The following is a 54,284-nucleotide window of genomic DNA, read 5'->3' as shown; positions in this document are numbered from 1 at the left end:
GGGAACTTGCCCCCGACGTACAGCTTGTAGGTCTTGAAGACGCTCAAACGCTGCTCAGACATCGAGGTAAGCCTCCAGGCCGTGGCGGCCGCCCTCGCGGCCGTAACCCGATTCCTTGTAGCCGCCGAAGGGCGAGGTCGGGTCGAACTTGTTGAACGTGTTGGCCCAGATGACGCCCGCGCGCAGGCGATCGGCGACCGCGAGGATGCGGGAGCCCTTCTCCGTCCAGATGCCGGCGGAGAGGCCGTACTGGGTGTTGTTGGCCTTGGCGACGGCCTCTTCCGGCGTACGGAACGTGAGCACCGAGAGCACCGGGCCGAAGATCTCGTCGCGCGCGACGGTGTGCGCCTGCGTGACGTTCGTGAAGAGGGTCGGCGCGAACCAGTAGCCGGACGAGGGCAGTTCGCACGGGGCGGACCAGCGCTCGGCGCCCTCGGCCTCGCCGGTCTCGGTCAGGGCCTTGATGCGGGCGAGCTGCTCGGCGGAGTTGATCGCGCCGATGTCCGTGTTCTTGTCGAGCGGGTCGCCCAGGCGCAGGGTCGACAGACGCCGCTTGAGGGCGTGGAGCACCTCGTCCTGCACCGACTCCTGTACGAGGAGGCGCGAGCCCGCGCAGCAGACCTGGCCCTGGTTGAAGAAGATGCCGGTGACGATGCCCTCGACGGCCTGGTCGATGGGGGCGTCGTCGAAGACGATGTTGGCGCCCTTGCCGCCCAGTTCGAGCGTGACCTTCTTGTCCGTGCCCGCGACCTGGCGCGCGATGGCCTTGCCGACGGCGGTCGAGCCGGTGAAGGCGACCTTGTTCACGTCCGGGTGGGCGGTGAGGGCGGCGCCCGCGTCGCCGTACCCGGGAAGGATGTTGACGACGCCCTTGGGCAGGCCCGCCTGGCGGCAGATGTCCGCGAAGAAGAGCGCGGACAGCGGGGTCGTCTCGGCGGGCTTCAGGACGACCGTGTTGCCCGTCGCGAGCGCCGGGGCGATCTTCCAGGCCAGCATCAGGAGCGGGAAGTTCCACGGGATGACCTGGCCCGCGACGCCGAGCGGCTTCGGGTCCGCGCCATACCCCGCGTGGTCGAGCTTGTCGGCCCAGCCCGCGTAGTAGAAGAAGTGCGCGGCGACCAGGGGGAGGTCGGCGTCGCGCGTCTCCTTGATGGGCTTTCCGTTGTCGAGGGTCTCCAGGACGGCCAGTTCGCGGCTGCGCTCCTGGATAATCCGCGCGATGCGGAAGAGGTACTTGGCGCGCTCGGCGCCCGGAAGCGCCGACCACTTCTCGAAGGCCTTGCGGGCGGCCTTCACCGCGCGGTCGACGTCCTCGGAGGAGGCCTGCGCGACCTCGGAGAGGACCTCTTCGGTGGAGGGCGAGACGGTCTTGAAGACCTTGCCGTCCGCCGCCTCCACGAACTCGCCGTCGATGAACAGGCCGTACGACGGCGCGATGTCGACGACGGAGCGGGACTCCGGTGCGGGGGCGTACTCGAAAGCCGTGGAGGCCGAAGATGTGGAAGTCATGGGTCAGTCCACCGTCACGTAGTCGGGGCCGGAGTAGCGGCCCGTGGCCAGCTTCTGGCGCTGCATCAGCAGGTCGTTGAGGAGCGATGAGGCGCCGAAGCGGAACCAGTGGTTGTCCAGCCAGTCCTCGCCCGCGGTCTCGTTCACCAGGACGAGGAACTTGATCGCGTCCTTGGAGGTGCGGATGCCGCCCGCGGGCTTCACCCCGACCTGTACCCCGGTCTGCTCGCGGAAGTCGCGTACGGCCTCCAGCATCAGGAGGGTGTTCGCGGGGGTGGCGTTGACGCCGACCTTGCCGGTCGAGGTCTTGATGAAGTCCGCGCCCGCGAGCATGCCGATCCAGGAGGCACGGCGGATGTTGTCGTACGTGGACAGCTCGCCGGTCTCGAAGATGACCTTGAGCCGGGCCGCGCCGGAGGCTTCCTTCACGGCGCGGATCTGCTCGAACACCGTCATGTAGTCGCCCGCGAGGAAGGCGCCGCGGTCGATGACCATGTCGATCTCGTCGGCACCCGCCGCGACGGCCTCGCGGACGTCGCCGAGCTTCACGTCGATGGCGGCGCGGCCCGCGGGGAAGGCGGTCGCGACGGACGCGACCTTGACGCCGCTGTCGCCGACGGCCTCCTTGGCGGTGGCCACCATGTCCGGATAGACGCAGACGGCGGCGGTCATCGGTGTGCCGCGGTCGGTCGGATCCGGGTGCACGGCCTTCGCGCCGAGCGCCCGGACCTTGCCCGGGGTGTCGGCGCCCTCCAGCGTCGTCAGGTCGATCATGGAGATGGCGAGATCGATGGCGTACGCCTTCGCCGTGCTCTTGATCGAACGGGTGCCGAGCGCTGCGGCGCGCGCCTCGAGGCCGACCGTGTCGACGCCGGGCAGCCCGTGGAGGAAGCGGCGCAGCGTGCCGGCCGACGCGGTGGCGTCCGTGAGTGCGTGTGCGTGTGCGGGTGCAGTGGGCATGGTCACGAGGGGAGCATATCTACGCGCGTAGCGGCTGTACAGGGGGGCGGGGGTCGGTGGTGGTGGCGGGGGCGTGCGGACCCGGTGGGCGCGGTGGGCGCGGTCGGCGGACGTGCGGCCCCGTCGGCGGGACGGGGTGCGTCCGGCGGCTGCTGTCCCACTGCCGGGCGCACCCCCCCGGGCGGGTGCCGATGGCGGGACCCTGACCTGTCCCGCCGCTCAGCGGAGGATGCCTCCCGCGCACCCGCGCACCCGCCCGATTACCCGGCAGCCGGGCGAGGTCCGTCGCGAGGCGGGTGGTGCGTCTGCCTGCCGGGCGACGGGGGCGCAGGGCCTCCGGCGGCGCCCCCGTAAGGCCCGCGCGACGCCCCCGCAGGCCTCCGTGGCGCCCCTGCAGGGGACCCGTCGCGGGCGAGGTCCGTCGCGAGGCGGTGGTGCGTCTGCCTGCCGGGCGCCGGGCGCGCAGGGCCTCCGCGTGCCTCGCGCAGGGCCTCCGCGACGCCCCCGCAAGGCCCGCGCGACGCCCCCGCAGGCTTCCGGGGCGCCCCCGCAGGGGACCCGTCGCGGGCGAGGTCCGTCGCGAGGCGGTGGTGCGTCTGCCTGCCGGGCGACGGGCGCGCAGGGCCTCCGCGTCGCCCCCGCAGGGGACCCGTCGCGGAACTCAGGCAGAATCAACGCATGACCGACCCCCAGCCCCCCGTGGCGGAGCCCGAGTACAAGGACCGGACCTTCCGGTCGTCCGGCGGTATCGCCGGAGGCGTCCTGCTGCTCGCCCTCGGCGGCTGGCTCGGCATCGACGCGATGATCCGGGGCGAGGGCCGCACTCCGTGGCTCGCGCTCGCCGGGCTGCTCCTGGCGGTGCCGCTCGTCGTCGCGTTCACCGTGCGCCCCGCCGTGTACGCCAACGACGACCGGCTCCGCATCCGGAACCCCTTCCGGACGATCACGCTGCCGTGGGCGTCGGTCTCGGGGCTGCGCTCCGGGTACTCGAACGAGGTCTTCACCCAGTCCGGTACCAAGTACCAGCTCTGGGCCATCCCGGTCTCCCTCCGCGGCCGCAAGAAGGCCTCCAGGAGGAAGTCGCAGGGGGCGGCCGCCGGTGATCCGAGCGTCGTGAACGCGCGGCGCCCTGGTGAGGCGGCATCCCTCCGCGCGGCCGGCGACCAGATCATGGACGACCTGCGCGAACTCTCCGAGCTCCGCGCCGGCGCGGAGTCCGCGCAGGGCGAGCCCGTGGTGCGCTGGGGCTACGAGATCCTCGCGCCCGCTGTGGCCGGGGCGGTGCTCCTCGTGGTGGTGCTTGCGGTGGCTTAGGAGCGTTCACGCGTTCACGCGGTGCACGTGCTCTCGTGGTTGGGCGGTGCACGCTGCTCTGGCGACTCACGCGCTTAGGCGGTGCACGCTGTTCTCGCGGCTCGCGGCTCGCGGCTCGCGGCTCGCGGCTCGCGGCTCACGTGCTCGGGCGGTTCACGCGTTCACGCGGCTCACGCGCGCTCGTGACTCATGCGTTCACGCGCTTGGGTGGTGCACGCGGCTCGCGGCTCAGCGCTCACGGCTCACGCGCTCGGGCAGCTCACGCAGGGCTCGAAGCGCTCACGCAGCTCACGCAGCTCACGCAGCTCACGCAGCTCACGCAGCTCACGCAGCTCACGCAGCTCACGCAGCTCACGCAGCTCACGCAGCTCACGCAGCTCACGCAGCTCACGCAGCTCACGCAGCTCACGCAGCTCACGCAGCTCACGCAGCTCACGCAGCTCACGCAGCTCACGCAGCTCACGCGGCTCACGAAGCGCACGCAGCGCTCACGCGCTCACGCGCTCAAGGCGGCCCCAGCCACGCCAGCAGCATGTGGCCGCCGAGCGCCGCCGATGTCACCGCCGCGGTCACCATCACCGTCACGGCGACATGCGTCCGCGCGCGGGCCAGTGCCGCCGCCAGGGGCAGCAGCAGGGGAAAGGCGGGGAGCAGGAAGCGGGCCCGCGGGAAGTAGACCCCCTTGCTGCCGAGCACGATCAGGAGCAGCAACCCCGTGAAGACCAGCAGCGGCAGCGGCTGGCGGTCGCCCACGGACAGGACGAACAGCGCCGCCGACGCGAGCAGCGTCGCCGTCACCATCATCAGGAACAGCTGCGGACGCTGGACCGCGAGCAGGTCGTACATGGTCCGCAGGGTCCCCACCCCGCCGTCCCACTCGTTGTGCCACAGCTTCTGTACGGCGAAATAACCGTCCCAGCGGCCGAGCCGCAGCCCCACCCAACCGACGTACGAAAGCCAGCCGAGCGGCGCGAGCAGGGCGCCCAGGAGCGTGCGTACGAGGTAGCCGCCCTCCGTCTCCTGGGCCTCTCCCCGGCGCACGCGCCGGTGTTGCCGGAAGAGTGTGAGCAGCGCTGTCAGGGAGACCGCGGCCGCCAGCGCGACACCCGTGGGGCGGGTCAGGCCCGCGAGCGCGGCCAGCGTGCCCGCCCAGATCCAGCGGCCGGTGAGCACGGCGTACAGCGCCCACGCGGTGAGAGCCGTGAAGAGGGACTCCGTGTAGCCCATCCACTGCACGAGCGCGACGGGCAGCGAGCCCCAGAGCGCGGCGAGCAGGACGCCGGTCCTGCGCCCGTACAGGTGGTCGCCCACCGCGAAGATCCCCCACGCCGCGAGGAACGAACAGGTGACGGCGATCGCGAGCCCCACCGCGCCGCGCGGCTCCGGGGCGATCACGCTGCCCGCCCTGATGAGCAGGGGGTGCAGGGGGAAGAAGGCGAGGTTGTTCGCGTCGAACTGGGTGCCCAGGGTGTCCGCGTAGCCCTTGTCGGCGATCTTCAGGTACCAGTCGATGTCCCACGACTCCGCCAGGAGATGCCAGACGCCTCGGTGCTCCCCGCGCGCCCAGAGGGCGAAGACCAGAAGTCCCAAGAGGCGTACGGCGGCGTACGCGAGGAGTGCGGGCGATGCGTGCCGCAGGGCGCGGGCGGCGCGTGCGGGGCGGCCGCCGGGGGAGCGGTCCGGTGCGACGCGGGGGCGGCGGGAGGGGGAGACGATCCGGGGTGGGGCGGCGGACGTCGAGGGCATCGAGGACGTCGAGGATGTCGAGGACGTCGATGCGGTCGAGGTCTCTGGGGTCGGTCCGTACGGCACTGCGGCAGCTCCCGGAACGTGATCGTGCGCTGCCGGTCACCCTTCCTGGGGGACCGGCAGCGCACTGGATCGCTGCGGCAGCTGCGCCGTGGGACCACTCGGACGGGTGGCCCGGGGGCCGCCCGTCCTCGTCTGTGAGAAGGCCCGCTAGATGCCCGCGGCCACGGAGAGGTCGCGCTTGATCGCCGCGAGGAGGTCCGCCGCCTTGGCGCGGGCAGCGGGCAGGTCGGCCTTGGCCGACACCGGGACCACCACCTCCAGGTAGCACTTGAGCTTCGGCTCCGTGCCGCTCGGGCGCACGATGACGCGGGCCCCGTCGAGCGTGTAGCGCAGGCCGTCCGTGGGCGGCAGCTTCTCCGTGCCCCGCGTCAGGTCCTCGGCCTTCGTCACCGCGAGGCCCGCGAGCGCCGTCGGCGGCTGCTCGCGCAGGCGGCGCATCGCGTCCGCGATCAGGGAGAGGTCCTCCACGCGGACCGACAGCTGGTCGGTGGCGTGCAGACCGTGCTCCACGGCGAGGTCGTCCAGAAGGTCGAGCAGCGTGAGGCCCTGCTCCTTGAGCTCGGACGCGAGCTCCGTGAGCAGGAGCGCCGCCGTGATGCCGTCCTTGTCGCGTACGCCTTCGGGGTCCACGCAGTAGCCGAGGGCCTCTTCGTAGCCGTAGCGCAGGCCGTCGACGCGGGCGATCCACTTGAAGCCGGTGAGGGTCTCCTCGTACGGGAGGCCCGCCTTCTCCGCGATCCGGCCCAGCAGGGAGGAGGAGACGATCGACTCGGCGAACGTGCCGCGGGCGCCCCGGCGTACGAGGTGGGCCGCGAGGAGGGCGCCGACTTCGTCGCCCCGGAGCATGCGCCAGTCGGTGCGGCCGTCGGTGGTGTCCTTGACCGCAGCCGCGCAGCGGTCGGCGTCCGGGTCGTTGGCGATGATCAGGTCCGGGTCGACCTCGCGGGCCTTCGCGAAGGAGAGGTCCATCGCGCCCGGCTCCTCCGGGTTGGGGAACGCGACCGTGGGGAAGTCCGGGTCGGGCTCCGCCTGTTCGGCGACGAGGACGGGGGCGGGGAAGCCCGCCCGCTCGAACGCCGCGAGGAGCGTCTCCTTGCCGACGCCGTGCATCGCCGTGTAGACGGTGCGGGCCGTGCGCGGGGAGCCGGGGGCCAGGACGGCGTCCGTGCGGGCCAGGTAGGCGTTCAGGACGTCGTCCGCGAGGGTCTGCCAGCCGGTCTCCGGGCGGGGCACGTCGTGGAGCGAGGCGATCGCGTCGATCTGCGCCGCGATCTCCGCGTCCGCGGGCGGGACGATCTGGGAGCCGTCGCCCAGGTAGACCTTGTAGCCGTTGTCGCGCGGGGGATTGTGGCTCGCCGTCACCTCTACGCCGGCGACCGCCCCGAGGTGCCTTATGGCGAAGGCGAGTACGGGGGTGGGGAGCGGGCGGGGGAGCACGGCGGCGTCGATGCCGGCGCCGGTCATGACGGCCGCCGTGTCGCGCGCGAAGTCCTCGGACTTGTAGCGGGCGTCGTAGCCGATCACCACGGGTCCGTCGGTCTGGTTCGTGGCCTTGAGGTACGCGGCGAGGCCCGCGGCGGCGCGGATGACTACGGAGCGGTTCATGCGCATGGGGCCCGCGCCGAGTTCGCCGCGGAGGCCCGCGGTGCCGAACTGGAGGGTGCCGCCGAAGCGGGCGGCCAGCTCTTCGGTGTCCCCGCTGTCGATGAGCTTGGCGAGCTCCTCGCGGGTGTCGGGGTCCGGGTCCTCGGCCAGCCAGGCCTGGGCCCGCGCGATGAGTTCAGAGTCGTCCGGCACGTTTCTTCAGCCTCTCGTGTGCGGAGTTCGATTGCGGGGTCTGGGTACGCCTACCCGGCGTGCGGGGCTGTTCTCTTCTCTCCCGTGCCGGGTGCGGCTGCTCGGTTTGCCCGGGTGGAGCTTGCCTGCTGGGTGCGGCTCGGTGGGGGCTTTCCTGTCCCGCCGCTTCGCGCCGGATCTTTCCCACCCACCCACCCGATCACCCGGCAGCGGATGTCTCCCACCCACCCGAGCACCTGCGGCGGAGTGTCCCCCCCCGCCCACCCGATTGCCCGGAGCGGGATGGGCTTGTGCGTCCACCCGCTCGACGCTCCGGGGCAATCGGGCGGGTGGGCGGGAAGGCTTGTGCGGCAACGGCTTCGAAGCTGCGGGGTGATCGGGCGGGTGGGCGGGAAAGCCTGTGCGGCAACGATCGCTGCGGACTGCCAAGGCGCCGCGCAGGGACACCCCGCCCGGCAGATGCCCCTTGCCAGGCAAGGCACCCCGCCCGGGAAGGCGCCCCCACCCGGCAGATGCACCCCCGCCAGGCAAGATCACCCTCCTGGCAGAGGCGCCCCCGCCAGGCAAGGCGCCCCCGCCAGGAAAAATCAGATACGGCCCAGGACCTGACCCAGCAGCTCCCCCATGCGGGTAGCACTGTCGCGGCCCGCCTGGAGCACCTCCTCGTGGTTCAGCGGCTCGCCCGTCATGCCCGCGGCGAGGTTCGTGACCAGGGAGATGCCGAGCACCTCCGCGCCCGCCTCGCGCGCCGCGATCGCCTCGAGGACCGTCGACATGCCCACCAGGTCCGCACCGATCGTGCGGGCCATGCGGACCTCGGCCGGAGTCTCGTAGTGCGGGCCGGGGAACTGCGCGTAGACGCCCTCTTCGAGCGAGGGGTCGATCTCCTTGCAGAGGCTGCGCAGCCGCGGCGAGTACAGGTCCGTGAGGTCCACGAAGTTCGCGCCGACGATCGGTGACGTGGCCGTCAGGTTGAGGTGATCGCTGATCAGGACCGGCTGACCGGGGCGCATGCCCTCGCGCAGACCGCCGCAGCCGTTCGTCAGCACGATCGTCTTGCACCCGGCGGCCACCGCGGTACGCACGCCGTGCGCGACGGCGGCGACGCCACGGCCCTCGTAGTAGTGGGTGCGGCCCAGGAAGACGAGGGCGCGCTTGTCACCGACCTGGAAGGAGCGGATGCGGCCCCCGTGTCCCTCCACCGCCGGCGGCGGGAAGCCGGGGAGCTCGGTGACGGGGAACTCGGCCTCGGGCACGCCGAGCGCGTCGACGGCCGGCGCCCAGCCGGAGCCCATCACGAGGGCTACGTCGTGGGTCTCGGCGCCCGTCAGCTCACGCAGGCGCGCGGCGGCGGCGTCGGCGGCGGCGTAGGGGTCGCCCTGGATGTCGTCCGGAATAACTGAAGCGTTCACGCGGACGAGAGTAGCCGCTCACGCCCTACGCGCGTAGATGACGATGCTCACGGGATTCGGATCGTTGTCTTGTCGTTTCCGACGAGAGGTCCGAGGCGAGGCCGAACAGCGGCCCGAGGAGCAACCCGGAGCGAGGCGATGCGCCCCTAGCAGGGCCGCTTCCGCAGCTCCATCACATAGTCGTGCGGCGCCCCCGCGGTCTCCGCCGCGTCGGCCAGCTCCCCCAGATAGCGCGCCGACGGCAGGCCGCCCTCGTAACCATTGAGGACGTACACCCAAGCGGGTTCCTCGCCGTCGAGGGTGTGCACGCGCACGCGCATGCGGCGGTAGATGTCGAGCCCCACGCCCTCCCACCGGTCCATGGAGTCCTCGTCCATCGGGGCGACGTCGTACAGCGTCACGAAGACCTGGGAGCGCGGTGCCTCGACGATGGTGGCAAGGGCGCCCTCCCACCCCATGTGCTCCCCGCCGAAGGTCAGCCGCCAGCCGTTCAGCCAGCCGGTCTGGCGCAGCGGCGAGTGCGGGGCGCGGCGTGACATGAGCCGCGGATCCAGATTGCCGGCGTACGCGGCGTAGAGCGACATGTGGTCGAGGGTACGGCAGGTGACGCGTGCGTCCCTCCGGTAACGGAAGTGCCCTTCTTGGAGGGAGAACGGCCCGGATGGAGCCCCCGGGGCGAAGCACCTTGAAGCGTGCGGGACAATGGAGTACGTGACTCGGATCGTGATCATTGGCGGCGGACCCGGCGGATACGAGGCGGCACTCGTTGCCGCCCAGCTCGGCGCGGAGGTGACCGTCGTCGACTGCGACGGTCTGGGCGGGGCGTCGGTGCTCACCGACTGCGTCCCGTCCAAGACTCTGATCGCCACGGCCGAGGTGATGACCAGCTTCGACTCCTCGTACGAGGAGCTCGGCATCATCGTCGCGGACGACACCCCCCACATCGACACGCCCGCGCGCGTCGTCGGCGTCGACCTCGGCAAGGTCAACCGCCGTGTGAAGCGTCTGGCGCTCGCGCAGTCCCACGACATCACCGCCTCCGTCACGCGCGCAGGCGCCCGCGTGCTGCGCGGCCGTGGCCGCCTGGAGGGCCAGCAGGACACGGACGGCTCGCGCAAGGTCGTCGTGCGCGCGGCCGACGGGAGCGAGGAGACCCTCGTCGCCGACGCCGTCCTCATCGCCACCGGCGGGCACCCGCGCGAGGTCCCCGACGCGCTGCCCGACGGCGAGCGGATCCTCAACTGGACCCAGGTGTACGACCTGGACGAGCTCCCCGAGGAGCTCATCGTGGTCGGCTCCGGTGTCACCGGTGCCGAGTTCGCCGGTGCCTATCAGGCGCTGGGGTCGAACGTCACGCTCGTATCGAGCCGTGATCGCGTGCTGCCCGGCGAGGACCCGGACGCCGCCGCCGTCCTGGAGGACGTCTTCCGGCGCCGTGGCATGAACGTCATGTCGCGCTCCCGGGCCGCCTCCGCCAAGCGCGTGGGCGACCGCGTGGAGGTGACGCTCAACGACGGCCGCGTCATCAGCGGTACGCACTGTCTGATGGCCGTGGGTGCCATCCCGAACAGCAGCGGCATGGGCCTGGAGGAGGCCGGGGTCAAGCTCAAGGACTCCGGGCACATCTGGACCGACAAGGTCTCGCGCACCTCCGCCCCCGGTGTGTACGCCGCCGGTGACGTGACCGGGATCTTCGCGCTCGCCTCCGTGGCCGCCATGCAGGGCCGCATCGCGATGTACCACTTCCTGGGCGACGCGGTGACGCCGCTGAACCTGAAGACCGTGTCGTCGAACGTCTTCACCGACCCGGAGATCGCGACCGTCGGCTACAGCCAGTCCGACGTCGACGGCGGCAAGATCGACGCCCGCGTCGTCAAGCTGCCGCTCCTGCGCAACCCGCGCGCGAAGATGCAGGGCATCCGCGACGGCTTCGTCAAGATCTTCTGCCGTCCGGGTACGGGCATCGTGGTAGGCGGTGTGGTCGTCGCGCCGCGCGCTTCGGAACTGATCCACCCCATCTCGATCGCGGTCGACAACAATCTGACGGTCGAGCAGATCGCGAATGCGTTCACTGTGTATCCATCCCTTTCGGGCTCGATCGCCGAGGTCGCACGTCAACTTCACACGCGAAAGTCGGCGGGCGAAGCCTGATCGCGGGCCGATCGTCGGCTGAACGCCGACTGATCGGGTTCTGTACGGCGCGTACGGGGTAACAACTCTGCGCAGGTCACGGGCTGTTGTCGCCCATTCGCCCGGCATAGGCGGGGTGGGTAGGCGCGTATACCACTTCCCACCCAACCGTGCGAACAACTTCTGTAATTCGGCGCAAACTGCTGAAAGCAGACGGTCGTTGGGGTTACTGTCAGTTTCGTGTTCGCTGCAGAACGTCGCCAATTGATCCTCGAAATGGTGCGGGCCAACGGAGCGGTATCGCTCCGGGAGCTCGCCCGCGTCGTCCAGACCTCAGAAGTGACCGTACGGCGGGACGTGCGCGCGCTGGAGGCAGAAGGACTCCTCGACCGCAGACATGGCGGTGCGGTATTGCCGGGCGGATTCACGCGGGAGTCCGGCTTTCCGCAGAAATCACATCTCGCGACCGCCGAGAAGACGGCCATCGCCGATCTCGCGGCGGGACTCGTCGAAGAAGGCGAAGCCATCGTCGTCGGGGCGGGTACGACCACGCAGGAGCTGGCCCGACGGCTCGCGCGGGTGCCCGGTCTGACCGTCGTCACCAATTCCCTTCTGGTGGCACAGGCCCTGGCTCATGCCAACCGCGTCGAGGTCGTCATGACCGGCGGCACCCTGCGCGGTTCCAACTACGCGCTCGTGGGCAGCGGGGCCGAACAGTCCTTGCAGGGCCTGCGGGTCTCGCGCGCCTTCCTGTCGGGCAGTGGTCTGACCGCCGAACGCGGGCTCTCCACGTCCAACATGCTCTCGGCCAGCGTGGACCGCGCGCTCGTCCAGGCGGCTGCCGAGGTCGTGGTCCTCGCCGACCACACCAAGCTCGGCACCGACACGATGTTCCAGACGGTGCCGACGGACGTCATCACCCGCCTGGTCACGGACGAACCGCCCACGCACGACGACCGCGCGGCCACCGAGTTGCAGGCCCTGGCGGACCAGGGCGTGCAGATCGCGGTCGCGGGCGGGACCGCGAGTTCGGGCTCCGGCTCGGGGGTGGATTCCGTCCCGGCGCGGCAGTCGCGCCGGGACGTGCCACTGCCGGGCCAGCGCCGTAACCACGGCGGTCACGCAGCAGGTCCGGGTGCGCAGTTGCGCAGTGCGGTGCTCGGGGAGCAGCAGCCCGGGGAGCGGGCCGCGCGGGTGGCGGATCTACGCCGCCGCTGAACCGGCCGCCGGGCCGGTGGGCGGCTCGTCGGGTGCCGATCCTTCCGGCTTCAGGCCGCGCAGGGTCAGCATCAGGAGGCGGTCGGCCAACTCGGGGTCGTCGGGGGTCTCTTCGGCGGCCAGCGCGATCGCGTTGGTCAGCTGCATCAGATCGCCGATCGAGACACCGGGGCGTACGGCACCTGCCTGCTGTGCCCGCACGAGCAGGGCCGTACCCGCCTCGCGCATCGGCTTGCTACAGCGGGAGAGTGCCGAACTGTCGTCGTGCGACGCCGACATGAGGGCGCGGGAGAGCCCGCGGTACTCACCCGCATGAGTGATGATGGCGCGCAGCCAGGTCACCAGGGCCGAGCAGGGTTGCGGATCTTCGAGGAGCGCGCGGGAGCGTTCCAGGAGATCGCTCACGGCCTCTTCGAAGACGGCGCTCATCAGGGCGTGGCGGTTGGGGAAGTGGCGGTAGAGGGTGCCGATGCCTACGTTCGCGTGGCGGGCGATGTCCTCCAGGGAGGCGTCCGTGCCGTGCTCCGCGAAGGCGGTGCGGGCCTCTGCGAGGAGCCGGTCGTAATTGCGGCGCGCGTCGGCTCTTTTCAAGCGGGGGCGCTGATCCGTGCCGGTGCTCATCACCGCGGTCCTCCCTGAACGTACGCGTGCCTCAAGTCTGCCTGAAGCGTGCGTGCCGCTCATCACCGGCTCCGCCGAGTCGTCCTCAAACGCCCCCGAGCTCTTAAGGAGCAGGGGGGACCCCCACGGGCTGAATGCTTCGCCGGCCGGGCTGGATGCTCCAGCCCGGCCGGCAAATGAGTGTTGCTCTGCGGATCAGTCCTTGATCTCGCAGATGACCGCACCGGAGGTCAGGCTCGCGCCCACCTCCGCAGTGAGGCCCTTGATCGTGCCCGAGCGGTGCGCGTTCAGCGGCTGTTCCATCTTCATGGCCTCCAGGACGACGACCAGGTCGCCCTCCTGAACCTCCTGGCCCTCCTCGACAGCGATCTTGACGATCGTGCCCTGCATGGGGGACGCCAGGGTGTCACCGGAAGCCGCCGGGCCCGACTTCTTCGCCGCGCGCCGCTTGGGGCGGGCGCCGCCCGCCGCCGCGGTGCGGGCGATGGTCATGCCCAGCGAGGAGGGGAGCGAGACCTCCAGGCGCTTGCCGCCCACCTCGACGACGACCGTCTCGCGGCCGGGCTCTTCGTCCGTCTCGGTGTCGGTCGCCGCGGCGAACGCGGGGATCTCGTTGACGAACTCGGTCTCGATCCAGCGGGTGTGGATCGTGAACGGGTCGGCGGAGCCGGTGAGTTCGGGGGCGAAGGCGGGGTCCTTGACGACCGCGCGGTGGAAGGGGATGGCGGTGGCCATGCCCTCCACGGTGAACTCCTCCAGGGCGCGCCCGGCCCGCTGAAGGGCCTGTTCGCGGGTGGCGCCGGTCACGATCAGCTTGGCCAGGAGCGAGTCCCAGGCCGGGCCGATCACGGAGCCGGACTCCACGCCCGCGTCCAGGCGTACGCCCGGACCCGACGGCGGCGCGAAGAGGGTGACGGTGCCGGGTGCGGGCAGAAAGCCGCGGCCCGGGTCCTCGCCGTTGATGCGGAACTCGAAGGAGTGGCCCCGCATCTCCGGGTCGCCGTAACCGAGTTCCTCGCCGTCGGCGATGCGGAACATCTCGCGGACCAGGTCGATGCCGGTGATCTCTTCGGTGACCGGGTGCTCCACCTGGAGGCGGGTGTTGACCTCCAGGAAGGAGATCGTGCCGTCGACGCCGACGAGGAACTCGACGGTTCCCGCGCCCTCGTAGCCGGCTTCCTTCAGGATCGCCTTCGACGCCGCGTACAGCTCGGCGTTCTGGGCCTCGCTCAGGAACGGCGCGGGGGCCTCCTCCACCAGCTTCTGGTGGCGGCGCTGGAGCGAGCAGTCACGGGTGGACACGACGACCACGTTGCCGTGCTTGTCGGCCAGGCACTGGGTCTCCACGTGCCGCGGCTTGTCGAGGTAGCGCTCCACGAAGCACTCGCCACGGCCGAAGGCCGCGACGGCCTCGCGCACCGCGGAGTCGTAGAGCTCGGGCACCTCTTCGAGGGTTCGGGCCACCTTCAGACCGCGTCCGCCGCCACCGAAGGCGGCCTTGATCGCGATCGGCAGGCCGTGCTCCTCGGCGAAGGCGACGACCTCGTCGGAACCGCTCACGGGGTCCGGCGTACCGGCCACCAGCGGGGCACCCGCGCGCTGCGCGATGTGCCGGGCCGCGACCTTGTCACCGAGGTCACGGATGGCCTGCGGCGGCGGGCCGATCCAGATCAGGCCCGCGTCCAGGACGGCCTGCGCGAAGTCGGCGTTCTCCGAAAGGAAGCCGTAGCCGGGATGGATCGCGTCCGCCCCTGCGTCCTTGGCCGCGGCCAGCACCTTGGAGATGTCCAGGTAGCTGGTGGCCGGAGTGTCACCGCCCAGCGCGAACGCCTCATCTGCCGCACGTACATGCAGAGCATCCCGGTCAGGATCTGCGTAGACGGCTACGCTCGCGATCCCTGCATCCCGGCATGCCCGAGCAACGCGGACAGCGATTTCGCCACGGTTGGCGATGAGCACCTTGCGCACGATGGCTCCCTCCTTGAAACAAGCCGAGTTTAGGGACTGCCGACACGACCTTTCGACCCGTCCCCAATGGTGAGCTTGCCCACACGGAGCGTGATCCGGGGCCTGCCCGTCCGCGAAATCCCTTGTCGCACCACGGTACGCAGGGTCCCTTCCGGTGAGACTAACGCGCCGGTGTGGTCAAGGTCTCTGTGAGAGCGTGCTGCGGCAGAGGGTCATTCTTTGTGGAGTCCCTACGAATGGCCCAATGATTCTTTGCCTTCGGCAGGGCCCTTGTCCCCCGGTTTACCCGTTAGTAGCGTTCGCGATGTCTGGGACGTACTTGCGGTAACAGTGGAAGAGGGTGGGCGCCGTGGCGCGTAGACCGGTGGCCTGGGTGGGCGCGATCGTGCTCCTGGTGGAGGCGGTGGGCATCGCGTTGCTCAACTGGTTCCTGGGGCTTGTCGTGAACAAGCAGGACATGTCGCTCGCCGGGCTCGACCCGCACGCGATGTCCGTGTCGACGTGGATCGCGGGCGGCGTCTTCGGCCTCTACCTCGCGCTGTGCGGCGTCGTCATGGCGCGCTCGGCGATACGCGACCGCGCGCCGGGCCGCTTCGGCCGGCTCCTGCTGATCAGCGCCGCCGTGGTGCACGGCCTGCTCGGGGCGTTCTCGGTCGGCCTGGTGGGCTGGCCCGCGTTCGTCTTCATGATGGTGGTGCTCGGCCTGATCGTGCTGACGCTGGTCGCGTACGACAAGAAGCCCGAGGAGGTCGCCGACGGGCCGCGCGCGAGCAGCGGGGCAGCGGGCGGCGGCACGCCGGAGAACGGCGCCCCACAGCCCGCCTGAGCCCCTCAGGGGCCGTCGTGTGGATCTACTCCGCCCACAACTCCGTGATCCCGACGCCCAATTCGGACAGCAGGCGGCGCAGCAGCGGCAGCGAGAGGCCGATGACGTTGCCGTGGTCGCCCTCGATCGAGTCGACGAAGGGCGCCGAGCGGCCGTCGAGCGTGAACGCGCCCGCCACGTGCAGCGGTTCGCCGCTGGCCACGTACGCGGCGATCTCCTCGTCCGAGGGCTCGCCGAAGCGCACGACGGTCGAGGCGAGCGCCGAGACGTGGCGGCCCGCGGCGGTGTCGTACACGCAGTGGCCGGTCTGCAGGACGCCCGCGCGGCCGCGCATGGACTTCCAGCGGGCGGTGGCCTCCTCGGCGTCGGCGGGCTTGCCGAGCGCCTGGCCGTCCAGTTCCAGGACCGAGTCGCAGCCGACGACCAGGGCGCCCTTGGCGTCCGGGCGCGCGGAGACGACCGACGCCTTGGCCTCGGCCAGGGCGAGGGCGAGCTCGGCGGGGGTCGGTGCGGAGATCGCGTCCTCGTCGACCCCGCTGACGATCACCTCGGGGGCGAGGCCTGCCTGGCGCAGGAGGCCGAGCCGGGCGGGGGACTTGGAGGCGAGGACGAGGCGGCGGGGCTGTCGGGGCTGATCACTCATGCGGTCAGGTTAGCGAGCCGCGGCGGATGTCTCAGCGGGCAGCGGGCAGCGGGCAGCGGCCAGCGGTCAGCGGGCTCTCGGCCGATGTCTCAGTGGATGCCCAGGACGAACATCGCCACGACCATCGCCAGGGCAAGGACGAGTCCCGCACGGCGCATCTTCGCCTGCATGTCCCGCATGTCCTTCGGCGGGTTGTCCTCCGGGTCCGACCACAGCATGCAATCGATACTGCGCGCGGTGACGGCGGGGCGCCTGAGTACGCGTACTCAGGCGCCCCGGCCCGCCTCACTCATTCCCGCACCGTGCCGCCGGGCTCAGCCGGGCCAGTAGGTGCGGCCCCACGACGTCGGGCCCGGCGCGGGCAGCCGGTGGCGGGCCACGCGCGCGGGGTCGGCCCAGGCGTCGAGGGCCGCGGGCGCGCCGGACGGCTGGTTCGCGACCGCCGCGGCGCGCGCCTGGACCACCGCGAGTGCGGCGGCCAGCTCCTCCGGGGTGGGATTGCCCCGTACGACCTTGATCATGAACGGTCTCCTCACTGGGGCACGGTCTAGAGGGGGATGTTGCCGTGCTTCTTCGGGGGCAGGGACTCCCGCTTCGTACGCAGCTGACGCAGGCCCCGCACCAGGTGGGAGCGGGTCTCCGACGGCATGATCACGGTGTCGATGTAGCCGCGCTCAGCGGCCGTGTACGGGTTGAGCAGCCGGTCCTCGTACTCCTGGATCAGGCGGGCACGGGTCGCCTCCACGTCGCCCGAGGCCTCGGCCGCGGCGATGGTCTTGCGGTGCAGGATGTTCACCGCGCCCTGCGCGCCCATCACCGCGATCTGCGCGGTCGGCCAGGCCAGGTTGAGGTCGGCGCCCAGGTGCTTGGAGCCCATGACGTCGTACGCGCCGCCGAACGCCTTGCGGGTGATGACGGTGATCAGCGGGACCGTCGCCTCCGCGTACGCGTAGATCAGCTTCGCGCCGCGGCGGATGATGCCCGTGTGCTCCTGCTCGACGCCCGGCAGGAAGCCCGGCACGTCGACGAAGGTGATGACCGGGACGTTGAACGCGTCGCAGGTGCGGACGAAGCGGGCGCCCTTCTCGGAGGCGTCGATGTTCAGGCAACCGGCGAACTGCGTCGGCTGGTTGGCGACGATGCCCACCGGGCGGCCCTCGATGCGGCCGAAGCCGGTGAGGATGTTCGGCGCGAACAGCGGCTGCGTCTCGAAGAACTCGGCGTCGTCCAGGACGTGTTCGATCACCGTGTGCATGTCGTACGGCTGGTTCGCGCTGTCCGGGATGAGGGTGTCGAGCTCGCGGTCCTCGTCCGTCAGCTCCAGGTCCGCGTCCTCGGGGAAGGCGGGCGGCTCGCTGAGGTTGTTCGAAGGCAGGTAGGAGAGAAGGGACTTGACGTACTCGATCGCGTCCTTCTCGTCGCCCGCCATGTGGTGGGCCACGCCTGATGTGGAGTTGTGGGTGCGGGCACCGCCCAGCTCCTCGAAGCCGACGTCCTCGCCGGTGACCGTCTTGATGACGTCGGGCCCGGTGATGAACATGTGCGAGGTCTGGTCGACCATGACCGTGAAGTCGGTGATGGCGGGGGAGTAGACGGCTCCGCCGGCGCACGGCCCGACGACGAGGGAGATCTGCGGGATCACGCCGGATGCGTGCGTGTTGCGGCGGAAGATCTCTCCGTACATCCCGAGGGCCATGACGCCCTCCTGGATGCGGGCGCCGCCGGAGTCGTTGATGCCGACGACCGGACAGCCGGTCTTCAGGGCGAAGTCCATGACCTTGACGATCTTCTGGCCGAAGACCTCGCCCAGGGCGCCGCCGAAGACCGTGAAGTCCTGGGAGAAGACGGCCACGGGGCGGCCGTCGACGGTGCCGTATCCGGTCACGACTCCGTCGCCGTAAGGGCGGTTGGCCTCCAGGCCGAAGTCGGTCGAACGGTGCTGGGCGAACTCGTCGAACTCGACGAAGGAGTGCTCGTCCAGGAGCAGGTCGATGCGTTCGCGCGCCGTCAACTTGCCCTTGGCGTGCTGCTTCTCGACCGCGCGAGCCGAACCGGCGTGCTTGGCCTCCTCGATGCGGCGCTGCAGATCAGCGAGCTTTCCCGCAGTCGTATGGATGTCGATACCTGCCTCCGGGGCGGTGGCGGTGGTATCGCTTGCGGCGCTCTGCACGGGCACGTTGGGCTCTTCCGGCTCGGACATAGGGATGCGGCTCCCTGCCTGCTCAAAGGGGCGACTGGCGGCTTGCGGCGGCTCGCGACTGCTGGTGACCCGCTTGCTACTGACTCGTAGGGTATCGGCGCCGATACGGATCGGCAGTGCGGCGTTTACCACACCTAAGGTGGCTTGCATGACGCCGCAAGATGCTTCAGACGACTCGTCCGACCTCCCTTCGGACCTCCCTTCGGGCCCCCCTTCCGATGTCCCTGGGGGCAACCGTTGGTCCGATCTCGACAGGCCGCCGCTGAACGTCGCGTCGTTGCGGCGGGCGCTGGTGCGGGACGGGGGTCTGTGGACCTCTCTGGACGTGGTGCCCGCGACGGGGTCGACCAACACGGATCTGGCCGCGCGGGCGGACGAGCTGCCCGAGGGTGCGGTCCTTGTCGCCGAGGAGCAGAGCTCGGGGCGCGGGCGCCTGGACCGCCGCTGGTCGGCTCCCGCTCGCTCGGGGCTCTTCTTCTCCGTGCTCCTGAAGCCGGGTCCGGCCGTGCCGGTCGAGCGGTGGGGGTGGCTGCCGCTGCTCACCGGCGTCGCCGTCGCCACGGGGCTTTCGCGGTCGGCGGGGGTGGACACGGCACTGAAGTGGCCGAACGACCTGCTGGTGACGGTGGGCGGAGAGGAGCGGAAGGCGGGCGGAATCCTGGCGGAGCGGGCGGGCTCCGCGGCTGCCGCTGCGGGAGGGGGAGGCGTGGTGATCGGCATCGGGATCAACGTGACCCTGCGGGCGGATGAGCTGCCGGTGCCCGGGGCGGGGTCGCTGGCGCTGGCCGGGGCGGTGAGCACTGACCGGGACACGGTGTTGCGGGCGGTGCTGCGTTCGTTGGAGCAGTGGTACGGGGACTGGCGCGCGGCGGAGGGCGATCCGGTGGCGTCCCGCCTCCAGGAGACGTACGCGGCGGGCTGCGCGACGCTCGGCCGCAAGGTCAGGGCGGAGCTGCCGGGTGATCGGTCGATCACGGGGGAGGCGGTGGCTGTGGACGGCGACGGGCGGCTGGTGCTGGCTACGGGGGAGGGGGTTCAGGAGCCTGTGGGGGCGGGGGATGTTGTGCATTTGCGGGGTGCGTAGGGGGGCTTGGCCGGGGGCTCCGGAGCCGTGCGGGTCTGCTCCGTCTCGGGGTGCGGGGCCGTGCCGGTATGTCCGTCCTCGCTATCGTCCGGTGGCCGTGTTGTTGCTTCGGGGGTGGAGTGCGGGGAGCCGTGCTCCGGGCGGACATACCGGCCCGTCCCCTCGCGAGCGCTTCCGGCTGCAGGTGCACCCGTGCTGCGGCGCCACTTCGCCTTCGGTGCGGGGCCGCGCCGGTATGTCCGTCCTCGCTATCGTCCGGTGGCCGCCGGGTTGCTTCGGCGGGGGAGTGCCGCGAACCGTGCTCCGGGCGGACATACCGGCCCGTCCCCTCGCGAGCGCTTCCGGCTGCAGGTGCACCCGTGCTGCGGCGCCACTTCGCCTTCGGTGCGGGGCCGCGCCGGTATGTCCGTCCTCGCTATCGTCCGGTGGCCGCCGGGTTGCTTCGGCGGGGGAGTGCCGCGAACCGTGCTCCGGGCGGACATACCGGCCCGTCCCCTCGTGTCTCGCTGCCGGCTGCGGGGGCGTGGGGTCGGAGGTCTTGGTGCATCGTGCCCTCGGGCTTGGGCTGCCCCGCCCCCCTGCTTCTGTACTCACTCGCCTCCCGCCCTCCGGCAGACCGCCCGTTGCCCCATTTCCTGGCACCGCGGGGCAATCGGGTGGGTGGGTGGGAAAGCTTGTTCGTTCAGGTGAGGATGCGGGGCAGACGGGCGAGTGGGTGGGGAAAGTGTGTTCGTCAGCGCAGCTGCGGGGACCCACTGTCCGAGGCGCCCCGCCAGGAAAGGCGTGAGCTGCGGCACACCTGCCGTAAAGTTGGCGCCGGTCGATACCTGACCGCGGCAGATCGGAAGGGCAGCAGGCGTGACCGTCGACGACACGGGCTCCGGCACGGGTGCATCCCCCGACGGCGAGCCCGGACGTACCGCTGGGTCCGTCACCCATACGTTCGACTCGATGGACTCCGGGGACGAGAAGCCGGGGGACCCGGAGAAGGATCCCCTTGCCCTGCGTCTTGAGGGGCTGATCCTCGGCGCGGACCGCCGGTACACCCCGTTCCAGGCGGCCCGCAGCGCCGGCGTATCCATGGAGCTCGCCTCCCGCTTCTGGCGGGCCATGGGCTTCCCCGACGTCGGCCAGGCCAAGGCCCTGACCGAGGCGGACGTGCTCGCCCTGCGCCGCCTCGCAGGACTCGTCGAGGCGGGCCTGCTCAGCGAGGCGATGGCGGTGCAGGTGGCCCGGTCGACCGGGCAGACCACCGCCCGCCTGGCCGAATGGCAGATCGACTCCTTCCTGGAGGGTCTGACGGAGCCGCCCGAGCCCGGCATGACGCGGACCGAAGTGACCTATCCGTTGATAGAGCTTCTGCTGCCTGAGCTGGAGGAATTCCTCGTCTACGTGTGGCGGCGGCAGCTTGCCGCGGCCACCGGGCGCGTCGTGCAGGCCGCCGACGACGAGGAGATGGTCGACCGGCGGCTCGCCGTCGGGTTCGCCGACCTCGTCGGCTTCACCCGGCTCACCCGGCGCATGGAGGAGGAAGAACTCGGCGAGCTCGTCGAGGCCTTCGAGACCACCGCCGCGGACCTTGTCGCCGCACACGGCGGACGGCTCATCAAGACGCTGGGCGACGAAGTCCTGTACGCCGCCGACAACGCGGGCGTGGCCGCGGAGATCGCCCTGCGGCTCATCGAGACCATGGCGAACGACGAGACGATGCCCGAGCTGCGCGTAGGCATCGCCTTCGGCACGGTCACGACGCGGATGGGCGATGTGTTCGGCACGACGGTGAATCTCGCCAGCCGCCTCACCTCGATAGCGCCTCGGGACGCGGTGCTCGTGGACGGAGCGCTCGCCGAGGAGCTGACGCGGACAGGGGACGCGCCCGCCTCCGAGACGGAAGCGGCGGAGGCCGCCGAGGCCGCGGAGAAGGAGGGCTCGGAGCCGCCCTCCTACCGCTTTGCCCTGCAGCCGATGTGGCAGCGGCCCGTGCGAGGCCTCGGCGTCGTCGAGCCCTGGCTGCTGGCCCGGCGCGGCTGAGGCCCCGCTCGAGAGCTGGTTCGCGGCGGAATTTTCCCGCCTGCCCACCCGATCGCCCCGTAGCGGTGGCATGATCCGCAGGGTGGCCCGGTAACGGGCGTTAACCAGATGCGGAGGAAGCAATGGGCGACGAGCAGCGCTTCGGGGAATTCGTCGGCGTCAGGCGGCACGGCTATGTCGCCGAGCTCGTCCTTGACCGGCCCAAGGCCATGAACGCCGTGTCCACGGACATGGCCCGCTCCATCGGCTCCGCCTGCGCCGCCCTCGCGCAGGACCGTGACGCCCGCGTCGTGGTCGTCACCTCCACCCATGAGCGGGCCTTCTGCGTCGGCGCCGACCTGAAGGAGCGCAACTCCTTCTCCGACGCCGAGTTGGTGCGCCAGCGGCCCACCGCACGGGCCGCCTACACCGGCGTACTCGAACTGCCCATGCCGACCGTCGCGGCCCTGCACGGCTTCGCGCTCGGCGGCGGGTTCGAGCTCGCGCTCGCCTGCGATCTCATCGTCGCCGACCCGACCGCCGTGGTCGGACTCCCCGAGGTGTCGGTCGGCGTGATCCCGGGCGGCGGCGGTACGCAGCTGCTGCCGCGCCGCGTGGGCGCGGCCGGGGCCGCCGAGTTGATCTTCACCGCGCGGCGTGTGGAGGCCGCCGAGGCGCGGGAGTTGGGGCTCGTCGATCACCTCGTGGGCGAGGGCGATGACCGTACGGAAGCGCTCGCGCTCGCCGCGCGGATCGCCGCCAACTCGCCCGTCGGGCTGCGCGCCGCCAAGCGCGCCCTGCGGCTGGGGCACGGGCTCGACCTGCGCGCCGGTCTTGAGGTCGAGGACGCGGCCTGGCGCTCGGTGGCCTTCTCCGGGGACCGGGCGGAGGGCGTCGCGGCGTTCAACGAGAAGCGGAAGCCGGACTGGCCCGGGGAGTGAATGATCCACGCGGCCCCCACTCTGCGTAATGTTCCGATCGCCCAAAATGTCGTAAATCTCCTAGCCTAGGGAGATGGGAGAGGATCTCCGGCTGCGGGCCGTGGTCGTGCTGGCGCAGGGGATGGCCGCCGCGCACACTCCGCGTGAGTCCTGGCGGGCCGCTGCCCGCGGCGCGTGCCGTGCGCTGGCGGGGAATTTCGCGGCCCTGTCCGTCTGGGAGCGCGATCTCGGGCGGCTGAGGGTGCTCGTGAACGTGGGCGAACGGGCCGAGGGGGAGGAAGAGTTCCCGGAGCGCGAGGCGTATCCGGTGAACGAGTTCCCGGAGATCACCGAGTTCCTGCACGAGCGCTGGGCGGGCGGCGGCGAGCCGCACGCCTGGGTCGAGACGGCGCGGGGACCGATGGATACGTCGAAGGCCCCCGCCCCTGGCTACTGCCATCAGCGCGTGGCCGCCCTGCGCAGGCGCGGGCGCGGCTGCTGCGTGGTCGCGCCGATCGTGCTGCACGGGCGGGCGTGGGGTGAGCTGTATGTGGCGCGCCCGGTGGGGGCGCCGGTCTTCGGCCGCGAGGACGCGGACTTCGCCACCGTGCTCGCCTCGGTCGTCGCGGCGGGCATCGCGCAGACCGAACGGCTGGAGGAGGCCCGCCGGCTCGCCTTCACCGACTCGCTGACGGGGCTCGCCAACCGGCGCGCGGTCGATCTGCGGCTTGAGGAGGCGGTGGAGCGCCACCGCGCTGACGGGACCGTGGTGAGCCTCGTCGTGTGTGACGTGAACGGGCTCAAGTGGGTCAACGACACCCAGGGCCACGCGGTCGGCGACCGCCTCCTCGAACGCTTCGGTTCGGTGCTCTCCCTGTGCGGGGCGATGCTGCCGGGGACCCTGTCCGCGCGGCTCGGCGGCGACGAGTTCTGCCTGCTCTCGGTGGGGCCCGCGGCCGATGAGGTGGTGCGGGTCGCCGATGAACTGTGCCTTCGCGCCTTCGAGTTGGAGCTGGGGGACGGTGTCGCGTGCGGGGTCGCCTCCACGGAGGACCCGATCGGCGAGGTCCGCTCGGCCCGCCGCCTGTTCCGCCTCGCGGACGCCGCCCAGTACCGAGCGAAGGCGGCCCGCGCGCCGAAGCCGGTCGTCGCGGGGCGCGAGGGTGCGGACGACCCGGTGGTGCGTCTCGCGAACTCGGAGGGGTCGCGCCCTGCGGGGGAGAGGCGCCGCTTCCGCGGGCGTGAGCCGGAGCCGCGGGCCCCCAGGGAAGGCGGTCGGGGGGCTCGGTGAGGAAGCTGCGGGGCGCGGCGTCGACCTCTGAGTAAGTGGCTCAGTACGTATCCACCCGTGACACCTGGCGATTCAGTCCGTACGCTGCTGAATATGGATATGCACACCGTGGTCCTGGGGACGTCCGGGACAACCGCAGCGGACGTCATCGCCGTCGCGCGCGGCAACGCCCGCATCGACCTCTCGGCCGAAGCCGTGACCGCCCTCGCCGCATCCCGCGAGATCGTCGACGCCCTCGCGGCCAAGCCCGAGCCGGTCTACGGCGTGTCGACCGGCTTCGGCGCCCTCGCCACCCGGCACATCGGCCCGGACCTCCGCGCCCAGCTGCAGCGCAACATCGTCCGCTCGCACGCGGCCGGGATGGGCCCGCGCGTGGAGCGCGAGGTCGTGCGCGCGCTGATGTTCCTGCGCCTGAAGACGGTCTGCTCCGGCCGTACGGGCGTGCGCCCCGAGGTCGCGCAGACCATGGCCGACGTGCTCAACGCGGGGATCACGCCCGTCGTCCACGAGTACGGCTCGCTCGGCTGCTCCGGCGACCTCGCACCGCTCAGCCACTGCGCGCTGACGCTCATGGGCGAGGGCGACGCCGAGGGCCCGGACGGCGAACTGAAGCCGGCGGGCGAGCTGCTCGCCGCGCACGGCATCACGCCGGTCGAGCTGCGTGAGAAGGAGGGCCTGGCTCTCCTGAACGGCACCGACGGCATGCTCGGCATGCTGGTGATGGCCCTCGCCGACCTCGACGCCCTTTACAAGTCCGCCGACATCACCGCGGCCCTCACCCTCGAAGCGCTCCTGGGCACCGCCAAGGTCCTCGCCCCCGAGCTGCACGCCATCCGGCCGCACCCGGGCCAGGGGGCTTCGGCCGCCAACATGCTCGCGGTCCTTGCCGGTTCGGGCCTGACAGGACATCACCAGGACGACGCGCCGCGCGTGCAGGACGCGTACTCCGTGCGGTGCGCGCCGCAGGTGGCGGGCGCGGGGCGCGACACGATGGCGCACGCGCGCCTGGTCGCCGAGCGTGAGCTCGCCGCCGCCGTCGACAACCCGGTGGTGCTGCCCGACGGCCGCGTCGAGTCGAACGGCAACTTCCACGGGGCGCCCGTCGCGTACGTCCTGGACTTCCTCGCGATCGCCGCCGCGGACCTCGGCTCGATCACCGAGCGCCGCACGGACCGCCTGCTCGACAAGAACCGCTCGCACGGCCTGCCGCCGTTCCTCGCGGACGACGCGGGCGTGGACTCGGGCCTCATGATCGCCCAGTACACGCAGGCGGCCCTTGTCCACGAGATGAAGCGGCTCGCGGTGCCGTCGTCGGCCGACTCGATCCCGTCCTCCGCGATGCAGGAGGACCATGTGTCGATGGGCTGGTCGGCGGCCCGCAAGCTCCGCACGGCGGTCGACAACCTCACCCGCATCGTCGCGATCGAGCTGTACGCGGCCACGCGCGCGGTCGAACTCCGCGAGGGCCTCACGCCGGCCCCGGCGACCCAGGCGGTCATCGAGGCGATCCGCAAGGCGGGCGTCGAGGGCCCGGGCCCGGACCGCTTCCTCGCGCCCGACCTGGCGGCGGCCGACGCGTTCGTGCGCTCCGGCGCGCTGCTCGACGCGGTGGAGCCGGTGACGGGTCCGCTGGCCTAGCGCAGGCGTCTCGTACGTACGCATAAGGGGGCGCCGTCACCTGGTGACGGCGCCCCCTTCACGCAGTGGCGGGCCGTCAGTCGCGGTCGACGTCCTCGCGGGTGATGTCGCCCTTGACCGCGTCGATCTCGAAGTCGGTCTTGTTCCAGTCGTCGGTGACGACGTCGACGGACCAGACGAGCGTGTTGCTGTCGTTGTCGTCCAGGCCGATCGACGTGACCGTGCCCTTCTTCTTGTCCGTCGCCACCTTGGCCGCCTGCTCCGGCGACTGCTTGACGCGGGAGAGCCAGTCGGCCGTCTCCTTCTTGTCGTCGGCGTCCTGGTCGTTCTCGGGGGCGGAGCTGATCACCTTGCCCGAGACCGCGTCGATGCGGACGTTGTGCACCGTGCCGTCCTTCTCGGCGACCTCGGCGACCCACTGCGGGGCGGCCGCGCTGCCGCTCGGGCTCGGGCTGGGGCTCGGGCTGGGGCTCGGGCTGGGGCTCCCGCTCGCGTCGTCGTCATCGTCGCTGTCGTTGTCGTCGTCAAGGCCCTCCAGGTCGAGGTCGGTCAGCTTGCTGCCCGAGACCTTGTCCACCGCCGTGGCGGCGGCCTTGTCGTAGGTGACCTTGGTGGCGGCGAGCAGCGCCTTGCGCTCCTGCTGGTCCTGCGTGAGGGACGCGCTGCCCGTGGGGCTCTTCGACGGCGCCTCCTTCGGAACGGTCTTCGCCGCCTCCGATGTCGCGTCGGCGGACGGCTTGTCGCTGTCCCCGCCGCAGCCTGTCACCAGGGCGGCCGATGCCGCGACGGCGCACAGGGCGCCGACGAGACGGAGGCGGCGGGCGCGGGGGGTTTCGGTGTTCTTCAGCCGGGGCTCGAATCTCATGTCCGCATGCCTAGCGGCCGCCCCGTATCCGGCCGTGGTGCCGCGCGGCCAGGGTCACCCGAGTGCCCGGCGCGCGAGCCCCTCAAGGAGGACGTCCACCGCGAACTCGAAGAGGGCGCCAGGGGATTCGGCCGCCAGTTCCTCGCTCGGTGCCCTCGTCGGGGCCGCGACCAGCGGCTGGACGGCACGTGCGGGCGGGCACGCGCTGGTCGGGGCGGTTCTCGTGTGGGGTCTCTCCCTGACGGGCTTCGGCCTGACGTCGTACCTGCCGCTCGCCCTGGTCCTGCTCGCCCTTGCCGGGCTCGGCGACCTGATCTCCGAGACCCTCCGCTCGGCCCTGCTCCAGCACGGCACGCCCGGCGAACTGAGCGGCAGGGTCAGCAGCCTCTGGATGGTCCAGGCGACGCTTCTGGTGGCCGCGGGCTTCCCCGCGCTACGGGCGGCGAGGCTGGGCGCACCGGCGGCCGCCTTGCCGGAGATGACTCCCCGGGGACAGGCCGAGAAGAGCACCCCTCAGTAAGCGGGCCCCCGCTGCTCACGCCGTACGGAATACGCCACGAACCCCGCCCCGAGCCCCAGGAACGCCGTCCCGCCGATCAGGTACGGCGTCGTGTCGACGCCGGCGCCCGTGTCCGCGAGGCGGGCATCGGCCGGGGCTGCGGTGTCGGTGGTGCCGGCGGCGTCGGCGGTGTCGTCCGACGGCAGCGTCGCGCGGCGCTGTTCGGTGTGGACGACCCGGGAGGAGTCAGGGGCCTCCGGGGATCTGAACGTCGCCGTCGCATTGGCGGAGGGAACGAACCACAGGGCGCCGAGGAGGGCTCCTGCGGCAGTGGCGGTAAACAGCGATCGACGTGCGGACACGGAATCGGATCCCCCTTGTGGCGCTGGCGAATTGGCCGTGTGGGGCGATGGTAGTGAAAGGCGCGGGTCGCGGGAAAGTCGCGGGGGTCATGGGTCGTACGCTCCGACTCATGAGCACATCTGAGACATCACGTTTTGTACGACTCCGCGTCGAATTGGTGGTGGAGGTCGACGACTCCGGCGATCTCGCCGCCTCCGCGCTGCGCCGGATCGCGGAGGACGAGCACATGCCCGCCGAGGAACGTCTCCATGCCGAGACGGCCGTCAAGGAGGACGACGCGGAGGCACTCGCCTATCTGGTGGACCCGTTCGACCTGGTCAGCGCGGTGCCCGGGGTCGAGCTCTCGCAGGCCTCCTGGAGCAGTGAGCAGATCGAGTACGACCCCGATTCGCCCGACTGGGACCCGGACGAGGATGATGACGACGACGAGGACGGCGACGGTGGCCGGGGGTAACAGGCGGTAGACGGAAAGTAGTACGTCTGCCGGACGGAAAAAACGGAACCCGTAGCCCCGGACGGCAACCGCCGCCCGGGGTTCCGTCGTCTCAGAGGTGCACGGCTGTCACCGGCGCATCGCATGACGTGGTGTTCCCCACATCTTCGGCGGAAGTGGAACGGGACGAACCGGGCAGGACGTTATGCGGGACTACGGGGACTCTCGGCGTTCTTGGCGTGTTGGGGATTTCGGCAACGATGGAGAAGCGTGTGATGACGGACAGTAGGCGGCAGCGCGGACGGCGCAAGGGTCTTGCGGCCGTATCCGCTCTGGTCGGCGGCGTCCTGGTGCTCTCGGCCTGTAGCAGCGACGACGGCGACAAGAGCAGCGCCGGCGGCAAGGAGTCGCAGAACCAGGTCGACGAAGCAGCCGCCAAGAAGACGTCCGACGCCGATATCAAGATCGCGCCCAAGGACGGCTCCGACAACGCGAGCATCAACAGCGCGGCCGCAGTCAAGGTGAGCAACGGCTCGCTGACGGACGTCAAGATGACGACCGAGGCGGGTACGGCCGTGGCCGGCGAGATAGCTGCCGACAAGAAGAGCTGGAAGCCCAGCGGCCAGCTGGAGCGGGCGACCACGTACAAGATCAGTGCCACCGCCAAGGACTCCGAGGGCCGCAAGGCGCACGAGAACTCGAAGTTCACGACGGTCTCGCCGAGCAACAGCTTCATCGGGAACTTCACGCCCGAGGACGGCTCCACGGTCGGCGTGGGCATGCCGGTGTCGATCAACTTCGACAAGGCGATCACGAACAAGAAGGACGTCCAGTCCGCCATCAAGGTGTCGTCCAGCAGCGGCCAGGAAGTCGTCGGCCACTGGTTCGGCAACAACCGCATCGACTTCCGCCCCGAGGACTACTGGCAGGGCAACTCCACGGTCACGATGAAGCTGGCCCTGGACGGCGTCGAGGGCGCGGACGGCGTCACCGGCGTCCAGGAGAAGACGGTCCAGTTCAAGATCGGCCGTAACCAGGTCTCCATCGTCGACGCCAAGACGAAGACGATGAAGGTCATGCGGGACAACAAGGTCGTCAAGACCATCCCGATCTCCGCGGGCTCCCCGGAGAACAAGACGTACAACGGCAAGATGGTGATCTCCGAGAAGTTCAAGGAGACCCGCATGGACGGCGCGACGGTCGGCTTCACGGACGGCGACGGCAAGGGCGAGTACGACATCAAGGACGTGCCGCACGCCATGCGCCTGTCCCAGTCGGGCACGTTCATCCACGGCAACTACTGGGGCGCCAAGTCCATCTTCGGCGGCGCCAACACCAGCCACGGCTGCGTCGGCCTGGAAGACGCCAAGGGCGCGAACGACAAGAGCACCCCGGGCGCCTGGTTCTACGACAACTCGATGGTCGGTGACGTCGTGGACGTCAGGAACACCGGCGACAAGACGGTCCAGCCGGACAACGGCTTCAACGGCTGGGTCATGGACTGGGCACAGTGGAAGGCCGGTTCCGCGGTCTGAGACCTGCGTAGCCTCCTTCACTCCTGCGGCAGCGGCCCGCACCCCTCAACGGGGGTGCGGGCCGCCGCCGTTCGGGCTTCTCATCCTTCTCTTATGCCGCCCTTATCCGTTCATCACGGTGCGTACTTAGCTTCACGCACATGTTCTTCACCTACTTGAGGCGCGAGCTGCGCCGCCGCAGAAAAGCGGCCCTCGTCGTGGCCTCCGGACTCGCGCTCGGCATCGCGCTGGTCATCGTCGTCAGCTCCGTGTCGTCCGGCATGAAGCAGGCGCAGGGCAAGGTCCTCGAGTCGCTCTACGGGCTCGGCACCGACATGACCGTCACCAAGGCGGCCACCCCGCCCAAGGAGGGGAGCGGCCAGACCGGGCGCCCCCGCTTCAAGTTCGACGCCAAGGACTCCGACGACGAGGACGGCGAGGAGCAGAGCAGTGACCGCGTCATGGTGCAGGGCTTCCAGACGCTCTCCTCGTCCACCGTCGCCGAGGTGGGCGGCCAGAGTGGCGTCGCCGATGCCGTCGGCGGGCTGAGCCTCCAGGTGATGAAGGTCAACGGCCAGTTCGAGCGGGGCGAGTTCGAGCAGGCGCCCGGCGGCTCCACGGGCAAGGGGCAGCCGCCCGGCGGTGGCGGCGGCGACCAGCAGGAGGGGCAGGTGCGCGGAGGCGGCGCCGACTTCGACGTCGACTCCTACAGCGTCTACGGCACGGACGTCGGCAAGCTGGACCTGGGCCCGCTGACCTCCTCCAGGATCAGCAAGGGGCGTACGTTCACGGGGTCGGAGTCCGACGCCAAGGTGGCCGTCGCCGATGCCTCGTACGCCAAGGAGAAGAAGCTCTCCGTCGGTGACACCGTCACGATCTCAGGCACCAAGATCAAGGTCGTCGGCATCGCGACGCCCGACAGCGGGGACGCGGCGGCCAACCTCTACCTCCCGCTCGAGCGCGCGCAGACCCTCGCCGACTCGAAGAACAAGATCACGACCGTGTACGTCAAGGCCGCGGACTCGCAGCAGATCGACGCGGTCAAGAGCGCCATCCAGAAGAACGTCTCCGGCACGACCGTGACCACGTCGGCCGACCTCGCCGACACGGTCTCCGGTTCGCTCTCCACCGCGTCCGACCTCGCGTCCAGCGTCGGCAAGTGGCTGTCGATCGCCGTGCTCGTCGCGGCGTTCCTGGTCGCGGGGCTCCTCACGTCGTCGGCCGTCAGCCGTCGGGTACGGGAGTTCGGCACCCTGAAGGCGCTCGGCTGGAGGAGCGGCCGTGTCACCCGGCAGGTCGTCGGCGAGGCGGTCGTCAACGGCCTGGTGGGCGGAGTGCTCGGCATCGCCGTCGGCCTCGGCGGGGCGTACGTGGTGACGGCGATCAGCCCCACCCTGACGGCGCAACTCGGCTCGGCCGGCGGGCAGTCGGGCGGCGGCATGGGCGGCGGCCCCGGCGGCGCGACGGGCGGGGGCCCCGGAGCCGCGCTGAGCGAGTCGGCCTCCAAGGCCCTGGACATCTCGCTGACCGCGCCGGTCAGCGCGACCACCATCGCGCTCGCCGTCGGCCTCGCCGTGGCCGGTGGTCTCATCGCGGGCGCCTTCGGCGGCTGGCGTGCCTCGCGGCTGCGGCCCGCGGACGCCCTGCGCCGCGTCGAGTAGGCGGCGCAAGCGACCACCGCGCACGCCGCCAACCCCCACACGTATCGCAGGAGTCACACCATGTATCAGCTCAGAGGCGTCACCAAGCAGTACCGCAGGGGCAAGGAGACCGTCGACGCCCTCGCCGGAGTCGATCTGACCATCGGCGACGGTGACCGGCTCGTCATCCAGGGCCCGACGGGCGGCGGCAAGTCCACGCTCCTTCAGATGCTCGGCGGGCTCGACCGGCCGACGTCCGGCAGCGTCGAGCTCGACGGCGTCGATCTGGCCGCGCTGCCCGAGGCGCGGCTGACCAAGGTCCGCGCCGAGTCCATCGGCTTCGTCTTCCAGTCCTTCAACCTGATTCCCACGCTCAGCGCCCAGGAGAACGTCGAGACGGCGCTCGTCCCCCTCGGCCTGCGCGCCGCCGACCGCCGCGAACGCGCCGCCGACGCCCTGGAGTCGGTGGGCCTCGGCGAACGCCGCAGCCACCTGCCCGCCGAGCTCTCCGGAGGCCAGCAGCAGCGCGTCGCCATCGCCCGCGCCCTGGTCAAGCGGCCGAAGGTGCTGCTCGCCGACGAGCCGACCGGCAACCTCGACGAGTCCATGCGCGACGAGATCATGGAGCTGCTCGAAGGGCTCTGGAAGGAGCACGGCCTGACGTTCGTGATGGTCACGCACGACAGTGCGATCGCACGGAAGGCGCCGCGCCTCGCGACGATCCGGCGCGGACAGATCAAGGTCACGGAGCGGGCCCATCAGTGACCAACTCGTCACTTGTGACGCGCTATTGAACTTCTGACGCACTATTGAGCAGATGTTCGGCTCTGGGCAATACTTCCTCGTCCAGGGGCGGGAGCCCCTTGACCTCCAGGGGGAGACTTGCGCACAAGAGTGAAGAGAGCCTACGGGGCCACGATCGCCACAGCGGCGGCCGTGGCCCTCGCCGCGGGCATGACCAGCCCGGCGTCGGCGGCGAAGCAGTCGCCGGACGCGACTCCGGCAGCCGCGCAGCAGGCGGGTCTCAACAGCGCCGAACGGACCACGCACCGCATCACCCTCGTCACCGGCGACCGCGTCACCGCCGACTCCAAGGGCCGCGTCACCCGCTTCGAGCGGGCGAAGGGGCGCGAGGGGATACCCGTCATGACGAAGCGCGTCGGCGGTCACACCCTCGTGATCCCGGCCGACGCGCAGCGCCTGATAGCCACCGGCAAGCTCGACCAGCGCCTGTTCGACATCACCGAGTTGGCCAAGAAGGACAACCGCAGGGCCCAGAAGAAGGGCCTCAAGCTGATCGTCGGCTACAAGGGAGCGGCCGCCGGGGCCAGGTCCGACGTGCGCGCCGCGGGTGACACCACGGTCCGCAGGACCCTGAAGTCCCTGAACGCCGACGCCATCACCACCCCGAAGCAGGACGCCGGCGACCTGTGGTCCGCGCTCGTCGCCGAGAAGGGCGGCGCCACCGCGTCCGGCGTCAGCCGTGTCTGGCTGGACGGCGTCCGCAAGGCGAGCCTCGACAAGAGCGTGCCGCAGATCGGCGCCGACAAGGCCTGGGCCGCCGGGTTCGACGGCAAGGGCGTCAAGGTCGCCGTCCTGGACACCGGCGTCGACGCCACGCACGCCGACCTGAAGGACCAGGTCGTCGGCGCGAAGAACTTCACCCCGGCGGCCGACGCCACGGACCACTACGGCCACGGCACCCACGTCGCCTCCACCGCGGCCGGCACCGGCGCGAAGTCGGGCGGCAAGCTCAAGGGCGTGGCGCCCGGCGCCAAGCTCCTGAACGGCAAGGTCCTCGACGACACCGGCTCCGGTGACGACTCCGGGATCATCGCGGGCATGGACTGGGCGGCCGAGCAGGGCGCCGACATCGTCAACCTCAGCCTCGGCGGCGGTGACACCCCCGGCGTCGACCCGCTCGAAGCCCAGGTCAACAAGCTCTCCGCGGACAAGGGCATCCTCTTCGCGATCGCCGCGGGCAACGACGGAGCGCCCGGCAGCGTCGGCTCCCCGGGCAGCGCGGACGCGGCCCTGACGGTCGGCGCGGTCGACGACAACGACAAGCTCGCCGAGTTCTCCAGCCAGGGCCCGCGCGTCGGCGACGGCGCCATCAAGCCCGACGTGACCGCACCCGGCGTGGACATCACCGCGGCCGCGGCCCCCGGCAGCGTCATCGACCAGGAGGTCGGCCAGAAGCCCGAGGGCTATCTGACGATCTCCGGTACGTCGATGGCGACCCCGCACGTGGCGGGCGCCGCCGCGCTGCTCAAGCAGCAGCACCCGGACTGGAAGTACGCCGAGCTCAAGGGTGCGCTGACCGCGTCCACGAAGGACGGCAAGTACACGCCGTTCCAGCAGGGTTCGGGACGTATCGCCGTCGACAAGGCCATCAAGCAGTCGGTGATCGCCGAGCCGGTCTCCCTCTCCTTCGAGGCGCAGCAGTGGCCGCACACCGACGACAAGCCGGTCTCGAAGAAGGTGACGTACAAGAACCTCGGCAAGGAGGACGTCACCCTCGACCTGGCGGTGACGGGCCTGAACCCCAAGGGCGCCCCGGCACCCGCGGGCTTCTTCAAGCTCGGCGCGAAGAGCGTGAAGGTCCCCGCGGGCGGCACGGCCTCGGTCGACCTGACCACCGACACCAAGCTCGGCGGCACGGTCGACGGCGCGTACTCGGCGTACGTCATGGCGAGCGGCGGCGGGCAGTCCGTGCGCACGGCGGCCGCGGTCGAGCGCGAGGTCGAGTCGTACGAGCTGACGCTGAAGCACATCGGCCGTGACGGACAGGCCCCGAAGTACTACGACAGCGACCTGGAGGGTGTCTCGGGGCTCGCCACTCAGAAGTCCTTCGACCCTCATGACGCCTCCGGCACGGTCAAGATCCGTGTACCCAAGGGCGGTTACCTGCTCAACACCAGCATGTACGCCGACCCGGCCGACTTCACCAAGGGCGCCGACTGGATCGCCCAGCCGAAGCTGAGCGTCACCAAGGACACGACGGTGACGCTGGACGCACGCAAGGGCAAGCCGGTCGACATCACGGTCCCGGCCGCGGACGCCAAGCCGTCCTTCGCCCTTGCGGACTACACGGTCGACACGCCTCACACCGGCTACTCCTTCGGCTGGATCCTCGACTCGTACACCGACTTCCGGACCTCGCACCTGGGCCCGCAGGTCACCGACGGCTCGCTGTTCCAGCAGTGGGACGGGCACTGGGAGAAGGGTGACGACACCGAGTACGACACCGTCGCCGGAGGCAAGGTCAAGCAGGTCGCGACCGGCTACACCAAGCACTACAAGGCATCCGAGCTCGCCACGGTAAAGGCGAACCTGGGCGCTTCGGCCAAGGGCAAGAAGGGCACGATCGGCGCCCTGGGCTGGCTCCCCGGCAGCTCGGGCGGCTCCTCGATCAACGTTCCGCAGCCGCTGCCCGGCACCCGGACGCTGTATCTCTCCACGGCCGACGACGTGAAGTGGAGCATGAACTTCGAGCAGCAGGCCGGGGTCGACCCGGACGGCTGGCCGATCGTCGACGCGGCCTACTCGCTGGGCGCCGCGCAGAAGTTCGCGGGCGGCAAGAGCTACGAGAAGACGTTCAACACGGCCGTCTTCGGCCCCCGCATCGGCGGCGAGTACGGCGTCTTCCGCCTGGGCAACGAGATCGCAGGATCCCTGCCGCTGTTCGCCGACGGCAAGACGCACGCGGGCTCCTCGCTCTACTCGTCGGTGAAGACGACCCTCTACAAGGGCGCCACCAAGATCGGCGAGAACGAGGACCCGCTGGCCGGCGGCGCCACGTTCAAGGTCCCCGCGGCCGAGGCCGAGTACAAGCTGTCGACGTCCGTGAAGCGCAGCGTCAAGGTGGCCGCGGCCTCCACCCGCATCGACGCGAGCTGGACGTTCCGCTCCAAGAAGGCCGAGAGCGCGAAGCTGCCGCTCTCCACGGCGCGGTTCGCCCCCGCGGTCGACCTGAGCAGCAAGGCCAAGGCGGGCGAGACCCAGTCCGTGCCGGTCACGGTGCTCGGCGCGGCGGCGGGCGCGAACCTCAAGTCCCTTGCCACGTACGTGTCGTACGACTACGGCCAGACCTGGAAGAAGGCCACCGTCAGCGGCGGCAAGATCAAGGTCAAGAACCCGGCCGCGGGCAAGGGGATCTCCTTCCACGCCAAGATCGCGGACAAGAAGGGGAACAAGTCGACGCTGTCGATCTACAACGCGTACTACGGCAAGTAGCGCGTACGACGGCATATGAGCCAGCCGCACCACGCGCTGGCTGAGCAGGAACCGCGGCGCCGAAGGGACTGTCGATCACGTATCGCCAGTACCCGTCGGCGCCGCGGCGTGCCACGTCCGTGGCCGTGGACCGCACGACGCCCGGACCACCTTGATCGTCCGCGAGCTGCTTTGGGCCGACTCCTACGCGTACAGCGAACTGGGCTCCACCTTGCCGGAGTTGTCGGCCAAGGTGACTCGGCCGGTCCCGCAGGCGCTGTGGGACCGGGGAGCACGCGTGCCGGCACCACCCGTCCCAGAGGAAGCCGACGTCACATGACCGCCCACATCGTCGAGTACATCCGCTACCGCATCCCGTCCGAGCGCTCCGCGGAGTTCCTCTCCGCGTACACGCGCGCCGCCGTCCCCCTGGCCGCGGCCCCGCAGTGCATCGACTACGAACTCACCCGCTGCGAGGAGGACTTCGAGCACTTCGTCCTGCGCATCACCTGGACCTCCAGCAAGGACCACCTGGAGGGATTCCGTCGCTCCGAGCTCTTCCGCGACTTCTTCGAGGAGATCCGGCCCTACGTCGAGAACATCGAGGAGATGCGCCACTACACGCCCACCACCGTGCGCGGCACGGGCGCCTCGACGCCGACCCTGTACGCGTGGGCGGGCGGCGAGGAGAGCTTCGAGCGTCTGACGGAGATCTTCTACGAGAAGGTGCCCAAGGACGACCTCCTCGCCCCGCTCTTCGAGGGCCTGCCCGTCGAGCACGCGCAGCACGTCGCCCAGTGGCTCGGCGAGGTCTTCGGCGGCCCGGCCGCGTACTCGCAGGAGCACGGCGGGCACTCCCAGATGGTCGGCAAGCACCTCGGCAAGGGCATCACCGAGCCGCAGCGCCGCCGCTGGGTCAACCTGATGCAGGACGCGGCGGACGACGCGGGGCTTCCCACGGACGCCGAGTTCCGCTCCGCCTTCCTCGCCTACGTCGAGTGGGGCACACGGCTCGCGGTCTACTTCTCGGGCCCGGACGCCGACCGCCCGGCCGAGCAGCCGGTGCCGCTGTGGAACTGGGGCGCGGCGCCTCCGTACCAGCCGTGACGACCGCGGCGCCGGGTGGTGCGTGGTGCGTGGCGCCTGGCGCGTGGTGCGTGGTGCTACTGCTTCCCGGTGCCCGACGCGCCGGTGCGCGTCGCGTCCGCTCCCCAGCTGGCGAGCAGCCGCAGCGCGTCGGCCGACGCCGAGTCCGGCTCCGCGTGGTACGTCACCAGTGACTGATCGTGATCGTCGGGCAGCCGCAGCGTCTCGAACGACAGGGTCATGTCGCCCACCAAGGAGTGGTGGACGCGCTTGACGCCGTGGCCCTTCTCCCGCACGTCGTGCGTGGCCCACAGGCTCCGGAACTCCTCGCTCTTCACGGACAGCTCGCCGACCAGCGCCGAGAGCAGCGGATCGTTCGGATAGCAGCCCGCGTCCATCCGCAGGAAACTCACGATGTCCGACGCCTTCTGCTCCCAGTCCAGGAACAGCGCGCGGGCCTCGGGGTGCAGGAAACAGAGCCGCGCCCAGTTCCGCTCCTCGGGCGGCAGCGCGCCCCAGTCGCCGAAGAGCGCGGCGGCCATACGGTTCCAGCCGAGGATGTCCGAGCGGCGGCCGACCACATAGGCGGGGACGCCGTCCATCGCGTCCATGAGCTGGAGCAGCGCGGGCCGCATTCGCTGCGGGCGGGCCGCGCGCTTCTTCTTGTGCTGCTTGGGCTTGGCCAGGTGCGTCAGATGGGCGTGCTCGGCGTCCGTGAGCCGCAGGGCGCGCGCGATCGCGTCCAGGACCTCGCCCGAGACATTGCGGCCGTTGCCCTGCTCAAGGCGTGTGTAGTACGCCACGGAGACCCCCGCGAGCTGCGCCAGCTCCTCGCGGCGGAGCCCCGGCACCCGCCGGTGGCGCCCGAAGTTCGGCAGGCCGACGTCCTCCGGCTGGAGCCGGGCCCTGCGGGTGCGCAGGAACTCGCTGAGCTCGGCGCGGCCGTCGAGCGGCTCGGGTGCGGGGATGGGCTGGGGCTGCCCGGCATCGGCGTTCATGTATTCCAGTATCCGGGCTCCTGGGCGTACGAGCCTGTCCCCACCAGTAGTAGGACCACTGGACGTACGCAAAGCTGTGACCTGGGTAGATGTCCGCGAGGCTGGCACGGTTGACGACATGACCGCACAGACAAGCACCACCGTTTCCGCCTACGCCGCCCCGTCCGCCAAGGCCCCCCTGGAGCGGACCACCGTCCCGCGCCGCCCGGTGGGCGCGTCCGACGTACTGATCGACATCAAGTACGCCGGCATCTGTCACTCGGACATCCACCAGGCCCGCGACGGCTGGGGCGAAGGCATCTTCCCGATGGTCCCGGGCCATGAGATCGCCGGTGTCGTCACCGAGGTCGGCTCCGCCGTCACCAAGTTCGCGGTCGGCGACCGCGTCGGCGTCGGCTGCATGGTCGACTCCTGCCGCGAGTGCGAGAACTGCAAGGCGGGCCTCGAGCAGTACTGCCTCAAGGGCAACGTGCCGACGTACAACGGCCTCGGCAAGGACGGCGAGCCGACCTACGGCGGCTACTCCACGCACGTGGTCGTCGACGAGGCCTTCACCGTGCGCATCCCCGACGGCCTCTCCCTGGACGTCGCCGCGCCGCTCCTGTGCGCGGGCATCACCACGTACTCCCCGCTCCACCGCTGGAACGCGGGCCCCGGCAAGAAGATCGCCGTCGTGGGCCTCGGCGGTCTCGGCCACATGGCCGTCAAGATCGCACACGCCATGGGCGCAGAGGTGACCGTCCTCTCGCAGTCCCTGCGCAAGAAGGACGACGGCCTGCGCCTCGGCGCCGACCACTATTACGCGACCAGCGACGACGCGACCTTCGAGCAGCTGGCCGGCTCCTTCGACGTGATCCTCTCGACGGTCTCCGCGCCGCTGCCGCTGGACAAGTACCTGGGCCTGCTGCGCTCGGAGGGTGCCTTCGTGAACGTCGGCGCCCCCGAGGAGCCGGTCTCGCTCAACCTGTTCTCCGTGATCGGCGGCGGCAAGACCCTCGCGGGTTCGATGATCGGCGGCATCCAGGAGACCCAGGAGATGCTGGACTTCTGCGCCGAGCACAACCTGGGCTCGGAGATCGAGGTGATCGACGCCGCGCAGATCAACGAGGCGTACGAGCGCGTCCTCGCCAGCGACGTGCGCTACCGCTTCGTGATCGACACGGCCACGATCTGACCGTCACGCCCCCTGGCTCCGGCCGGGCGTGAGAACCAGGACGCAACCGCCGCCCTGCTGACCCGCCGTGGTCAGCAGGGCGGCGTCGTAGGTCCGCGACCCGCCGTTCCCGCCGTCCCCGTCGACGACTTCGATCGTACGAGGAGCGAAGCCGCCCACCGCCCGGCAGGCCCACCAGTGGGCGAGGTCGGGACGCGTGGCGTGCAGGCGCTCGGTCAGGGCCTGTACGCGCGCGTCGCGGGGGAGGGTGTCCGCGCGGGCGCGGAAGTGCCGGTGCAGATCCTGCGCGAGGGGCTCCCAGGCGGGCAGGAGCCGCTGGTGGGCCGGGTCGCCGATCAGCAGGAGGAGCAGGTTGCGCCGCTCGGCGGGGTGGTCGCCGGGGTCGGGGAAGAGGGAGCTGTACGCCGTGTTCCAGGCGGTGATCGTCAGGTCCGGGGCGAGGACCAGGGCAGGGGAGGCGGACCAACTGCCGATCATCGCGCGGAGGTTGTCATCGGCGCCCGTGCCCGTGCCCGCGTCCTCGGAGTCCGTTGCCTGCTGCGGCGCGAACCCCGCGAGGGCGAGGACGTGGCGGTGTGCGTCACCGTCGAGGCGCAGGGTGCGGCTCACCGCGTCGAGCACCTGGCGCGAGGTGTCCACGCGGCCCTGCTCCAGCCACGTGTACCAGGCGACCCCGACCCCGGAGAGCGCCGCGACCTCCTCGCGGCGCAGCCCCGGAGTGCGGCGGCGCGGCGTGGCCGGGAGCCCGACCTCGTCCGGGGCCAGGCGCTCGCGGTACGCGCGCAGGAACGTCCCCAGCTCGCCGCGCCTGGCGGTCTCTTCCGCGGTGGTCATGGCGGCAAGCGTAGGACGCGGAGCCTATGAGTGCCGGTCACCCCATGAACGGCGTACTGGCTGCGGGCGGCGGGCGCCGCGAGCCTGGATCCATGCCTGATTCCGAGACGAAGAACTCAGCCTCAGCACAGCACGCTTCCGAGCGGAGCCCCGCCGAGCAGCACGCTTCCGAGCGGCACCCTTCCGAGCGGCATCCCTCCGACGGCGCCGTCATGTGGCGGCGCTCCACCGACTCCTCCGGCCTGACCGAGCCCCGCACCTTCGTGCGCGTCTTCACCGGGCCCGGCACGCTGGAGTCCGTCACCGCCTTCTACGAGCAACTGCTCGGCGTGCAGCGGGACATGTGGTTCACCTATCCCGACCTGGACCTCGCGCTCGCGGCGGTCGGCGGCTTCCTCCTGATCGAGGGGACGGACGAGAGCGTCGCGCCCTTCAGGTCCACGGCGGGCACGCTCCTGGTCGACCGTGTGCAGCCGTACCTGGAACGTCTTACGGCCGCGGGCGCGGAGATCACCGAGGCGCTGAAGCCGGTGCCGACGGGGGCGGGCTTCAGCGCCCGGCATCCCGACGGCACGATCATCGAGTACGTCGAGCACCGCCCGGCCCCGGACGGCCGCTGACTGCCTTCCATGCTTCGGCGGATGGCCGGAACTCGACTCGGCCCGCGGCCCTAGGCCGCATTGCGCAGCCGGTGGGGGGCCGTGTGACCGATGCCGGGCGCGCGGCCCGTGCCTAGTGTGGTGGGCGTCAACACGGCCCTTCCGGCGTAGTGGTCGGACGTCGGAAGCAGACGCAGGAAGAGGTCGCACGATGACCATCCAGCTCAACCACACCATCGTCGCCGCGCAGGACAGCAAGGCGTCCGCGCAGTTCCTCGCCGACATCCTGGGCCTCGAAGTGGGCCCCCAGTACGGGCCGTTCTTCCCGGTCGAGATCCCCAACGGGGTCACGCTCGACTACCTGGAGAGCGACGGCGGGCCGATCACCCCGCAGCACTACGCCTTCCTGGTCTCCGAGGACGAGTTCGACGCCATCTTCGGCCGCATCAAGGACGCGGGTCTCACCTACTGGGCCGACCCGCACCACAAGATCGTCAACGAGATCAACACCAACGACGGTGGCCGGGGCGCCTATTGGGACGACCCGAACGGCCACGCCCTGGAGATCCTGACGAGGCCGTACGGCAGCGGGTCCTAGGCCCCTTCCTCCGCTGCCCCAGCTTGCCCCGCTTGCCCCGCGAGGAATTCGAGCACGAGCGGGGTGGCGACCTCCGCGAACTCCTCGAAGTACGCATGGCGCGCACCGGAGACGAGCTGCATCCGGGCCCCGGGGATGCGTTCCGCGAGCAGGGGCGCGTTGGCGGTCGGGTTGAACACGTCGTCGGTGCCGTGCACGACGAGGGTCGGCGCCGTGATCCGCGTCAGCGCGTCCCAGGCGTCGTGCCGGGCGCTGGCCCGCAGATGGCGGCGGCGCGCGTGCGCGGGCATGTCCGGATCGCCGAGGGTGTGGAACACCGGGTGCGCACCCTGCCGGGCGATCCAGCCCGGGGTGTACATCAGCTCCTTCAGGGCGCGGTGCGCCGCCGCGGCATCGGGCTGACTGAGGGCGGCGCGCACCTCGGGCCCGCGCTCGATGCCGTGCGGCGCCCCCGGCGACGTACAGCCGAGGACGAGCCGGTCGACCCGCTCGGGGTGATCGGCGGCGATCCACTGGGCCACGCGCCCGCCCATCGACGTGCCGTACACATGGGCGCGGTCGATCCCCGCGTGGTCCAGGACGGCGACGACGTCGCGGGCGAAGCCGGGGGTGCTGTAGCTGTCGGTCTCGGGGTGGCCGCTCTCGCCGGTGCCGCGCCAGTCGACGACGAGGGTCCGGTACGCGGCGGCGAAGTCGTCACGCACCGGGTCCCACCAGCGGCGGCTGTTGGACTGCCCGCTGAGCAGGACGAGAGGGCGGCCGGAGCCGTGGACCTCGTAGTGCAGGGCGGTTCCGTCGGCGGCTTCAGCGAGGGGCATGGGGTGAACCGTAGCCATACGCCGTCCTCGCTAGGGTGCCGGGATGATCGGGACACCCATCCAGGTACCGGAGGACTTCGCGCGCGGCACGGTCCAGCGGGAGGGCGAGCGGGGCCGTGCCTGGCTCGCGACGCTGCCCGAGCTGGCCGACGAGCTGCTGCGGCGCTGGGACTGCGAGCCGGCCCAAGCGGTCACGCACGGGCAGGTCGGCATCGTCGTCCCCGTGAGACGGCGGTACGACGCGACGCCCGCCGTCCTGAAGATCTCCTTCCCGCACCCCGGCAACGTGCACGAGCCCGACGCCTTCGCGGTGTGGTCGGGCCGGGGCGCGGTCCGTCTGCACGAGCGGGACGACGAGCGGTTCGCGATGCTCCTCGAACGGGCGGGGACGGGCTCCCTCGCCGACGTGGAGGACACCGACGAGGCGGTGACCGTGGCCGGGCGCCTGGCACGCCGCCTCGCCGTCCCCGCGCCCGACGGGCTGCCCCGGATGAGTTCGCTCGTGGCCGAGTGGGAGTGCGAACTGCGGGACGAGGACCGGGAGTTGGGTTCGCCGCTGCCCGCCCGCGTGGTGGCCGCGGCGATCGGGACCGTACGCGAACTGGGCGCCGACCAGCCGGACACCCTGATCCACGGCGACCTGCACTTCACCAACGTACTGAGGTCGCGGCGCGAACCCTGGCTCGCCATCGACCCCAAGGGCTATGTCGGGGACCCGGCGTACGACTCGATCACGCTGCTCCGCACCCGCTTCGAGCCCCTGCTCACCGCCCCCGACCCGAAGGCGGCAGCCCTGCGGCGCCTCGCCGTCTTCGCCGACGCGGCGGAGGTCGACCGCGAGCGGGCCCGGAGGTGGGCGCAGGCGCGGGCGGTGACGGCGGCGCACTGGGGGCTGCGGCACGGGGATCCGGCGTGGGTGATCAAGGCGACGGAGGCGTTGGCGGAGGCGCTGACGTGAGGTGTTCGCCGGGGGCGGAACGCTGATCGCTGCCCCGGAGGCCGTGCGGCTCCTACCCTGAAGGGGTGAGCAGCCAAGAGCGGTACCACGAGCCGGAGCAGGCCCCGCAGGCGGAGCGGCAGGCCCGCGTCATCCCGTTGCGCCCGCGCTCGGTGCGCACAACTCCCGTGGCACCGGTGTCGCCTGTGTCGCCCGCGTCACCGCCGAAGCCGAAGGAGCCGCTGTGGCGGGACGTGGTCGGTGATGTGCTGCGCCGCGAGCGCCAGGCTCAGGAGCGGACGCTCAAGGACGTGGCGGAGGCGGCCCGCATCTCGATGCCGTACCTCTCCGAGCTGGAGCGCGGCCGCAAGGAGGCTTCGTCCGAAGTCCTCGCGGCCGGCGCCCGAGCGCTCGGCCTGAGCCTGGCGGACCTGCTCTCCCTGGCCCAGACCGAGTTGAGCCGCCAGGCGAGTGTCTCCCTGGCACAGCCGACGCGACCGCGCCAGGGAGACATCCGCCTGGCGGCGTGAACGCTCCTAGGGCGCGGCGCGGCGCTCCTCGGGCGCGGTGCGGTTCAGGCCGCGGTGGCGGCGGCGAGCATGCGCCGGCTGAGCACCTCGTCGGCGAGCCCGTACGCCACCGCGTCCTCGGCGGTGAACACCTTGTCGCGGTCCATGTCCGCGCGCAGCGTGGCGACGTCGTGCCCCGAGTGCCGGGACAGCACCTCCTCCACCTGCGAGCGGATCCGCACCATCTCCTTGGCCTGGAGGGTGAGATCGGAGACCGTGCCCTGCTGCCCGCCGCTCGCGGGCTGCCCGAGCAGCACGCGCGAATGCTCCAGCACGAACCGCCGCCCGGGATCGCCCCCGGCGAGGAGCACGGCGGCGGTGGAGGCGGCCTGACCGACGCAGACGGTCGAGATGGGCGCGCTGATGAAGCTCATGGTGTCGTAGATGGCCATGAGTGAAGTGAACGATCCACCGGGCGAGTTGATGTAGATGGAGACCTCGCGCTCGGAGTTCGAGGACTCAAGGTGAAGCAACTGTGCGATGACGACGTTGGCCACGCCGTCGTCGATCTCGGTGCCGAGGAAGATGATCCGCTCCGAGAGGAGCCTGCTGTAGATGTCGTAGGCGCGCTCGCCCTGCGGAGTGCGCTCGACGACGGTGGGAATCGTGTACTGGCTCATGTCCTCAGACCCCCAGTCCCATCCGCGGCTTGGACGCCGCGGGCCGCACGTCGGCGAGCGAATCAAGCACGCGGTCGACCATCCCGTACTCCTTGGCCTGCTCGGCGGTGAACCACCGGTCACGGTCGCCGTCACGGGAGATGGTCTCCTGCGACTGACCGGTGTGCTCGGCGGTGATCCGCTCGACGGACTTCTTCGTGAACTCCAGGTTCTCGGCCTGGATCGCGATGTCGGCGGTGGTCCCGCCGATACCGGCGGAGGGCTGGTGCATCATGATCCGCGCGTTGGGCAGCGCGAAACGCTTCCCCGCGGTCCCGACGGTCAGCAGGAACTGCCCCATGCTGGCGGCGAACCCCATGGCAAGGGTCGACACGTCGTTCGGGATCAGCCGCATGGTGTCGTAGATGGCGAGCCCGGCGGTGACGGAACCGCCGGGGCTGTTGATGTAGAGGCTGATGTCGGTCCGCGGGTCCCCGGCGGAGAGCAGCAGCATCTGCGCGCACACACGATTGGCGGAGACCTCGTCGACCTGGGTCCCGAGGAAGATGATGCGCTGGTCGAGGAGTTGGGCGGCGAGATGGTCGTCGAAGCGGGTGGCGGGCGTCTCGCCCTCGGAGGCGCGGGGCACGAGGGCGGGGTCCCAGCCATGGCCGAGTGGTGGCATCGTTCGTCCTCCTGATGGTGGGGGCGGCACTCCTGCCGGCCGCGCCCTGGTCCCACCACCATCGACGGCCCGCCTCCGCCAGGTAAGGGTTCTTGGCCTGTGGCAGATTCGCTGACGGCAGAGGGGGCGAAGCCCGCCGCCTGGCCGGTCAGTCGAAGCGGATGTGCCTCGCCCCGGTCCAGGCGCGGCGCAGGCGGCCGGTCAGGGGGTGGTCCGTGTTCGGGGTCAGGTTCAGGTCCGACGCGGCCGCGATGTGGTCGGCGACCTGGGGGATCGTGAGGTGGTCGGTCCGCAGGTGTTCGGCGAACTCCGGCTCGCGCAGGCGCTCCAGGCACAGGTCGAGCTTCGACACGGCGAAGCTCTCGCGGCCCAGCGGGGCGTTCTTGCCGGCCACCGCACGCACCGCGTGTCCGAGGCCGCGCTCGCGCAGGCGTCGCAGGACGGTGCGACGGTCGGCGATGAGCGCGAAGTGGCGTACGTCGTGCCCGCGTTCACGCAGGCGACCGACGGTCTCCTGGAAGTAGGCGGGCTCCACGACGGTCATCGGCACGATCACCGTCCCGCCGTGCTTCGAGAGGGCCAGGTCAAGAGCTTCGTACACACCTTGGCGCCAGGCCGGAAGATCCTGGAAGTCCCCGCGCAGGGGCGGCGGCATCATGCGGTGCAGCCCGAACCCGACGTGCTCGGGGTCGCAGACGACACTGCCGGGAAGCCGCCGCCGGATCTCGTGCGCGGTCTGCGTCTTGCCGCCTCCGAAGGGGCCGTTGATCCACAGAAGCATGCGCAGAGCGTACGAGGTCGTGGAGGGTACGAGGTCAGAGACCGCCAGGGTGGCTCGACAGCCAGTCGGCGTGGAGGCCGCGGAGCCGGTCGCGTTCCTCGGGGGTGGTGTGGATGACGTCCGCGCCACCGTCGTAGGGATGGTGGATGCGCCGAAGCTCCGTGTCGGCGACGAAGACCTCCCCGAGCAGCTCGTCCGCGACGGCACGCAGCAGCGGGTCGACACAGCCGCGTTCCCAGGGGCGCCGGTCGGCGTACAGATGGGTGTCGGTGTGGAATTCGGGTTCCGGGTCGTCGTGATCCTGCCGGGTCCACCAGCGGACCCCGGCGGGGTGCAGCACCGCGCGTTCGGCCGGGATGCAGGTCCCGTCCGATGCCGCGGCCCAGTCCATGGTCACCACGAACACGTCCGTGCCCGCGAAGAGTTCGTCGAGGACGGTGTTGTACCGGTCAAGGACCGTCGCGTACTCGGCCTCTGTCTCCGGATAGCGCTTCGATCCGGGAAGGCTGTGAAAGCGCACCCAGCGGTCGGCGTACGCGGCGCGGAACGTGTGCGCGAGGGGCTCGCACCCCGGATGCAGGTCGTGCCACAGCGCTGCCAGGGGGTGGGAGCTCGCCTCGATGTCCATCGCTCGGGAGCGTACCCGCCTCCCTCTCGGCCCTCGGAACTCGGACCTCGGCCCTCTCGGATGCCGACCCTTCTCACATCTTGCTCAGAAGATCCACGGGCGGACCGCCGAAGCGGCGGAAGCGGCATAGATCCCTCCCCGACCCGACCCGACCCGCCTGACCAGGCGAAAAGTGAAGACGTAGAAGATGTAGAAGACGTAGGGGGAAACACATGCGACGACGGGACGTGGGCCAGGCTCTGGCCCTCTGCGCGGCACTGCTGTCCGCCGCCCTTGTCACCGGCTGCACCAGCGGTTCACAGGGGGCGGACGGCGTCGAGGCATCGAGCGGACCGGAACGGCAGAAGAAGAGCGAGTCCCCCTCGACGCCCCCTTCAACAGCTCGCGAAGAGCGAAGGCTTGGCGAGCAGGCCGAGAGGGCCGTGGGTACGGAAACGATCGACGACAGCGACCCCCTGTTCGTCGAGTCCGGCCTGGAACGCGTCGGCGACGGAATCCACACCGAATCGGAAGTCCCGAAAGGACGTTCCTTCGAGCTGTCCGTCGCCTGCGCCGGAAAGGGAGAGATCACCCTCTCCGTAGGACCGAAGAAGCCCGTCAGTCAGACCGTGGACTGCGACGGGGTCCCCGTCCTCCACCGCGTCACTGACCCGCCCGGCCGGCTCAGGATCGACACGGAGAGCAGGTCCGGAGCCGCCGGGATGGTGGCCTGGCACCTCGCCAAGGCCGAGTGACGCGTCGGGACCTCGCCGCCGTGCTGCGCAGGCCTTGATTGTGCTCACAGACCAGAAGGCCCGGTACCTGGAGAACGGCGAAGCAAGCGGCTAGTGCGTCATCCCCCGCCTTCCCGAGCGTCTTGAACACCACGGAGGTGAGCGCCGCTGACCTGCGCCGGAGCGGTCGATGCCGGGCCGGGCCGGCAGGGGGTTCCCGTGTCCATGGATGCGGAGGCGCTGGCGATGACCTGGTCGAGCCTGTCCCGGGTGTGTGTGAGATCGGTGATGTGCTGGTCGATGTGACCGCGCTCCACAGCCAGGCGGTCGAGGAGTTGCGGTGTGGCCTTGCCGTCGATGACGCAGGGTGTGAGCTCGGCGATGATCTTGCTCGACAGGCCGGCGGTGAACAGCTCCCGGACCAGGAGGATCCGGGCGACCGCGCTTTCCGGGTAGTGGCGCTGGCCGGTGTTGCTGCGCTCGGCGGTGAGCAGGTTCTGCTCCTCGTAGTACCGCAGGGCCCGGGTGGTGACGCCTGTACGGCGGGCGAGTTCCCCAATGCGCATTCCGAGCTCCATGTGATCTACGCCATGACGACTTGCCTTTGACGTCGACGTCAACTTTTAGCGTAGCTGACATGGCCGCAGGGTTTTTGCCCGGTACGTCACGAATTAATGCCGGACGCATCCTCAGCCTCAAGATCACCTGACCCGCCACCCGCCACCCGCACCACGCCGGAAAGAAGCACGCACATGACCACTCACCAGATGACCGGCCTCACCGGCCCCGCTCCCACGCCGACCGTGACGGTCAAGCCGATCGTGCTGCCCGCCCCCCAGCGCGGCCAGGACCTGCACGTACGCGTGTCCGCACCGCTCACTGGCACACGCCTGCCGATCGTGCTCTTCGCACACGGATTCGGCTCCGACCTGGACGGCTACGCACCGCTGGTCGACCACTGGGCCTCTCATGGCTTCGTGGTGATCCAAGCCACGCACCTCGACTCCAAGCGGGTCGCCATCGCCGCAGACGACTCCCGCAGGCCCCACCTGTGGCGCTACCGCCTGCACGACATGAAGCGCATCCTGGATGAGCTCAAGCCGCTGGAGGCATCCTTGCCCGGCCTCTCCGGCCGGGTCGACCACAGCCGCATCGTCGCAGCGGGCCACTCCTTCGGAGGCCAGACCGCGGGCATCCTGGTAGGTCTGCGCGTCACCGACCCTCAGACCGGCACCGCCGACGACCTGTCCGACTCCCGGGTCATGGCCAGCATCCAGCTGGCCACGGCCGGCAAGGGCGGCGACGAACTGACCCCCTTCGCCCACGAGAACCTTCCCTGGCTCCGCGACCAGGACTTCTCCCACATCACCGCCCCCGGATTGGTGGTCGCCGGCGACAAGGACGACCTCCCGCTCACCACCCGAGGACCCGCCTGGACAAGCGACCCCTACACCCTCAGCCGCGGCAACAAGAGCCTGCTCACCGTCTACGGCGGCGAGCACTTCCTCGGCGGCATCTCCGGCTACCGGGCAGCAGAGACCACCGACGAGGACCCCAGCCGCGTCGCCCTCGTCCAGCAGGTCACCCTCGCCTACCTGCGCCACATCACCGGCATCGACCACACCGACTGGCAGCTGGCCCGGTCCGTCCTCGCCGACGCCCACACGCTGGGGCGGCTGGACAGCAAGTGATGGGCTCCGGTGCGCGAGTCCTGCCGCCTACTTGTTTGCTTCCGGTGCAGGAGCGATCCCCGTCGGGCAGGCCCGCCCCCAGTTCGTCTCCGAAGGGCTGTCCAGCTGCAGGCCCGTGCCGCCGATTCCGCAGTAGCCGTCAGGGTTTTTGTCCAAGTACTGCTGGTGATATCCCTCGGCGGGCCAGAAGGGGCGGGGTGCCGCCGGGAGGATTGTGGTCGTGATCTCGCCGTGCCTCGCCGACGTGAGCACCTGCTGGTACGCGTCGCGTGACGCCACCGCGGCCGCCTCCTGGTCGGCGGAGTGGGTGTAGATCGCCGAGCGGTACTGCGTGCCCACGTCGTTGCCCTGGCGGAAGCCCTGCGTGGGGTTGTGCGACTCCCAGAAGAGCTTCAGGAGCGTGGCGTACGAGACGCGGGTGGGGTCGAAGACCACGCGGACCGCCTCCGTGTGGCCCGTCAGGCCCGAGCAGACCTCCTCGTAGGAAGGGTTCTCCGTGTAGCCGCCCTGGTAGCCGACGTACGTCGTCCAGACGCCCTCCGTCTGCCAGAACTTGCGCTCCGCCCCCCAGAAGCAGCCGAGCCCGAAGTCCGCGATCTCCAGGCCGTCGGGGTACGGGCCGAGGAGAGGGTTGCCGAGGACCGTGTGGCGGGACGGGACCTCGAATTCGGGGGTCGCGCGGCCCTTCAGGGCCTGCTCGGGGGTGGGGAGCTCGGGCGTGCGGCCGAAGAGCATCGGGCTGTCCTCCTGGAGCGGGGTGGGTCGCAGTCGTGCGGCCCTTACGTCAACGTGTGCGACGGAAGCCGCATTCCTCGGCTCCGGTGGCCGAGAGCCGTCTCAGTGCGACAGCGTCGCCGGGCTGCCGCCGTTCGCCTCGTACCCCGCGACCGCGAGCGCGCGGTACACCGCGTAGTCCGCGGCCGGGTCGGAGGACACCGTCCAGGGCAGGGCGCCCACGTGGCCGTCCACGTGGATCAGCTGGTTCATCGCCTCCGCCCAGCGCTCGCTGCGGACCAGGAAGAAGATCAGCAGGTGCCGGACGTGCGCCAGCATCGGGTCGTCCGGACGGGCCGAGTGCACCGCGTAGAGCGCGCCCTCGACCGCCTTCGTGACGACCTCGCTCTCGTAGAAACCACGGACGAGATTCACCTCGGGCAGGTGCTCGTACACCGCGAAGAGCGGGAGCGCGGAGAGGAGCGAGCCCTTGGGGGCGCGGGCCGCCGCGGCCTCCGCGAAGTCGTGCGCGAGGTCACGCGAGCCGTGCCACTTCTCGCACCAGTAGTGCAAGGCCGCCAGGTGCGCCCCCATGTGCGCGGGCGCGCGGTCCAGGATCTTCAGCCACAGCTGCTCGAACTCCTCGCGCGGGTACGCGAGACCGCGGGCGATGGAGAGCTCGATGATGTACGGGACGGGGTCACCGGGGGAGAGCAGCGCCGCCTGCGCGCACGCCTCCTTCGCCTCCTCCAGGATGATCCGGAACTCGTCCGTCCCGGACTGCGACGACCGCCAGGCCTGCTGGACCAGGAACTCCGCGTGCACGGCCGCGCCGCCCGCGTCCTTGGGCGCCTCGGCACGCCACACCCGCAGCCACTGCCCGCCGGGCTGGTCGCTGACCCCGCCGGGACGCCGCTGCAGCTCCAGGGAAGCCGCGCCCGCGAACGCCTGCACACGCTGCCAGCGCACCTCGCCGTGCACCTCGGTGCCCGCGAGCAGCTGCGACGCCGCCTTCCAGCTCTGCGACTGCTGGACCACGTCAAGGACGTCCATGAGGTCGTGATCCGGCCCCGGCATGCGGATGTCCAGCTCCTCCTGACGCGCGAAGCCGTAGTTCGCCGGGTCCGCGGCGTCCGGTGAACCGGGGGCGACCTGGCGGATTCCGCCGCGCCTGCGCAGCAGGAACGGGCCAAGAACCGCCCCAATCATGATCACTGCCATCAGCGCCCAGAGAATCTCCATGACTCAAGCGAACCAGACGGGTCTGACACTTGGCGAACCCGTCTCGAACTCGTCAGCCCTCTCCCCGTCCAGGACTAGGCTCTGGCCACATGAGTGACACGTTCAGGAGCCAGAGTTTCGAGACCGTCGCGATCCACGCGGGCAACACCGCCGACCCGCTCACCGGCGCGGTCGTCCCGCCGATCTACCAGGTGTCGACGTACAAGCAGGACGGCGTCGGCGGGCTGCGCGGCGGCTACGAATACAGCCGCAGCGCCAACCCCACCCGCACCGCCCTGGAGGAGAACCTGGCCGCGCTGGAGGGCGGCAGCCGCGGGCTCGCCTTCGCGTCGGGCCTCGCAGCCGAGGACTGCCTGCTGCGTACGCTGCTCGCTCCCGGCGACCACGTGGTCATCCCGAACGACGCGTACGGCGGCACGTTCCGGCTCTTCGCGAAGGTCGTCTCGCGGTGGGGCGTCGAGTGGTCGGTCGCCGACACCTCCGACCCGGCGGCGGTACGGGCCGCGGTGACCGACCGTACGAAGGCGATCTGGGTGGAGACCCCCTCCAACCCGCTGCTCGGCATCACCGACATCGCTGCCGTCGCCCAGGTCGCCAAGGCGGCGGGGGCCCGCCTCGTCGTCGACAACACCTTCGCGAGCCCCTACCTCCAGCAGCCCCTCGCGCTCGGCGCGGACGTCGTCGTGCACTCCCTGACGAAGTACATGGGCGGGCACTCGGACGTCGTGGGCGGCGCGCTGGTCGTCAACGACGCCGAGCTGGGCGAGGAGTTGGCGTACCACCAGAACGCGATGGGCGCGGTGGCCGGCCCCTTCGACGCGTGGCTGGTCCTTCGCGGCATCAAGACGCTGGCCGTCCGGATGGACCGGCACAGCGAGAACGCGACGAAGGTCGCCGAGATGCTGACGCGGCACGCGCGCGTGACGCGTGTTCTCTATCCCGGGCTTCCGGAGCACCCCGGTCACGAGACCGCGGCCAAGCAGATGAAGGCGTTCGGCGGGATGGTGTCCTTCCAGGTCACCGGGGGCGAGGAGGCGGCGGTAGCCGTCTGCGACCGCGCGAAGCTGTTCACCCTGGGGGAGTCGCTCGGCGGCGTGGAGTCCCTGATCGAGCACCCGGGGCGGATGACGCACGCCTCCGTGGTGGGCTCGGCGCTGGAGGTCCCGGCGGACCTGGTGCGGCTCTCCGTGGGCATCGAGTCCGCGGACGACCTGCTGGCGGATCTTCAGCAGGCGCTGGGCTAGGCACACCTGCGCCCGGTCACCAGCCGGTGAGGGGTGGAGTCGTCTCCGAAGGCGGCTCCACCCACGGCTGCTCGACCGACGCCCAGACCACGAAGGCGATCGCCGCCACGAGCAGCAGGAGCCACAGCAGCCGGCGCAGCGCCCTTCTGCGGCGCAGCATGCGGCCGCCGCGGCGGACCGCTTCCTCGTAGAGGTCGGGCGGGACCGAGGGGGGCGTGCCGTCGTCGAGGAGGCGGCGGACCGCGTTCTCCTTGCGGTCGAACTGGTTCATGACGGGGCCGCCTCCCTCAGGGGACGCGGCGGCGCCGGGCCGCGCGGCGGGTGCAGGACCGTCTCCATCGCGCGGGCGCAGATCGCCCCCACCCGGTCGGCGGGCAGGCCGAGCAGCGCCGCCGTCTGTTCCTCGGCGACGCCCTCGTACAGCCGCAGCACGAGAATCAGCCGCTCCTGGGGCGTGAGCCGGGCCAGGACGCCGCCGTGGCTCCGGTGCCGCCGCCAGGCCCCGCGCGCGAAGCGGATGGCCAGCTGCTGGCGGGTGCGGTCGTAGGGATCCTCGCCGCGCATCCGGTCCCAGGCCGCGTACGAGTGGGCCAGGGACCCGGTCAGCAGGGCACGCGCGCGTGGGTTGGCGTCCGGCGGCTCCGTGGTGAGCAGCGTGGCGGCATGCAGCAGCCGCCCTGCCGCGCCCGCGACGAACGCCTCGAACTCCCGGGCCCGGCGGGCGTTCACCGACGCCTGCCGTCCGCGCACCGCGCCTCCCGCCTGGAGGGGGACGGGCCCCCGGTCTCATATGAGGCCAGGCACACGGCCGAGGTCAAGAGGCATGCGCCCGCGGAGCCTTCGGCCCCAGAACCTCAGGAAGCGGGCGCCTCGGGAGTCTGCAGAGCCGCCGGGCTCAAGAAGCGGGCGCCTCGGGAGCCGCCTGCGACGTCTGGCGGGCGGAGAGCGCTGAATTGAAGCGCGTGAGGAGCGTGCAGAAGCTTTCGCGCTCCTCCGGGGACCAGTCACCCGTCAACTCGGCCATGAGGTCACGCCGCGAGGACCGCACTTCGTTGAGGCGCGCCTCGCCGCGCGGCGACAGCTGGAGCACCACGGCGCGGCCGTCCTCGGGGTGCGACGTGCGCTTGACCAGGCCCGTGTCGACCAGCGGGGCGACCTGCCGGGTGACGGTCGACGAGTCGATGCCCATGCTTGCCGCGAGCGCCTTCACGCCCATCGGCCCCTCCTTGTCGAGGCGGTTGAGCAGCAGGTATGCGGCGCGGTCCATGGAGTTGCGGACCTGTCCTACGCCGCCGAGGCGCGTCTGCTCCGCACGGCGGGCGAACACGGCCACCTGATGCTGCAGCGTGTCGAGGAGGCCGGGATCGCTGGCGGTCGTCATGTCCGGAGTTGTGGGCATGGCCGGGGGCTCACTTCATGCGAGGGCGATGGGTTGGGGGACAGGGTACGCGGCCGGGACGCGGGGCGTACCAGCGCTGCGCAAACCAGTCTCGGCACGTGGTCACCACAGGAGGACCCTGGTGTGAACTGGGAGACTGGCTGTCATGAGCTACCGCACGCCTCACTCCTTGCCGACGGTCACCCTCGACGACGTGCGCGGTGCCCAGAAGATGCTCTCGGGTGTGTCCAGGGTGACGGCGATGGAAGGCAGCAGGCACCTGTCGCAGCTGGTGGGCGCGCCGGTCCACTTCAAGTGCGAGAACCTCCAGCGGACGGGCTCCTTCAAACTGCGCGGTGCGTACGTACGGATCGCGGGCCTGCTCCCCGAGGAGCGCGCGGCCGGAGTGGTCGCGGCGAGCGCGGGCAACCACGCGCAGGGAGTGGCCCTCGCGTCCTCGTTGCTCGGCGTGCGGTCCACGGTCTTCATGCCGGTGGGCGCCCCGCTGCCCAAGGTCGCGGCGACCCGTGAGTACGGCGCGGAGGTGCGGCTGCACGGTCAGGTGGTCGACGAGACGCTGGCCGCCGCGCAGGAGTACGCGCACGAGACGGGCGCGGTGTTCATCCACCCCTTCGACCACCCCGACATCATCGCGGGGCAGGGCACGGTGGGCCTGGAGATCCTGGAGCAGTGCCCCGAGCTGCGCACCCTGGTCCTCGGCGTCGGCGGCGGCGGGCTCGCCGCGGGCATCGCGGTGGCGGTCAAGACGCTGCGCCCTGACGTCAAGGTGATCGGCGTGCAGGCGGCGGGCTCGGCGGCGTACCCGCCCTCGCTCGCGGCCGGGCACCCGGTGTCGATCGAGAACCCGGCGACGATGGCCGACGGCATCAAGGTCGGGCGCCCCGGCGACGTGCCGTTCCGGATCATCGAGGACCTGCTCGACGACGTGGTCACCGTCTCCGAGGACGAGCTGTCCAGCGCGCTGCTGCTCTGCCTGGAGCGGGCCAAGATGGTCGTCGAGCCCGCGGGCGCGAGCCCCGTCGCGGCGCTCCTGAGCAGGCCGCGGGACTTCGAGGGGCCGGTGGTCGCGCTCCTGTCGGGCGGCAATGTGGACCCGCTCCTGATGCAGCGGATCCTGCGCCACGGCATGGCGGCGGCGGGCCGCTATCTGTCGCTGCGCCTGCGCCTCACGGACCGGCCGGGCGCGCTTGCCACGCTCCTCGGGGTGTTGTCGGTGGTCGACGCCAACGTCCTGGACGTGGGCCATGTGCGGACCGATCCGCGCCTCGGACTCACTGAGGTGGAGGTGGAGTTGCACCTGGAGACCAAGGGGCCCGCGCACTGCGCGGAGGTCGGCGCGGCTCTGCGCGAGGCGGGGTACACCGTCATCGGCTGACGGCCCCCAGATGCGGTGAACGCGGCGAAATTCGCCTGCACGCAACGCAGTTCCCCGCTATTTTGCGTTGTCCACAGCCTTCGCCAACCGTTGTCCACAGCCCTCGTCAACCCCGTTGAGAGACGCGATGCATCGCGATATGGTGTGTCTCACGTCACCAGTCATCGAGCGCGTCATACCCGGCAAATCTAATCTTTCCGTAGCAGGTAACCCAAGCCACTGGGAGAACTCACATGCCAGGCGCCATCTACGCCGAAGGCCTCGTGAAGACCTTCGGCGACGTAAGGGCTCTGGACGGCGTCGATCTGGATGTCCCCGAGGGCACCGTGCTCGGCCTTCTCGGGCCGAACGGCGCGGGCAAGACCACGGCGGTGCGCTGCCTGACGACGCTTCTGACGCCGGACAGCGGCCGGGCGGTCGTCGCGGGCGTCGACGTGCTGAAGCATCCGAACGAAGTGCGGCGCTCGATCGGCCTCTCCGGCCAGTTCGCCGCCGTCGACGAGTATCTGACGGGCCGTGAGAACCTCCAGATGGTCGGCCAGCTCTACCAGATGAAGGCCAAGGAGGCGAAGGCCAGGGCGGGCGAGCTGCTCGACCGGTTCAACCTCGCCGATGCCGCGGACCGCCCCTCCAAGACGTATTCGGGAGGCATGCGCCGCCGCCTCGACCTCGCGGCGGCGCTCGTCGTGTCGCCCCCGGTGATGTTCATGGACGAGCC

The 54,284-nt window shown here is 70.9% G+C and carries 54 protein-coding genes and 1 pseudogene (2 of these 55 running past the window's edge); 26 read left to right on the top strand and 29 right to left on the bottom strand.

The annotated features are described in order from the left end of the window. The 3 genes in view from M4V62_RS17160 to deoC are tightly spaced (at most 3 nt apart) and all read right to left on the bottom strand, a layout consistent with a single transcriptional unit that may run on beyond the window. On the bottom strand, positions 1-62 hold the beginning of the coding sequence (locus M4V62_RS17160) for an aldehyde dehydrogenase family protein (protein WP_249588141.1). It extends 853 nt beyond the left edge of the window; the window shows 62 of its 915 coding nt (coding positions 1-62); it begins with the start codon at positions 60-62; the stop codon falls past the left edge of the window. Next, positions 55-1,509 (bottom strand): aldehyde dehydrogenase family protein, encoded by a 1,455-nt coding sequence (locus tag M4V62_RS17155; protein WP_249588140.1) that lies wholly within the window; start codon positions 1,507-1,509, stop codon positions 55-57. The genes M4V62_RS17160 and M4V62_RS17155 overlap by 8 nt, the downstream gene beginning before the upstream one ends. Positions 1,510-1,512: 3 nt before the next feature. Next, the gene (gene deoC / locus M4V62_RS17150; protein WP_249592875.1) at positions 1,513-2,469 is read right to left on the bottom strand and encodes a deoxyribose-phosphate aldolase; all 957 of its coding nucleotides are present in this window, start codon (positions 2,467-2,469) and stop codon (positions 1,513-1,515) included. Positions 2,470-3,147: 678 nt separating this feature from the next. On the opposite strand from deoC, the gene M4V62_RS17145 reads away from it, so the two are divergent. After that, complete coding sequence (locus M4V62_RS17145; RefSeq protein ID WP_249588139.1) at positions 3,148-3,783, top strand: PH domain-containing protein; 636 nt, start codon at positions 3,148-3,150, stop codon at positions 3,781-3,783. A 504-nt stretch (positions 3,784-4,287) separates the two neighbouring features. On the opposite strand, the gene M4V62_RS17140 is transcribed toward M4V62_RS17145, so the two are convergent. The 4 genes from M4V62_RS17140 to M4V62_RS17125 all read right to left on the bottom strand — a co-directional run bounded on the left by M4V62_RS17140 (position 4,288) and on the right by M4V62_RS17125 (position 9,388). Then, positions 4,288-5,529: a hypothetical protein gene (locus tag M4V62_RS17140; RefSeq protein WP_249588138.1), complete on the bottom strand. Its 1,242-nt coding sequence runs from the start codon at positions 5,527-5,529 to the stop codon at positions 4,288-4,290. A 213-nt stretch (positions 5,530-5,742) separates the two neighbouring features. Beyond that, positions 5,743-7,392: a phospho-sugar mutase gene (locus M4V62_RS17135; protein ID WP_249588137.1), complete on the bottom strand. Its 1,650-nt coding sequence runs from the start codon at positions 7,390-7,392 to the stop codon at positions 5,743-5,745. Positions 7,393-7,979: 587 nt separating this feature from the next. Beyond that, positions 7,980-8,804: a purine-nucleoside phosphorylase gene (locus M4V62_RS17130; RefSeq protein WP_249588136.1), complete on the bottom strand. Its 825-nt coding sequence runs from the start codon at positions 8,802-8,804 to the stop codon at positions 7,980-7,982. Between the two features lie 146 nt (positions 8,805-8,950). Beyond that, positions 8,951-9,388 (bottom strand): gamma-glutamylcyclotransferase family protein, encoded by a 438-nt coding sequence (locus M4V62_RS17125; protein WP_249588135.1) that lies wholly within the window; start codon positions 9,386-9,388, stop codon positions 8,951-8,953. Positions 9,389-9,506: 118 nt separating this feature from the next. Between M4V62_RS17125 and M4V62_RS17120 the strand changes: the two genes are divergently transcribed. Beyond that, positions 9,507-10,955: an NAD(P)H-quinone dehydrogenase gene (locus tag M4V62_RS17120; RefSeq protein ID WP_249588134.1), complete on the top strand. Its 1,449-nt coding sequence runs from the start codon at positions 9,507-9,509 to the stop codon at positions 10,953-10,955. Positions 10,956-11,174: 219 nt separating this feature from the next. Continuing rightward, the gene (locus M4V62_RS17115) at positions 11,175-12,152 is read left to right on the top strand and encodes a DeoR/GlpR family DNA-binding transcription regulator (RefSeq protein ID WP_283779091.1); all 978 of its coding nucleotides are present in this window, start codon (positions 11,175-11,177) and stop codon (positions 12,150-12,152) included. On the opposite strand, the gene M4V62_RS17110 is transcribed toward M4V62_RS17115, so the two are convergent. Both M4V62_RS17110 and M4V62_RS17105 read right to left on the bottom strand, forming a co-directional pair. After that, on the bottom strand, positions 12,138-12,773 hold the full coding sequence (locus tag M4V62_RS17110; protein WP_249588133.1) for a TetR/AcrR family transcriptional regulator: 636 nt from the start codon (positions 12,771-12,773) through the stop codon (positions 12,138-12,140). The two genes, M4V62_RS17115 and M4V62_RS17110, sit on opposite strands and share 15 nt — an antisense overlap. A gap of 195 nt (positions 12,774-12,968) precedes the next feature. Further along, complete coding sequence (locus M4V62_RS17105; RefSeq protein WP_249588132.1) at positions 12,969-14,741, bottom strand: acetyl/propionyl/methylcrotonyl-CoA carboxylase subunit alpha; 1,773 nt, start codon at positions 14,739-14,741, stop codon at positions 12,969-12,971. A 349-nt stretch (positions 14,742-15,090) separates the two neighbouring features. Here M4V62_RS17105 and M4V62_RS17100 point away from each other — a divergent pair, with 349 nt between their 5' ends. Beyond that, a complete protein-coding gene (locus M4V62_RS17100; RefSeq protein ID WP_249588131.1) occupies positions 15,091-15,567 on the top strand; it encodes a hypothetical protein in 477 nt (158 codons plus the stop codon). Between the two features lie 25 nt (positions 15,568-15,592). On the opposite strand, the gene M4V62_RS17095 is transcribed toward M4V62_RS17100, so the two are convergent. The 4 genes from M4V62_RS17095 to M4V62_RS17085 form a co-directional block, all read right to left on the bottom strand. After that, on the bottom strand, positions 15,593-16,210 hold the full coding sequence (locus M4V62_RS17095; RefSeq protein WP_249588130.1) for a nucleoside triphosphate pyrophosphatase: 618 nt from the start codon (positions 16,208-16,210) through the stop codon (positions 15,593-15,595). 89 nt (positions 16,211-16,299) lie between these two features. Continuing rightward, a complete protein-coding gene (mmpB, locus tag M4V62_RS43585; RefSeq protein WP_283779090.1) occupies positions 16,300-16,428 on the bottom strand; it encodes a morphogenic membrane protein MmpB in 129 nt (42 codons plus the stop codon). Between the two features lie 96 nt (positions 16,429-16,524). Further along, positions 16,525-16,731, bottom strand: a complete 207-nt coding sequence (locus M4V62_RS17090) for an acyl-CoA carboxylase subunit epsilon (protein WP_249588129.1) — start codon at positions 16,729-16,731, stop codon at positions 16,525-16,527. Positions 16,732-16,757: 26 nt separating this feature from the next. Further along, positions 16,758-18,410: an acyl-CoA carboxylase subunit beta gene (locus M4V62_RS17085; protein ID WP_249588128.1), complete on the bottom strand. Its 1,653-nt coding sequence runs from the start codon at positions 18,408-18,410 to the stop codon at positions 16,758-16,760. Positions 18,411-18,558: 148 nt separating this feature from the next. Between M4V62_RS17085 and M4V62_RS17080 the strand changes: the two genes are divergently transcribed. The 5 genes from M4V62_RS17080 (at position 18,559) to hutH (ending at position 25,353) form a co-directional block, all read left to right on the top strand. Then, a complete protein-coding gene (locus M4V62_RS17080; protein ID WP_249588127.1) occupies positions 18,559-19,494 on the top strand; it encodes a biotin--[acetyl-CoA-carboxylase] ligase in 936 nt (311 codons plus the stop codon). 858 nt (positions 19,495-20,352) lie between these two features. Further along, the gene (locus M4V62_RS17075; RefSeq protein ID WP_425575057.1) at positions 20,353-21,525 is read left to right on the top strand and encodes an adenylate/guanylate cyclase domain-containing protein; all 1,173 of its coding nucleotides are present in this window, start codon (positions 20,353-20,355) and stop codon (positions 21,523-21,525) included. A gap of 122 nt (positions 21,526-21,647) precedes the next feature. Continuing rightward, the gene (locus tag M4V62_RS17070; RefSeq protein ID WP_249588126.1) at positions 21,648-22,445 is read left to right on the top strand and encodes an enoyl-CoA hydratase/isomerase family protein; all 798 of its coding nucleotides are present in this window, start codon (positions 21,648-21,650) and stop codon (positions 22,443-22,445) included. 73 nt (positions 22,446-22,518) lie between these two features. Beyond that, a complete protein-coding gene (locus M4V62_RS17065; RefSeq protein ID WP_249588125.1) occupies positions 22,519-23,715 on the top strand; it encodes a GGDEF domain-containing protein in 1,197 nt (398 codons plus the stop codon). A 99-nt stretch (positions 23,716-23,814) separates the two neighbouring features. Then, on the top strand, positions 23,815-25,353 hold the full coding sequence (hutH, locus tag M4V62_RS17060; protein WP_249592872.1) for a histidine ammonia-lyase: 1,539 nt from the start codon (positions 23,815-23,817) through the stop codon (positions 25,351-25,353). A gap of 76 nt (positions 25,354-25,429) precedes the next feature. Here hutH and M4V62_RS17055 read toward each other — a convergent pair whose 3' ends face one another. Further along, on the bottom strand, positions 25,430-26,218 hold the full coding sequence (locus M4V62_RS17055; RefSeq protein WP_249588124.1) for a PepSY domain-containing protein: 789 nt from the start codon (positions 26,216-26,218) through the stop codon (positions 25,430-25,432). On the opposite strand from M4V62_RS17055, the gene M4V62_RS17050 reads away from it, so the two are divergent. Then, positions 26,217-26,738: a hypothetical protein gene (locus tag M4V62_RS17050; protein WP_249588123.1), complete on the top strand. Its 522-nt coding sequence runs from the start codon at positions 26,217-26,219 to the stop codon at positions 26,736-26,738. The two genes, M4V62_RS17055 and M4V62_RS17050, sit on opposite strands and share 2 nt — an antisense overlap. Here M4V62_RS17050 and M4V62_RS17045 read toward each other — a convergent pair. After that, on the bottom strand, positions 26,732-27,079 hold the full coding sequence (locus M4V62_RS17045; protein ID WP_249588122.1) for a hypothetical protein: 348 nt from the start codon (positions 27,077-27,079) through the stop codon (positions 26,732-26,734). The two genes, M4V62_RS17050 and M4V62_RS17045, sit on opposite strands and share 7 nt — an antisense overlap. A gap of 110 nt (positions 27,080-27,189) precedes the next feature. On the opposite strand from M4V62_RS17045, the gene M4V62_RS17040 reads away from it, so the two are divergent. From M4V62_RS17040 to M4V62_RS17020, 5 genes are all read left to right on the top strand, one after another. Further along, positions 27,190-27,534, top strand: coding sequence for a hypothetical protein (locus M4V62_RS17040; RefSeq protein WP_249588121.1), 345 nt, complete (start codon positions 27,190-27,192; stop codon positions 27,532-27,534). Positions 27,535-27,788: 254 nt separating this feature from the next. Next, on the top strand, positions 27,789-29,048 hold the full coding sequence (locus M4V62_RS17035) for a L,D-transpeptidase (protein WP_249588120.1): 1,260 nt from the start codon (positions 27,789-27,791) through the stop codon (positions 29,046-29,048). Between the two features lie 140 nt (positions 29,049-29,188). Continuing rightward, the gene (locus M4V62_RS17030; RefSeq protein WP_249588119.1) at positions 29,189-30,688 is read left to right on the top strand and encodes an ABC transporter permease; all 1,500 of its coding nucleotides are present in this window, start codon (positions 29,189-29,191) and stop codon (positions 30,686-30,688) included. Between the two features lie 60 nt (positions 30,689-30,748). Further along, positions 30,749-31,432: an ABC transporter ATP-binding protein gene (locus M4V62_RS17025; protein ID WP_249588118.1), complete on the top strand. Its 684-nt coding sequence runs from the start codon at positions 30,749-30,751 to the stop codon at positions 31,430-31,432. Positions 31,433-31,561: 129 nt separating this feature from the next. Continuing rightward, the gene (locus tag M4V62_RS17020) at positions 31,562-34,903 is read left to right on the top strand and encodes a S8 family peptidase (RefSeq protein ID WP_249588117.1); all 3,342 of its coding nucleotides are present in this window, start codon (positions 31,562-31,564) and stop codon (positions 34,901-34,903) included. A gap of 52 nt (positions 34,904-34,955) precedes the next feature. Here the strand turns inward: M4V62_RS17020 and M4V62_RS17015 are convergent. After that, positions 34,956-35,036: pseudogene (locus M4V62_RS17015) on the bottom strand (DUF4440 domain-containing protein); the annotation flags it as partial. A 182-nt stretch (positions 35,037-35,218) separates the two neighbouring features. Between M4V62_RS17015 and M4V62_RS17010 the strand changes: the two are divergent. After that, positions 35,219-35,989, top strand: a complete 771-nt coding sequence (locus M4V62_RS17010; RefSeq protein WP_249588116.1) for a group II truncated hemoglobin — start codon at positions 35,219-35,221, stop codon at positions 35,987-35,989. 56 nt (positions 35,990-36,045) lie between these two features. On the opposite strand, the gene M4V62_RS17005 is transcribed toward M4V62_RS17010, so the two are convergent. Then, positions 36,046-36,966 (bottom strand): helix-turn-helix transcriptional regulator, encoded by a 921-nt coding sequence (locus M4V62_RS17005; protein ID WP_249588115.1) that lies wholly within the window; start codon positions 36,964-36,966, stop codon positions 36,046-36,048. A gap of 118 nt (positions 36,967-37,084) precedes the next feature. Here M4V62_RS17005 and M4V62_RS17000 point away from each other — a divergent pair, with 118 nt between their 5' ends. Beyond that, a complete protein-coding gene (locus tag M4V62_RS17000; RefSeq protein WP_249588114.1) occupies positions 37,085-38,140 on the top strand; it encodes an NAD(P)-dependent alcohol dehydrogenase in 1,056 nt (351 codons plus the stop codon). Positions 38,141-38,143: 3 nt separating this feature from the next. Here the strand turns inward: M4V62_RS17000 and M4V62_RS16995 are convergent, their stop codons facing one another. Further along, a complete protein-coding gene (locus tag M4V62_RS16995; protein ID WP_249588113.1) occupies positions 38,144-38,974 on the bottom strand; it encodes a helix-turn-helix transcriptional regulator in 831 nt (276 codons plus the stop codon). Between the two features lie 92 nt (positions 38,975-39,066). On the opposite strand from M4V62_RS16995, the gene M4V62_RS16990 reads away from it, so the two are divergent. Beyond that, positions 39,067-39,594: a VOC family protein gene (locus M4V62_RS16990; RefSeq protein WP_249588112.1), complete on the top strand. Its 528-nt coding sequence runs from the start codon at positions 39,067-39,069 to the stop codon at positions 39,592-39,594. 190 nt (positions 39,595-39,784) lie between these two features. Next, complete coding sequence (locus M4V62_RS16985; protein WP_249588111.1) at positions 39,785-40,171, top strand: VOC family protein; 387 nt, start codon at positions 39,785-39,787, stop codon at positions 40,169-40,171. On the opposite strand, the gene M4V62_RS16980 is transcribed toward M4V62_RS16985, so the two are convergent. Beyond that, complete coding sequence (locus tag M4V62_RS16980; protein WP_249588110.1) at positions 40,168-40,989, bottom strand: alpha/beta fold hydrolase; 822 nt, start codon at positions 40,987-40,989, stop codon at positions 40,168-40,170. The genes M4V62_RS16985 and M4V62_RS16980 overlap by 4 nt on opposite strands. Positions 40,990-41,032: 43 nt before the next feature. Here M4V62_RS16980 and M4V62_RS16975 point away from each other — a divergent pair, with 43 nt between their 5' ends. After that, on the top strand, positions 41,033-41,947 hold the full coding sequence (locus M4V62_RS16975; RefSeq protein ID WP_249588109.1) for an aminoglycoside phosphotransferase family protein: 915 nt from the start codon (positions 41,033-41,035) through the stop codon (positions 41,945-41,947). Positions 41,948-42,012: 65 nt separating this feature from the next. Beyond that, complete coding sequence (locus M4V62_RS16970) at positions 42,013-42,456, top strand: helix-turn-helix domain-containing protein (RefSeq protein ID WP_425575058.1); 444 nt, start codon at positions 42,013-42,015, stop codon at positions 42,454-42,456. Positions 42,457-42,500: 44 nt separating this feature from the next. Here M4V62_RS16970 and M4V62_RS16965 read toward each other — a convergent pair whose 3' ends face one another. From M4V62_RS16965 to M4V62_RS16950, 4 genes are all read right to left on the bottom strand, one after another. Further along, the gene (locus M4V62_RS16965) at positions 42,501-43,115 is read right to left on the bottom strand and encodes a ClpP family protease (RefSeq protein WP_249588108.1); all 615 of its coding nucleotides are present in this window, start codon (positions 43,113-43,115) and stop codon (positions 42,501-42,503) included. 4 nt (positions 43,116-43,119) lie between these two features. Then, positions 43,120-43,779 carry an ATP-dependent Clp protease proteolytic subunit gene (locus M4V62_RS16960; protein WP_249588107.1) on the bottom strand — a complete coding sequence of 220 codons (660 nt, stop codon included), beginning with the start codon at positions 43,777-43,779 and terminating at the stop codon, positions 43,120-43,122. Between the two features lie 148 nt (positions 43,780-43,927). Next, a complete protein-coding gene (locus tag M4V62_RS16955) occupies positions 43,928-44,560 on the bottom strand; it encodes an AAA family ATPase (protein ID WP_249588106.1) in 633 nt (210 codons plus the stop codon). A gap of 34 nt (positions 44,561-44,594) precedes the next feature. Continuing rightward, positions 44,595-45,188: a DUF3885 domain-containing protein gene (locus M4V62_RS16950; RefSeq protein ID WP_249588105.1), complete on the bottom strand. Its 594-nt coding sequence runs from the start codon at positions 45,186-45,188 to the stop codon at positions 44,595-44,597. 212 nt (positions 45,189-45,400) lie between these two features. On the opposite strand from M4V62_RS16950, the gene M4V62_RS16945 reads away from it, so the two are divergent. Beyond that, positions 45,401-45,922, top strand: coding sequence for a DUF6023 family protein (locus M4V62_RS16945; RefSeq protein ID WP_249588104.1), 522 nt, complete (start codon positions 45,401-45,403; stop codon positions 45,920-45,922). Positions 45,923-46,020: 98 nt separating this feature from the next. On the opposite strand, the gene M4V62_RS16940 is transcribed toward M4V62_RS16945, so the two are convergent. After that, positions 46,021-46,467 (bottom strand): MerR family transcriptional regulator, encoded by a 447-nt coding sequence (locus M4V62_RS16940; protein ID WP_249588103.1) that lies wholly within the window; start codon positions 46,465-46,467, stop codon positions 46,021-46,023. 186 nt (positions 46,468-46,653) lie between these two features. On the opposite strand from M4V62_RS16940, the gene M4V62_RS16935 reads away from it, so the two are divergent. Beyond that, positions 46,654-47,592, top strand: a complete 939-nt coding sequence (locus M4V62_RS16935; protein WP_249588102.1) for an alpha/beta hydrolase family protein — start codon at positions 46,654-46,656, stop codon at positions 47,590-47,592. A gap of 27 nt (positions 47,593-47,619) precedes the next feature. Here the strand turns inward: M4V62_RS16935 and msrA are convergent, their stop codons facing one another. Further along, positions 47,620-48,327 (bottom strand): peptide-methionine (S)-S-oxide reductase MsrA, encoded by a 708-nt coding sequence (gene msrA / locus M4V62_RS16930; protein WP_249588101.1) that lies wholly within the window; start codon positions 48,325-48,327, stop codon positions 47,620-47,622. Between the two features lie 102 nt (positions 48,328-48,429). Further along, a complete protein-coding gene (locus tag M4V62_RS16925; RefSeq protein ID WP_249588100.1) occupies positions 48,430-49,548 on the bottom strand; it encodes a hypothetical protein in 1,119 nt (372 codons plus the stop codon). An 89-nt stretch (positions 49,549-49,637) separates the two neighbouring features. Between M4V62_RS16925 and M4V62_RS16920 the strand changes: the two genes are divergently transcribed. Then, a complete protein-coding gene (locus tag M4V62_RS16920; RefSeq protein ID WP_249588099.1) occupies positions 49,638-50,792 on the top strand; it encodes a cystathionine gamma-synthase in 1,155 nt (384 codons plus the stop codon). Positions 50,793-50,808: 16 nt separating this feature from the next. Here M4V62_RS16920 and M4V62_RS16915 read toward each other — a convergent pair whose 3' ends face one another. From M4V62_RS16915 to M4V62_RS16905, 3 genes are all read right to left on the bottom strand, one after another. After that, entirely contained in the window at positions 50,809-51,063 is a 255-nt protein-coding gene (locus M4V62_RS16915) for a hypothetical protein (protein ID WP_249588098.1), read from the bottom strand. Then, positions 51,060-51,542: a sigma factor-like helix-turn-helix DNA-binding protein gene (locus M4V62_RS16910; RefSeq protein ID WP_249588097.1), complete on the bottom strand. Its 483-nt coding sequence runs from the start codon at positions 51,540-51,542 to the stop codon at positions 51,060-51,062. The genes M4V62_RS16915 and M4V62_RS16910 overlap by 4 nt, the downstream gene beginning before the upstream one ends. Before the next feature lie 145 nt (positions 51,543-51,687). After that, positions 51,688-52,191 (bottom strand): MarR family winged helix-turn-helix transcriptional regulator, encoded by a 504-nt coding sequence (locus M4V62_RS16905; RefSeq protein ID WP_249588096.1) that lies wholly within the window; start codon positions 52,189-52,191, stop codon positions 51,688-51,690. Positions 52,192-52,336: 145 nt separating this feature from the next. Here M4V62_RS16905 and ilvA point away from each other — a divergent pair, with 145 nt between their 5' ends. Together ilvA and M4V62_RS16895 are read left to right on the top strand one after the other, a co-directional pair. Further along, positions 52,337-53,566, top strand: a complete 1,230-nt coding sequence (gene ilvA, locus M4V62_RS16900; protein WP_249588095.1) for a threonine ammonia-lyase — start codon at positions 52,337-52,339, stop codon at positions 53,564-53,566. Positions 53,567-53,799: 233 nt separating this feature from the next. Then, positions 53,800-54,284: the 5' end (the start) of an ATP-binding cassette domain-containing protein gene (locus M4V62_RS16895; protein WP_249588094.1), read on the top strand. The gene runs 523 nt beyond the window's last position; 485 of the gene's 1,008 nt are visible here — the first part of the coding sequence; its start codon is at positions 53,800-53,802; its stop codon lies beyond the right edge, outside the window.

The organism is Streptomyces durmitorensis (genome assembly GCF_023498005.1).
Classification (GTDB): domain Bacteria; phylum Actinomycetota; class Actinomycetes; order Streptomycetales; family Streptomycetaceae; genus Streptomyces; species Streptomyces durmitorensis.
The sequence above is the reverse complement of the archived record's forward strand: the minus strand, read 5'-3'. Positions and strand labels throughout refer to the sequence as shown.

What these genes read in the sequence shown, in the direction of transcription:
- M4V62_RS17035 (WP_249588120.1), top strand. Translation starts at nt 27,789, where the DNA reads ATGACGGACAGTAGGCGGCAGCGCGGACGGCGCAAGGGTCTTGCGGCC.
- M4V62_RS17055 (WP_249588124.1), bottom strand. Translation starts at nt 26,218, where the DNA reads ATGAGATTCGAGCCCCGGCTGAAGAACACCGAAACCCCCCGCGCCCGC.
- M4V62_RS17025 (WP_249588118.1), top strand. Translation starts at nt 30,749, where the DNA reads ATGTATCAGCTCAGAGGCGTCACCAAGCAGTACCGCAGGGGCAAGGAG.
- M4V62_RS17030 (WP_249588119.1), top strand. Translation starts at nt 29,189, where the DNA reads ATGTTCTTCACCTACTTGAGGCGCGAGCTGCGCCGCCGCAGAAAAGCG.
- M4V62_RS16905 (WP_249588096.1), bottom strand. Translation starts at nt 52,191, where the DNA reads ATGCCCACAACTCCGGACATGACGACCGCCAGCGATCCCGGCCTCCTC.
- M4V62_RS17000 (WP_249588114.1), top strand. Translation starts at nt 37,085, where the DNA reads ATGACCGCACAGACAAGCACCACCGTTTCCGCCTACGCCGCCCCGTCC.
- M4V62_RS17110 (WP_249588133.1), bottom strand. Translation starts at nt 12,773, where the DNA reads ATGAGCACCGGCACGGATCAGCGCCCCCGCTTGAAAAGAGCCGACGCG.
- M4V62_RS17155 (WP_249588140.1), bottom strand. Translation starts at nt 1,509, where the DNA reads ATGACTTCCACATCTTCGGCCTCCACGGCTTTCGAGTACGCCCCCGCA.
- M4V62_RS16950 (WP_249588105.1), bottom strand. Translation starts at nt 45,188, where the DNA reads ATGGACATCGAGGCGAGCTCCCACCCCCTGGCAGCGCTGTGGCACGAC.
- mmpB (WP_283779090.1), bottom strand. Translation starts at nt 16,428, where the DNA reads ATGCTGTGGTCGGACCCGGAGGACAACCCGCCGAAGGACATGCGGGAC.
- M4V62_RS17085 (WP_249588128.1), bottom strand. Translation starts at nt 18,410, where the DNA reads ATGTCCGAGCCGGAAGAGCCCAACGTGCCCGTGCAGAGCGCCGCAAGC.
- M4V62_RS16920 (WP_249588099.1), top strand. Translation starts at nt 49,638, where the DNA reads ATGAGTGACACGTTCAGGAGCCAGAGTTTCGAGACCGTCGCGATCCAC.
- M4V62_RS17005 (WP_249588115.1), bottom strand. Translation starts at nt 36,966, where the DNA reads ATGAACGCCGATGCCGGGCAGCCCCAGCCCATCCCCGCACCCGAGCCG.
- M4V62_RS16935 (WP_249588102.1), top strand. Translation starts at nt 46,654, where the DNA reads ATGACCACTCACCAGATGACCGGCCTCACCGGCCCCGCTCCCACGCCG.
- M4V62_RS17040 (WP_249588121.1), top strand. Translation starts at nt 27,190, where the DNA reads ATGAGCACATCTGAGACATCACGTTTTGTACGACTCCGCGTCGAATTG.
- M4V62_RS17050 (WP_249588123.1), top strand. Translation starts at nt 26,217, where the DNA reads ATGTCCGCATGCCTAGCGGCCGCCCCGTATCCGGCCGTGGTGCCGCGC.
- deoC (WP_249592875.1), bottom strand. Translation starts at nt 2,469, where the DNA reads ATGCCCACTGCACCCGCACACGCACACGCACTCACGGACGCCACCGCG.
- M4V62_RS16990 (WP_249588112.1), top strand. Translation starts at nt 39,067, where the DNA reads ATGCCTGATTCCGAGACGAAGAACTCAGCCTCAGCACAGCACGCTTCC.
- M4V62_RS16945 (WP_249588104.1), top strand. Translation starts at nt 45,401, where the DNA reads ATGCGACGACGGGACGTGGGCCAGGCTCTGGCCCTCTGCGCGGCACTG.
- M4V62_RS16975 (WP_249588109.1), top strand. Translation starts at nt 41,033, where the DNA reads ATGATCGGGACACCCATCCAGGTACCGGAGGACTTCGCGCGCGGCACG.
- M4V62_RS16965 (WP_249588108.1), bottom strand. Translation starts at nt 43,115, where the DNA reads ATGAGCCAGTACACGATTCCCACCGTCGTCGAGCGCACTCCGCAGGGC.
- M4V62_RS16980 (WP_249588110.1), bottom strand. Translation starts at nt 40,989, where the DNA reads ATGCCCCTCGCTGAAGCCGCCGACGGAACCGCCCTGCACTACGAGGTC.
- M4V62_RS16960 (WP_249588107.1), bottom strand. Translation starts at nt 43,779, where the DNA reads ATGCCACCACTCGGCCATGGCTGGGACCCCGCCCTCGTGCCCCGCGCC.
- M4V62_RS17065 (WP_249588125.1), top strand. Translation starts at nt 22,519, where the DNA reads ATGGGAGAGGATCTCCGGCTGCGGGCCGTGGTCGTGCTGGCGCAGGGG.
- msrA (WP_249588101.1), bottom strand. Translation starts at nt 48,327, where the DNA reads ATGCTCTTCGGCCGCACGCCCGAGCTCCCCACCCCCGAGCAGGCCCTG.
- M4V62_RS17145 (WP_249588139.1), top strand. Translation starts at nt 3,148, where the DNA reads ATGACCGACCCCCAGCCCCCCGTGGCGGAGCCCGAGTACAAGGACCGG.
- M4V62_RS16985 (WP_249588111.1), top strand. Translation starts at nt 39,785, where the DNA reads ATGACCATCCAGCTCAACCACACCATCGTCGCCGCGCAGGACAGCAAG.
- M4V62_RS17070 (WP_249588126.1), top strand. Translation starts at nt 21,648, where the DNA reads ATGGGCGACGAGCAGCGCTTCGGGGAATTCGTCGGCGTCAGGCGGCAC.
- M4V62_RS16995 (WP_249588113.1), bottom strand. Translation starts at nt 38,974, where the DNA reads ATGACCACCGCGGAAGAGACCGCCAGGCGCGGCGAGCTGGGGACGTTC.
- M4V62_RS16940 (WP_249588103.1), bottom strand. Translation starts at nt 46,467, where the DNA reads ATGCGCATTGGGGAACTCGCCCGCCGTACAGGCGTCACCACCCGGGCC.
- M4V62_RS16955 (WP_249588106.1), bottom strand. Translation starts at nt 44,560, where the DNA reads ATGCTTCTGTGGATCAACGGCCCCTTCGGAGGCGGCAAGACGCAGACC.
- M4V62_RS17010 (WP_249588116.1), top strand. Translation starts at nt 35,219, where the DNA reads ATGACCGCCCACATCGTCGAGTACATCCGCTACCGCATCCCGTCCGAG.
- M4V62_RS17120 (WP_249588134.1), top strand. Translation starts at nt 9,507, where the DNA reads ATGGAGTACGTGACTCGGATCGTGATCATTGGCGGCGGACCCGGCGGA.
- hutH (WP_249592872.1), top strand. Translation starts at nt 23,815, where the DNA reads ATGCACACCGTGGTCCTGGGGACGTCCGGGACAACCGCAGCGGACGTC.
- M4V62_RS16925 (WP_249588100.1), bottom strand. Translation starts at nt 49,548, where the DNA reads ATGGAGATTCTCTGGGCGCTGATGGCAGTGATCATGATTGGGGCGGTT.
- ilvA (WP_249588095.1), top strand. Translation starts at nt 52,337, where the DNA reads ATGAGCTACCGCACGCCTCACTCCTTGCCGACGGTCACCCTCGACGAC.
- M4V62_RS16915 (WP_249588098.1), bottom strand. Translation starts at nt 51,063, where the DNA reads ATGAACCAGTTCGACCGCAAGGAGAACGCGGTCCGCCGCCTCCTCGAC.
- M4V62_RS17090 (WP_249588129.1), bottom strand. Translation starts at nt 16,731, where the DNA reads ATGATCAAGGTCGTACGGGGCAATCCCACCCCGGAGGAGCTGGCCGCC.
- M4V62_RS17080 (WP_249588127.1), top strand. Translation starts at nt 18,559, where the DNA reads ATGACGCCGCAAGATGCTTCAGACGACTCGTCCGACCTCCCTTCGGAC.
- M4V62_RS17095 (WP_249588130.1), bottom strand. Translation starts at nt 16,210, where the DNA reads ATGAGTGATCAGCCCCGACAGCCCCGCCGCCTCGTCCTCGCCTCCAAG.
- M4V62_RS17125 (WP_249588135.1), bottom strand. Translation starts at nt 9,388, where the DNA reads ATGTCGCTCTACGCCGCGTACGCCGGCAATCTGGATCCGCGGCTCATG.
- M4V62_RS17140 (WP_249588138.1), bottom strand. Translation starts at nt 5,529, where the DNA reads ATGCCCTCGACGTCCGCCGCCCCACCCCGGATCGTCTCCCCCTCCCGC.